Raw genomic sequence first — 56763 nt, 5'->3', positions numbered from 1 at the left:
TCCTTTGGGTGTCACCTCGCAGCCAGAGGCCACGGGTTTCCCGGCCGCCGTACTCAACCCCGCCAACCGCGCGGCGTGTAACAAGCCGGCGGCGATGGTGGTCTTGCCGACGTCGGTATCGGTACCAGTGATGAAATAGGCTGCGCTCATAGTGGCTTCTCCAACACGGCGTAAACCACCTGATAAGTCGCGGGCAGCCCTTGCGCCTGACGAAATTGCTCATAGGCGTCGATCAACCCCATGATCCGCGCCCGCCCTGTCAGCCCGCCCGGCCGACCAGGATTGAGATTATGCGCACCCAAGGCCTTGAGTTCGTGAGTCAGGCTACGCACATCCGGGTAATGCAGTACGTGCGGGCAACTTTGCAGACTGATCACGTTCATGCCGCTGGCCGCACACAGTTGTTGATACGTGCTGAACTCACGGAAGCGATTGACGTGCACCAGGCCATCGACCTGACGCCAACTGTCGCGCAACTCATACAGCGTACCCACGCAAAGACTGGCAAACGCCAACACACCGCCAGGTTTCAGAACCCGATTGGCCTCGCTCAGCACCGCCCTGAAATCGGCGCACCACTGTACCGCCAGGCTGGAAAACACCAGGTCGCAGCTTGCGTCCTGCAACGGCAAGCGCTCGGCATCGCCGGCAATGAAATGTGTCGCACCGCCCAAGGGCCGCGCGTGCTTGAGCATGCCTTGCGCGATATCCAGCGCCAGCCCTTCGCTGGCGTTGAAGCGCTCACCCAGCACACGACTGAAATACCCAGTGCCACAACCCAGATCCAGCCAGCGAGCGGGTGATCGATCTGCCGGCAAACGCCCCAGCAATTCACTGCCGACAGCCCGCTGCAATTCGGCAACACTGTCATAGCTGGCCGCTGCACGGGAAAAGGATGCCGCGACCTGACGCTTGTCAGGCAAGCCTCCGGGCAGGTTGGGAAGGGCTAAATCAGTCATCACCGGACTCATGCAAAAAGGCCTGGATAGCCCCCGCCACACCGTGGGGATCTTCCAGAAGAAACGCGTGACTGGCCTGTTCAATCAGACCAATTTCGACATCGGGGAGTAACACCAGTAGCTCACTGGCGGCTTCGGCAGGAACCAACCCGTCGAGCCCGGCGAACAGATGCAATTGCGGACCTCGAAAAGCCTGCAAGGCTTGCCGATTGTCCAGTTGTGCGAGCACTTCCAACCCGCTCATCAACTGCGCCTGCGGGGTATTCGGCGCACCCGCCAGCAACAGACGCGACAACCCGCGCGGGTCTTCGGCACCTTGGGCGCAGAGCAGGCTAAAGCGCTTGAGGGTCATGCGCGGGTCCACGCTGCACCCCGCCAGAAACGCATCGAAGGTCTCACCCGGCATGGCGCTCGACCACTCGGCATGCGCCACAAAAGAGGGGTTACTCGCCAACGTCAGCAAACCGCAGCAACGCTCGCCACGTCGAGCCGCGAGCTCTGAGGCGAGCATCCCGCCGAGCGACCAGCCACCGAGCCAGGCATCTTTGGGCAAAGTCGAATCCAGTTCGTCTAGCCATTCATCGAGGTCGCTCGACTCCAGTTCCGGCAGTGGTTCGATCTCGACGCGCAGGTGTTCGTCCAACCCCTGCAAGGCCGCTGCCAAAGGCTCCAGCGGCGAAATGCCGAGTCCCCAACCGGGCAACAGAATCAGACGATCACGCATGGTTCGGCTCCGCTCCCAGTTGCTGAAGACAATCGGCCAGACCTTCTAACAATAGCTGCACCTGCGCTTCGCTGTGCGCCGCTGTCAGGGTCACGCGCAAACGTGCACTGCCGGCTGGCACGGTGGGTGGGCGGATCGCGGTCACCATCAGTCCGCGCTGACGCAGCATCTGCGAAAAAAGCATGGCGCGCCCGGCGTCGCCGATCATGATCGGCTGGATCGGCGTAGCGCTGTCCATCAACTCCAGACCCATCTGTTCGGCGCCTTTTCGGAATTGGCGGATCAGCACGTTCAAGTGCTCGCGTCGCCAATGTTCGCTGCGCAGCAACTCAAGACTTTTCAGGGTCGCACACGCCAGCGCCGGTGGCTGGCTGGTGGTGTAAATGTACGGTCGGGCGAACTGGATCAGGCTTTCGATCAGGTCATCGCTGCCCGCGACAAACGCGCCCGCGGTGCCGAACGCTTTGCCCAAGGTGCCGACCAAGACCGGCACATCCTCCAGACTCAAACCGAAGTGCTCGACGACTCCACCGCCATTGGCGCCCAAGGGACCAAAGCCGTGGGCATCATCGACCATCAGCCACGCGCCTTTGGCCTTGGCCTCGCGAGCCAGCGCCGGCAGGTCGGCGATGTCGCCGTCCATGCTGAATACCCCGTCGGTCACCACCAGCGTATTGCCGGTAGCCTTCTCCAGACGTTTGGCGAGACTGACGGCATCGTTGTGTAAATAGCGATTGAAACGTGCGCCCGACAACAACCCGGCATCCAGTAGCGATGCATGATTGAGCCGGTCTTCGAGCACCGTGTCGCCCTGCCCGACCAGCGCCGTGACCGCACCCAGGTTAGCCATATAGCCGGTGGTAAACAGCAGAGCACGCGGGCGCCCTGTCAGGTCGGCCAAGGCTTCTTCGAGCGCGTGATGCGGGCTGCTATGGCCGATCACCAAGTGCGAAGCACCGCCACCGACACCCCAGCGGGCGGCACCGGCACGCAAGGCTTCAATCACTTGGGGATGATTGGCCAGGCCCAGGTAGTCGTTATTACAGAACGCCAGCAATGGCTGGCCATCGACCACCACTTGCGGACCTTGTGGGGTTTCCAGCAAGGGACGCTGGCGATAGAGATTTTCGGCACGACGGGCAGCGAGACGTGTGGCGAGATCGAAAGACATGCAGGCCTCGCGAGTGGAAATGGGGCATCCCCCGTAGGAGCTAAGCTTGCTCGCGATTCATACGCCTCGGTCTGTCCGAATGACCCGGCGATTCGATCGCGAGCAAGCGTTGCTCCTACAAGAATGGCATAGGGTCAAACAGCAGCGTTGTAGAACTGCTCGCTGCTTTTCTGTTCGACCAGCGCTTGCTCGATAGCCGCCTGATGCACTTCATCGGCGTGCTCTTCGCGCGCTTCCGGCAGGATGCCCAGGCGCGAGAACAGTTGCATGTCCTTGTCAGCCTGCGGGTTGGCGGTGGTCAGCAATTTCTCACCGTAGAAAATCGAGTTGGCACCGGCGAAGAACGCCAGGGCCTGCATCTGCTCGTTCATCGCTTCGCGGCCGGCGGACAGGCGCACGTGGGATTTCGGCATCAGGATACGGGCGACGGCGAGCATGCGGATGAAGTCGAACGGGTCGATATCGTCGGCATTTTCCAGCGGCGTACCGGCGACTTTCACCAGCATGTTGATCGGCACCGACTCCGGATGCTCCGGCAGGTTGGCCAGCTGGATCAGCAGGTTGGCGCGGTCGTCGAGGGACTCGCCCATGCCGAGAATACCGCCCGAGCAGATCTTCATCCCCGAATCACGAACATACGCCAGGGTTTGCAGGCGCTCGCTGTAGGTGCGGGTGGTGATGATGCTGCCGTAGAACTCCGGCGAGGTATCAAGGTTGTGGTTGTAGTAATCGAGGCCGGCTTCGGCCAGGGCTACGGTCTGGTCCTGATCGAGACGACCGAGGGTCATGCAGGTTTCCAGGCCCATGGCCTTCACGCCCTTGACCATCTCCAGCACATACGGCATGTCTTTAGCCGACGGATGCTTCCAGGCGGCGCCCATGCAGAAACGGGTCGAACCGATGGCCTTGGCGCGAGCAGCCTCTTCGAGGACCTTCTGCACTTCCATCAGCTTTTCTTTTTCCAGACCGGTGTTGTAGTGACCGGACTGCGGACAATATTTGCAATCTTCAGGGCACGCGCCGGTTTTGATCGACAGCAGGGTCGACACCTGGACGCGATTGGCGTCGAAGTGCGCGCGGTGCACCGTCTGCGCCTGGAACAACAGGTCGTTGAATGGCTGAACGAAGAGTGCTTTGACTTCGGCCAAAGACCAGTCATGACGCAGGTTTGCAGTGGTGCTGGCGCTCATGGGCGTTTCCTTGTTTATGCTTGGCAAGCGACTGTGGAACGGAATATCCACAGACGCGACACGGATGTTCGGCATATTTAAGGAAGAGCCATGCGCTGTCAACCACGATACAAAGGGTCGGTTTACATCTGGTCAAAAATTGAACAGATCTGTTTGCTTTGCGATGAACTGTCTGACACTCCTCAACCGATTTGTACTTCCTGCGAAACCGAGTTGCCCTGGCTCGGCGATCATTGCCAGACCTGCGCCCTGCCGTTGCCCGTGGCCGGCCTCACCTGCGGCCAGTGCTTGAAGGATCCGCCGGCCTTCGAGCAGGTGATCGCCCCCTGGACCTACAGCTTCCCGCTCGACAGTTTGATCACCCGTTTCAAGCACGCGGCAAAGTGGCCGTATGGTCGCCTGCTTGCCGAACTTCTTGCTCAATTCCTGCAACATCGCTTCGATGAAGGCCTCAAACGCCCCGACTCATTGGTAGCGGTGCCCTTGGCCCGCAAACGGCTGCGTGAGCGGGGTTATAACCAGGCAGCGATGCTCGCCGGCTGGCTCAGCGACAGCCTGAAGATCGACTGCGACGCAAACCTGCTGCTACGCATCCAGGACACCACTGCGCAACAGGATCTGGACGCCAAGGCGCGCAAACAGAACCTGCTCAGCGCTTTCGCACTGATGCCGGGTGCGCACATCAAGGGCCGCCACCTGGCGCTGGTCGACGACGTGCTGACCACCGGCGCCACCGCGCAAAGCCTGGCTCGCTTGTTGATCGCGGCAGGCGCGGCGCGGGTCGACGTTTATTGCCTGGCGCGCACGCCAAAACCCGGGGAGCTGACTTGACTCTCACGCGCCAAGCCGCCAACGTCCCAATCCATCACTACCCGCTCGCAGCCCCTTGCCATGTCCTTGCCTACTTTGTTGTCCCAACACATCGTCCGTCGTCCGCAGCGCATCGCCTTGCTGCAACACATCGCCGAACAAGGCTCGATCACCCGCGCCGCGAAAAGTGCCGGGCTGAGCTACAAAGCCGCGTGGGATGCGATCGATGAGTTGAACAATCTGGCGCAGAAACCGCTGGTGGAACGCAGCGTCGGCGGTAAGGGCGGTGGTGGCGCAAAACTGTCCAGTGAAGGTGAACGGGTGCTGCGACTTTATCAGCGCCTGCAAGCCTTACAGGCACAGGTGCTGGAAGCTGCCGAAGACGCCAGTGACCTCGACTTGCTCGGGCGCCTGATGCTCAGGACCAGCGCGCGCAATCAGCTGCATGGCACCGTTGCAGCCATCGACACTCACGGTCGTAACGATCTGATCAGCCTGGAACTGGCTGAGGGGCTGATCATTCAGGCGCAAATAACCCACGACAGCACCCTGCGCCTGGAACTGGAAACGGGCACTGAGGTGGTGGCGCTGATCAAGGCTGGCTGGCTCGATTTGCTCAGCACAGGACAACTTGCAACACCCGGACACAATTGTCTGAAGGGCACTGTCGAGGAGATTCTCGACGCCGAAGATGGCCCCAGCGAAGTCCGAATCGCCCTGCCCAATGGTCAGACGCTATGCGCGCTGGCCGAGCCGCAGCACCTCAAAACCCTGGGTTTGAGCGCCGAAAAAGCCGTTCAGGTGCAGTTCTCGCCCTCCAACGTTTTGCTCGGAACACCGCTCTAAATCAGGCCTGCCGCGCTTTCTGTAGCAGCTGCCGAAGGCTGCGTTCGGCTGCGAAGCAGTCGCAATACTCTCGACTCAAATAAAGACTCAGAATCGCGGTGTCAGTTTTTTGCGGCGGCTTCGCCACCGAACGCAGCCTTCGGCAGCTGCTACAGGTCTGTGCTCTTCCCGATCAAAACTGCAACATTTGTGTCATAGACGCTCCTTAAGGTGGCTGCAAAAACCAGCAGGGAGCCTGATATGAGCCTATTAGAAGAAAACCAAGCCACCGACCTCGAAAAAATCGTCGGCCTCAGTCGTCGTGGTTTTATCAGCGCCGGCGCCCTTTGCGGTGCGGCGATGTTCCTCGGTGGCAACCTGCTGAGCCGTAGCGTTCTGGCCGCCAGTGTCAGCGCAGCTTCGAGCAAATTGCTGGGTTTCGACAGCATTGCGGCCGCCACCAGCGACACCATCACCCTGCCGCCGGGTTACAAGTCCTCGGTGCTGATCAGTTGGGGCCAGCCGCTGCACAAGGACGGCCCGGCCTTTGACCCGAGTGGCAATGGCAGCGCCCTGGCCCAGGAAGTCCAGTTCGGCGACAACAACGATGGCATGAGCCTGTTCGCTTTCCCCGGCGACGACAATCGCGCGCTGATGGCGATCAACAACGAATACACCAACTATCGCTACCTCTACGCCCATGGCGGCATGCCGCAGTCGGCCGAAGAAGTGCGCAAAGCGCTGGCCTGCGAAGGCGTATCGGTAATCGAAGTCCAGCGTAAAAATGGCCACTGGCAATTCGTTCAGGGCTCGCGCTACAACCGCCGAATCCACGGCAACGCGCCGCTGCAGTTGAGCGGTCCGGCCGCTGGCCATGAGCTGATGAAAACCGCCGCTGACAAGACCGGCAAAAAAGTGTTCGGAACCTTCCAGAACTGCGCCAATGGCAAGACGCCTTGGGGTACTTATCTGACCTGTGAAGAGAACTTCACCGACTGCTTTGGCAGCAGCAATCCCGAGCACAAGTTCGACGCCGCACAAAAGCGCTATGGCGCATCGGTCGCCAGCAAAGAGATTAATTGGCACCAACACGACCCACGTTTTGACTTGGCGAAAAACCCCAACGAACTCAACCGTCACGGTTGGGTGGTGGAAATCGACCCGTTCGACCCGCAATCGACCCCGGTCAAGCGCACTGCCCTGGGCCGTTTCAAACACGAAAACGCGGCCCTGGCCGAGACCCACGACGGTCGCGCGGTGGTCTACATGGGCGACGATGAGCGCGGCGAGTTCATCTACAAATTCGTCAGCCGCGACAAGATCAATCACGCAACACCCAAAGCCAACCATGACCTGCTGGATCACGGCACGTTGTACGTCGCACGTTTCGATGCCGGCGACAGCAACCCCGACCATCCAAAAGGTCAGGGCCAGTGGATCGAGCTGACTCATGGCAAGAACGGTATCGACGCCGGCAGCGGTTTTGCCGATCAGGCCGAGGTGCTGATTCACGCGCGCCTGGCCGCCAGCGTCGTCGGCGCCACGCGCATGGACCGTCCAGAGTGGATCGTGGTCAGCCCGCAAGACGGCCAGGTCTATTGCACCCTGACCAACAACGCCAAGCGCGGCGAAGACGGGCAACCGGTGGGCGGGCCGAACCCACGGGAGAAAAACGTCTATGGGCAAATCCTGCGCTGGCGCACTGATCGCGACGACCACGCATCGCTGACGTTCGGCTGGGATCTGTTCGTGGTGGCGGGCAACCCGAGCGTGCACGCTGGAACAGCCAAAGCCGGCTCGTCGAACATCACAGCAGACAACATGTTTAACAGCCCGGATGGCTTGGGATTCGACAAGGCCGGTCGCCTGTGGATTCTCAGCGACGGGGACTACAGCAACGCCGGCGATTTCGCCGGTATGGGCAACAACCAGATGCTCTGTGCCGATCCTGCGACGGGTGAAATCCGCCGATTCATGGTCGGCCCGGTGGGCTGCGAAGTGACCGGCATCAGCTTTTCGCCGGACCAGAAGACCTTGTTTGTCGGCATTCAGCATCCGGGGGAAAACGGTGGGTCAACCTTCCCCGAGCATTTGCCGAACGGCAAGCCGCGCTCCTCGGTGATGGCGATTACCCGGCAAGACGGCGGGATCGTCGGCGCCTGACAGGCCCTCATCGCGGGCAAGCCTTGCTCCTACAGGTCATGCGCCATTTTTGAAATTGCGCCGATCCTGTAGGAGCAAGGCTTGCCCGCGATGGCGTCAGTAAAACAACACTCATCTCAAGCCCAACCACTAAAGTCGCCCCTTCTGCGCTACCATGTTTGGCCGGACGCGGCAGCCTGCTGCGCGCAGGAGTCAGCATGTCTCACCCGTTTGAAACACTTACCCCCGATCTGGTGCTCGACGCCGTAGAAAGCATCGGCTTTCTCAGCGACGCCCGTGTCCTTGCGCTCAACAGCTATGAAAACCGTGTCTATCAGGTTGGCATCGAAGATGGCGAACCGCTGATTGCCAAGTTCTACCGTCCGCAACGCTGGACCAACGCTGCCATTCTCGAAGAGCACCGCTTCACCTTCGAACTCGCCGAGTGCGAGGTGCCTGTCGTTGCGCCGTTGATTCACAACGGTGAAAGCCTGCACGAACACGCCGGCTTCCGCTTCACCCTGTTCCCGCGCCGGGGCGGTCGTGCGCCGGAGCCGGGCAATCTCGATCAGCTCTACCGTTTGGGGCAATTGCTTGGCCGCTTGCACGCAGTGGGCGCTACCCGCCCCTTCGAACACCGCGAAGCGTTGGGCGTCAAAAACTTCGGCCATGATTCGCTGACCACCTTGCTCGAAGGCAACTTCATACCGCGCAGCTTGCTGCCCGCTTACGAGTCAGTCGCCCGCGACCTGCTCAAGCGTGTGGAAGAGGTCTACAAAGACACGCCGCACCAGAACATCCGCATGCACGGCGATTGCCACCCCGGCAACATGATGTGCCGTGACGAGATGTTCCACATCGTCGACCTCGACGACTGTCGAATGGGGCCGGCAGTGCAGGACCTGTGGATGATGCTCGCCGGCGATCGTCAGGAATGTCTCGGTCAGTTGTCGGAACTGATGGACGGCTACAGCGAGTTCCACGACTTCAACCCCCGTGAACTGGCGCTGATCGAACCACTGCGTGCCCTGCGCCTGATGCATTACAGCGCGTGGCTGGCCCGTCGTTGGGATGACCCGGCGTTCCCCCACAGCTTTCCGTGGTTTGGCACCGAACGTTATTGGGGCGACCAGGTGCTCGCATTGCGTGAGCAACTGGCGGCCCTCAACGAAGAACCGTTGAAGTTGTTCTGATCCACCACGGTCCCTGTAGGAGCGGGGGGGCGCCTAGCTCTTGCCCGCGATGGGCACGACGCGGTCAATCTGACAGACCGCGTCATCGTCCATCGCGGGCAAGCCTCGCTCCTACACCAAAGCGAACGGGACACACCCGGTCAAATCTCCTTACAATCCCCCCTTTGTTAGCTGCCTAAGCAAGGATTCTGCATGCAAGCCGCCAACCTGCGTCGCGGGTACATATTGGGCCTGAGTGCCTACATCATCTGGGGATTATTCCCGCTCTATTTCAAAGCCATCGCTGACGTACCTGCCGTAGAAATCATCATCCACCGGGTACTTTGGTCAGCGCTGTTCGGCGCCTTGCTGCTGATGGTCTGGAAGCATCCGGGCTGGTGGCGTGAACTGCGCGAGAACCCACGGCGGCTGGCAGTCCTTGCGCTGAGCGGCACATTGATTGCCGCCAACTGGCTGACCTACGTCTGGGCGGTGAATAACGGACGCATGCTTGAGGCCAGCCTCGGTTACTACATCAACCCGCTGGTGAACGTGCTGCTGGGCATGCTGATCCTTGGCGAACGCTTGAGACGCCTGCAGTGGGTCGCCGTCGGGCTGGCCGCCGTTGGCGTCGCGCAGCAAGTCTGGCAAGTCGGCAGCCTGCCTTGGGTGTCGCTGGTGTTGGCGCTGACCTTCGGCTTCTACGGGTTGATCCGCAAGCAGGCTCCGGTCAAAGCATTGCCCGGGCTGGTGGTGGAAACCTGGATGCTGGTACCGATTGCCCTTGCCTGGCTGCTCTTCAATCCAACCGCTACCAGCGCGCAAGCAGCGTTCTGGACTACGTCCGAAGCGTGGTGGCTGGTCGCTGCCGGCCCGGTAACGCTGGTGCCGCTGGTCTGTTTCAACGCAGCTGCTCGGCACCTGCCGTACACCACCCTCGGCTTCCTGCAATACCTGGCACCGACGCTGGTGCTGCTGCAAGCCGTACTGCTGTTTGGCGAACACCTGTCGTCCACCACGCTGGTGGCCTTCATGTTTATCTGGGCAGGCCTGGCGGTTTACAGCGTCGACGCCTGGATGAGTTTACGTCGCCGCCGCTGATCAAAAAACGTACAAACCGTTGCAGGCCACGACCGACGTGGCCTGCAAGCATCCTTCCCAAGGTTATCCACAGCGTGATCCCCGCCGTTTGTGCACAAGCCCTTGAAACTGCTGGTTTTTTGATCAATCACTGATGAGCCCCGGCCGGCGTGGGCTGGCGACGTATCTCTACAGGTTATCCACAGGCGGGTGCACGCTTTACTTGGATAACCCGTTCATGGCTCGCTGCGCAGCACCAACTCCACCATCAAATCATCGGCCAGGGTCTCCAGTCGCGACTGCAGCACGTCCAGGGAAAGGGTCAGCGGTACCGCAAGAATCGCTTCGGCGTGGAACAGCGGCTCACTGCTCATCGGCGCCGGACGCACGTCAGTTACCAAGCGCTCAAGGTTGACCCCCTGCTCACTCAACAAACGTGTGATGTCACGGACTATTCCTGGTCGGTCGTTACCGACCAGCTCCATGGCAATCGGCTTCCAGGTGCAGGATTGCTCGATACTGCTTTCGGCGATCAGCACCCGAATCCCTTGGGCGGACAACGCCTGAAGTGCATCGACCAGTTCGTCGTAGCCCTCGGCTGGCACGCCAACCCGAAGGATCCCGGCAAACTGCCCGGCCATCCGTGACATGCGACTCTCCAGCCAGTTACCACCATGCTCGGCAATGCATTGGGCGATGCGTTCCACCTGGCCGGGCTTGTCCGGGGCGAATACGGTGAGTACGAGGTGGTCCATGGCGCAGCCCTCTTGTCATGACTTTTGTTATAGAAAGGCAAGTATAGGCAAGGGACCCAATTCAGCGCGGCAGCAAAAAAATCAAAACCCCATAGCAGTGAATTCAATATTATGTGTACAAGTTTTTAGATTTATCTGGAACAATCCAATAGTTTTTTGAGAACATCCTGTCCCCCGGCGTGACCGGATAGCCTGACCGGGTCGCCAAACGACGTAATTAGTCTAATTTTCACAACCGCAATTCATCATGTAGTATGCCGCAGCGCGCACTACATAACGTTGGATCGATGTCTGCCCAGGCGCCATCGCAACCCTCAAAGCCCCGTCAGCAAGGCTTTACGCCGTTGATTGGAACCACCCAGCCGCCAGCAATGGCATGTACTGGTAGAGGGGTTTGTGGTTTAAATGGCCAGAGGCTTCATTGTCAAATTGAAGAGCTGAAAAGCGAAATAGCTGAGCAGAGTGAGGCAAGCAATGACTGAACACGTTCAAGTCGGTGGCCTGCAGGTCGCCAAAGTCCTGTTCGACTTCGTGAACAACGAAGCCATTCCCGGTTCCGGCCTCACCGCCGACAAGTTCTGGGCCGGTGCCGACAAGGTCATTCACGACCTGGCGCCGAAGAACAAAGCCCTACTCGCCAAACGCGACGACCTCCAGGCGAAAATCGATGCCTGGCACCAGTCCCGTGCAGGTCAAGCGCATGACGCTGTGGCCTACAAAGCCTTCCTGCAAGACATCGGTTATCTGCTGCCAGAAGCGGCCGATTTCCAGGCAACGACGCAAAACGTCGACGACGAAATCGCCCGTATGGCCGGTCCACAACTGGTGGTTCCGGTGATGAATGCCCGCTTCGCCCTCAACGCTTCGAACGCCCGCTGGGGTTCGTTATACGACGCCCTGTATGGCACTGATGCCATCAGTGAGGCCGACGGTGCGGAAAAAGGCAAAGGCTACAACAAGGTCCGCGGCGACAAGGTCATCGCCTTCGCCCGCGCCTTCCTCGACGAAGCCGCGCCATTGGCTGCCGGCTCTCACGTCGATTCCACCGGCTATAAAATCGTTGACCGTAAATTGGTGGTCGCACTTAAAGGCGGCAGCAACACTGGCTTGCGCAACGACGCACAGCTGATCGGCTTCCACGGCGATGCTGCGGCGCCGACCGCGATCCTGCTGAAAAACAACGGTCTGCATTTCGAAATCCAGATCGACGCCAGCACACCGGTCGGCCAGACCGACGCCGCCGGCGTCAAAGACGTCCTGATGGAAGCCGCGCTGACCACCATCATGGACTGCGAAGACTCCGTGGCCGCTGTCGATGCCGATGACAAAGTGGTGATCTACCGCAACTGGCTCGGCCTGATGAAAGGCGATCTGTCGGAAGAAGTCGCCAAGGGTGGCAAGACCTTTACCCGCACCATGAACGCCGACCGCACCTACACCGCGCCCGACGGTAGCGAACTGAGCCTGCACGGCCGCTCGCTGTTGTTCGTGCGTAATGTCGGCCACTTGATGACCATCGACGCGATCCTCGACAAGAACGGCAACGAAGTACCGGAAGGTATCCTCGACGGCCTGGTCACCAACCTCGCGGCGCTGCACAGCCTTAACGGCAACACCACCCGCAAGAACAGCCGTACCGGTTCGGTCTACATCGTTAAACCGAAAATGCACGGTCCGGAAGAAGCGGCGTTCACCAACGAACTGTTCGGGCGCATCGAAGACGTGCTCGAGCTGCCGCGCAATACCCTCAAAGTCGGCATCATGGACGAAGAGCGGCGTACCACGGTCAACCTCAAGGCCTGTATCAAGGCTGCCAGCGAGCGCGTGGTCTTCATCAACACCGGCTTCCTCGACCGTACCGGTGATGAAATCCACACGTCCATGGAAGCCGGCGCGATGGTGCGCAAGGCCGACATGAAGGCTGAAAAGTGGATCAGCGCCTACGAAAACTGGAACGTCGACATCGGTTTGAGCACCGGCCTGCAAGGTCGCGCGCAAATCGGTAAAGGCATGTGGGCGATGCCCGACCTGATGGCTGCCATGCTCGAGCAGAAAATCGCTCACCCGCTGGCCGGTGCCAACACCGCCTGGGTCCCTTCGCCGACCGCCGCTGCGCTGCACGCGCTGCATTACCACAAGGTTGACGTGTTCGCCCGTCAGGCCGAACTGGCCAAGCGCGCTCGCGCATCGCTGGACGACATCCTGACCATCCCGCTGGCAAGCGATCCCAACTGGACAGCGGAACAGATCCAGAATGAACTGGACAACAACGCCCAGGGCATCCTCGGTTATGTGGTGCGCTGGATCGACCAGGGCGTGGGCTGTTCAAAAGTGCCGGACATCAACGACGTCGGCCTGATGGAAGACCGTGCAACGCTGCGTATCTCCAGCCAGCACATCGCCAACTGGCTGCGTCATGGCATCGTCAGCGAAGCCCAGGTGCTGGAAACCCTCAAGCGCATGGCGCCGGTGGTTGACCGCCAGAACGCCAACGACCCGCTGTACCGTCCGCTGGCACCGAACTTCGACAGCAACATCGCCTTCCAGGCAGCGGTCGAACTGGTGATCGAAGGCACCAAGCAGCCGAACGGCTACACCGAGCCGGTCCTGCACCGTCGTCGCCGCGAGTTCAAGGCTGCCAATGGCCTGTGAATAAGCGTTAGCGACATGAAAAAGCCCTGATCGAGAGATCAGGGCTTTTTTGTTTGAAGCAGGCTGCGATCTTTTCAGTGACTCATATGTCCATCCCCAGCTGATGCTTGACCAATGCCAACAGCTCTTTGCTATCGATGGGTTTGAGCAGAAAATCCACCACGCTCAAGTGCATGGCATCAATGACATCCCGGGCTTTGGCGTCACCGGAAACGATGATGATCGGCAATGCCGCCCGTTCCGACTCACGCACTTCACGGACCAGCTCCAGACCATCGATGTGACGCATTCGCAGATCGGTGATGAGCAACCCGATCGACTTGTTCGAGTCCAACAGTTTGAGTGCGCTTTCGCCACTGGCTGCCGTCATGCTGCGGATGCCATCAAGCGCAAGAATTTCCGAAAGCAGCTCACGCGTGTCCTTATCGTCGTCGACAATCAGCACACGTTGTGCTGGCAAGTCCGGTTCGTGCATGACTGCACTCAACGCTTCACGTTCGGCATCGCTCAAAATATCGTGGTCGGACATAAATCTCTCTACATATTCAGATTAATCCCCTAGCACCATGGTCGGACATCGCTAAGCAGAACTTAAATGTGCGCTTCGCCGAATAGTTTTCCAAGTGGGCTACCCAGCGGTTTTGCGCATTATTAGCGTAGGGTATTTCCGAAATTTCGCTTCCTGCACCACGACCTAGACTTACGTCCAATGGGCACTCTTCACGCAGGGGCCGACCATGGCAGTGACTCCGACAACAACAAATCGAAAAAGACTGCGGTAATGGTTATGAGTAAAGCGGATGCCTTCACCCAGGCAGGGAAAACAGCGGTGCTGCAGAACATCCAGGGCACCTTGCAGTTCCTTCAGCGTTTCCCGCCGTTCAACCAGATGGAACACGCGCACCTGGCCTACCTGGTCGAACAATGCCAACTGCGCTTCTACGGCCCGGGCGAGAGCATCATCAAGCCTGCGGACGGACCGGTTGAGCATTTTTACATCGTCAAACAGGGCCGGGTGGTCGGCGAACGTCCGCACACGGCCAAGGGTGGCACCGAAACTACCTTCGAGATCACCACCGGCGAGTGTTTCCCCCTCGCCGCACTGCTGGGCGAGCGTGCAACCCGCACCGAGCACCTGGCCGCCGAAGACACCTTTTGCCTACAGCTGAACAAGCAGGCCTTCATCAAGCTGTTCGCCCTTTCCAGCACGTTTCGCGACTTTGCCCTACGCGGCGTCAGCAGCCTGCTGGATCAGGTCAATCAGCAGGTCCAGCAAAAAGCCGTGGAAACCCTCGGCACCCAATACTCGCTCAATACCCGCCTCGGCGAATTGGCCATGCGCCATCCCGTGACTTGTAGCCCTGCGACCCCACTGCGTGAAGCCGTGACCCTGATGCACGAGCAGCAGGTCGGCAGCATCGTGGTGGTCGATGAGCAGAAAGCCCCGCTGGGAATTTTCACCCTGCGCGACTTGCGTCAGGTAGTCGCCGATGGCACCAGTGACTTCAACCAGCCCATCGACCGGCACATGATCCACGCGCCGTTCTTCCTGACGCCGGACCACAGCGCGTTCGATGCGGCCATTGCCATGACCGAGCGGCACATCGCTCACGTCTGCCTGGTCAAGGACCAACGGTTGTGCGGTGTAGTCTCGGAACGCGACCTGTTTTCCCTGCAACGCGTCGATCTGGTGCACTTGGCACGCACCATTCGCAGCGCGCCACGGGTGGAAAACCTGGTGGCGATGCGCGGCGAAATCGGCCAACTGGTCGAGCGCATGCTCGCCCACGGCGCGTCCTCGACCCAAATCACCCACATCATCACCTTGCTCAACGATCACACCGTGTGCCGGGTCATCGAGCTCACGCTGGCCGATAAAGGCGACCCCGGCATACCGTTCAGCTGGCTGTGCTTCGGCAGCGAAGGTCGCCGCGAGCAGACACTGCACACCGATCAGGACAACGGCATTCTCTTCGAAGCGCGCGATGCGGTGCAGGCGGCCGAGATTCGCAGCAAGCTGTTGCCGATTGCCCAGCAGATCAATCAGAGCCTGGCGCTCTGCGGCTTTACGCTGTGCAAGGGCAATATCATGGCTGGCAACCCGCTGCTGTGTTTGTCCCGTGCCGAATGGGCGCGGCGTTTCGCGGCGTTTATCCGCGAAGCAACGCCCGAGAATTTGCTCGGGTCGAGCATTTACTTCGACCTTCGGGTGGTCTGGGGCGATGAGCAAGGCTGCGAGCAATTGCGCCGCGCGATTCTCGATCAGGTGGCAGACAATCGGCTGTTCCAGCGCATGCTGGCCATGAACGCCCTGCGCCAACGGCCGCCTGTCGGGCGTTTCCGCGAGTTTGTGCTAGAGAAAAAGAACGGTGAAAAAGCCACTCTCGACCTGAAAGTCCAAGGGCTGACTCCGTTTGTCGACGGTGCTCGGCTATTGGCGCTGGCCCATGACATCGGGACCAACAATACCCTCGAGCGCTTTCGTCAACTGGTGGCCAAAGAAGTCATCGACCCGCTGGACGGTGCGGCCTATGAAGAGGCCTATCACTTCATCCAGCAAACCCGCATGCAGCAGCATCAGCGACAGACCCGTGAGAACCTGCCCTATTCCAATCGGGTCGATCCCGACAGCTTGAATCATCTGGACCGGCGAATCCTGCGTGAGTCCCTGCGCCAGGCTCAACGCCTGCAAAGCAGCCTGGCCCTGCGGTATCAGCTATGAAGCTGTTTTCCTGGCTACGCCCCGCCGGGCCGACATTGACCGCTGCGCAGCAACAGCGCCTGGACCAACTGCCAAGCGCCCCGACGCTGGGCGAATGCAGCCTGCGCGAGCAACGCTGGGTGGTGGTCGATCTGGAAACCACCGGGCTGAACCTGAACAAGGACGTGGTGCTGTCGATCGGTGCCGTGGTGATCGAAGACGGCGCGATCGATTTCAGTCAGCAGTTCGAGCGAACCTTGCAGCGCAACGGCCACAAACTCGGGCCTAGCGTGTTACTTCATGGCCTGGGCCCAAGCGCGATTGCCGCTGGCAGCGATCCGCGGGACGCGTTGCTGGATTTCTTGGAGTTTGTCGGTGACAGTCCGTTGCTGGCGTTTCATGCACCGTTCGACCAGCACATGCTCGGTCGCGCCTTGAAGGACAGCCTGGGTTATCGCTTGCAGCATCCTTTCCTTGATGTGGCCGACGTGGCACCGCTGCTGTGCCCACAGGCAAACATCCGCGAAGCCGGGCTGGACGACTGGATCAAGTGGTTCAAGCTGCAAGTCTTCGAGCGCCATAACGCCAGCGCCGACGCCATGGCCACGGCTGAGTTAGTGTTGATCCTGTTCAACCGCGCGCGAATGCAGCAGATTCACAGCCCACTGAATCTGCAACAGCGGTTAAGCCAGTGGAAACGCCGGCAGCAAAGCCATTCCTTCTAGGTGTTCAGCGCCTGTTCTGACGTCATCGCAGGCAAGCCTTGCTCCTACGGAATGTGGGTTGAATACGGTTGGTGCTCAATACTGAAATCTGTAGGAGCAAGGCTTGCCCGCGATGGCGATTTCATGGGCGCCATCAAACCCCTCGCCAGCCGCGCCGGAACTTACTAGGCTAGATCTCTGCCCCATGCTCCCTGAATACAGCCGAGGAATGTCCATGTCCGCCCCCAGCATGACCTTGTTCCACAACCCTGCTTCGCCTTACGTGCGCAAAGTGATGGTGCTGCTGCATGAAACCGGTCAACTGGACCGCGTGGCGCTGCAGCACAGCCAACTGACCCCGGTCAGCCCCGACGCGGCGTTGAACCAGGACAACCCGCTGGGCAAGATCCCGGCGCTGCGCCTGGACGACGGTAACGTGTTATACGACAGCCGGGTGATCCTCGAATACCTCGATCAGCAACATGTCGGTAATCCGCTGATACCTCGTGAAGGCACGGCGCGCTGGCGGCGCCTGACCCTGGCCGCACTGGCCGACGGGATCATGGACGCCGCGGTGCTGATCCGTTATGAACTCGCCCTGCGCGCCCCGGAGAAACACTGGGACCAGTGGCTCGACGCCCAGCGCGACAAGATCCGCCGGGCCTTGGCGGTGCTGGAAGCCGACGCCATCGCCGAGCTGACCAGCCATTTCGACGTCGCGGCCATCAGCGTTGCCTGCGCCCTTGGATATCTGGATTTGCGTCATCCGGACCTGGAGTGGCGCAAGAGCAATCCACAACTCAGCGCCTGGTATGCCGAAGTAAGTCAGCGGCCGTCGATGCTGGCAACCGTGCCGAAGGTTTAGCAGCACCGGCTGATCTGAGGGAGCAGGGCTTGCCGATGAGGACATCACCCTGCTCCAGCGTAAACAACCCGGCAATCTGCATCGCCAACCATTCACCCTGCAACTGATCCTCGCGCAACCCCAGCGACCTACTCATACACCACCTCTGGCTTGGCGATCCTGCCCTGGCCAATCCCGTACCAGTCGAGTTTACGGGTCAGCACCATAAACACGCCCAGCAAGCCGAACAACAGCAGCGAGCCCATCAACAGCGCGTAATCCTCGGCACTCAACAAGCCGTAAAGCAAACCGTAGAGCGCCGCCAATCCCGCCGAAAAACTCAACCCATGGCGCGCACTGCGCAGCACATGGCAAACATAAAAACCGATCAACAACACGCAGGCAGCGGCCGACAGCAGATACGCCAGGGCAAAGCCGATGTGCTCGGAGAGTGACAACAACAGCAGGTAGAAGAACGCCAGCGCCACGCCCACCAAGGCGTATTGAACCGGGTGCACCGCGAGGCTTTTCAGCACTTCGAAGAGAAAGAACCCGGCAAAGGTCAACACGATAAACAGCAGCGCGTATTTGATCGCCCGATCGCTTTTGAGGTACTGATCCACCGGGTCGATGAAGCTGACGCCGAAACTGCGGCTTTTGAACTCTTCACAGCTGGAATGGGACAAGCAGCTATTGAGTGCCTCTTCCAGATTGGTGGAAAAGAACGAGGCCTGCCAATTGGCGCTGAAACCTTCAGCACTTATCTCACGCTGGGCCGGCAGGTAGTTGCCGATAAAGCTTGGATGCGGCCAGTTGGCTTTCAAACTGACTTTGCTGGTTTTACCTACCGGGGTGATCTGCAACTGACCAGTGCCTTGCAGACGCAGGTCAAAACCGAAGGCCAGTTCTGTGGCTTTGTTCGCATCCAGCACCGGCAGACTGGCGTGCACGCCCTCGCCCAGCCAGTCCACTTGCGTACCCGGAACAAAGTCCAGGCGTTGGTCATCGAGTTCAAGCTTCAAGGCGTTTTCGATACCACGAATATCGCTGATGCCCACGGCCAGGAACGGCTGGTCAAACTGGTAGTCGGAAAAGTCCTCCTTGATGCCCAAGTGCTCCGGGACAGAGAAGTGCCCGCTGATCCGGTTATCCGCGTGAAACAGCCGAGCCTCGTAAATGCCACGGGCGCGCAGTTCGGTTTGAACCTGACCATCGAGTTCGAAACGTTCAGGAAGGAAATACAGTCGCCCCCGTTCCTGAGTCGTTTCCTGATAACGCTCGCTGGTTTTTTCGTTGGTTTTCCAGGTCCTGACCACCTTGCGATACGGCACCACCATCAGCGGCCCGCTCAATTGCTGGCTGTAGCTGGAACTACGGGCGATGTCCTCAAGGACACCGTTGCGCAGTTGCTGGCGGTCAAAAATCACCCCGCCGATCATCAGCAACGGGATCATCAACAGCACAATCAGAAGGGCAATTGCCCCAAGTTTTATGGCCAAGCTGCGGTTCATGGGTCTCTCCCTGTTCGAATGAGGGAGAGTCTGGAAGATGGCTGTGAGGGTTTTATGGGGGAAATGTGGAGAGTGTGTGGAAAACACAATTCCGTAGCAGCTGGCGAAGCCTGCGTTCGGCTGCGTAGCGGCCGCAATCCAGGCGACGCAATCGTCCTGAACAACCGCGAAATCCAATGCACGACTGCTGCGCAGCCGAACGCAGGCTTCGCCAGCTGCTACGATAAGCGCAGCGTCACCTCGACGCCGCCCGGCACATTGCAGACATGCAACTCACCCCCATGCAACTTGACTACTTCTTCAACGAAGTTAAGCCCAAGGCCGGTACTTTTACGTCCACTGTCCGGGCGTGGCAGTGAATAGAAGCGTTCGCTCAAACGCCCCAGGGCGTAATCCGGAATCGGTTCGGCCTGATTGAACAGTTTGAATTCGACCTGCTCGGCATGCCGTTCGGCGGTGAAGCGCAAGACGCCGTGGGACGGGGAGAAATCCAGAGCGTTCTCCAACAGATTGCCCAGTGCCTGACGCAGCAAGAACGGCTCGCCCAGCACACCCAGATCGGTTGAAATCTGCTTTTCGATCTTCAACTGCTTGCGCTCGATGCGCGCATGCTGACCGCTGAGCAACTCATCGACCAATGCCGCCACCGGCACCGGCACACGCTCTTCCAGCCCTTGGCGCTGTTCGACCTGCGCCAGGTTCAACAAGCGCTCGATCAACTGCTGCATCCGCGCACTTTCGCTGTCGATATTGCGGACAAAGCGCTGTTGTTGTGTTGCCGGCATCTCGCCTTGCAGCAACTCGGCGGCACCGCGAATCGCTGCTAACGGGCTCTTCAGCTCATGGGTCAGTGTATGCACGTATCGTTCGACGTAAGCCTTGCCTTCCAGTTGCGTGCGCATGCGCTCCACCGCCGTGGCCAGTTGCTCCAGCTCTGCGCCGCGATAGTGCGGCAGCTCGGCCCGTCGACCTTCGCTGACCGCCTGGGCATAAGCGGTCAACTGCCGTAATGCGACACTCAGCCACCAGGACAACGCCGCACCGAACAACAAGCCGAGGCCGATCAACCCGGCGCCGTACCAAAGCAATCGACGTTCGGTGCGGTCGACGTAAGGCTGCAATGAGCTGTTGGGCTTGGCCACGGTGACCACGCCGATAATCTGCCCGTTATCGCGGATCGGCGCGCCAACGTGCATCACCGAAGAAGTGGCATCGTCAGCGATGCTGCGGGTCGAACGTGCGCCGTATTCGCCGCGCAAGGTCAGGTACACATCGTTCCAGCGCGAATAGTCCTGGCCCACTGCTACGCCGCTGGAGTCCAACACCACGATGCCCTTGGCATCGGTGACGTAGATACGGTGGTTGACCGAATTTTTTGGCAAACCCCAGATTGTCGCCGCCGGCTGCCGCTCGCCGTAAGCCTTGAGCAACTCGGGCCAGCGATTCTGGTTGAGGGTGCCAGCCTTGAAGTCGTCGCGCAGGATTTCGGCCATCAGATTGGCGGTGTCCACCAGCGTTTCTTCGGTGGACTGTCGAACGCCTGGGCGGATTTCCTCCATCACCGTGTTGAGCACGAAGTAACCGGTCAGGCCGATGAACAGTACATAGACCAGGAAAATCCGGATTCCCAACGGCATCAGCTATTCCCCGGGCTGTAGCTGTAACCGAGGCCACGGTGAGTCTGGATCGGCTCCGCACTGGCAGCCACCAGACGCAACTTGGCGCGCAGGCTTTTGATGTGGCTGTCAATGCTGCGCTCGTAACCCGCATCGGCGGCGACTCCCAGCGCATCGAGCAACTGCTCGCGGCTGAAGACTCGCTCGGGTTGCTCCAGTAAACACTGCAGCAGACGGAATTCGTGGCGGGTCAGGCCCAGGGGTTGACCGCGATAGCTGATCTGCACGCGATCAATGTCGACCTGGAACACTGTGCTGGACAACTCGTTCACCGCGCGCGGCGCCATGCGTTTGAGAATCGCCCGGACTCGCGCCGCGACTTCCCGAGGGCTGAATGGCTTGACGACGTAATCGTCGGCGCCGATCTCCAGCCCCACAACCCGATCGATCTCGCCGTCGCGGGCACTGAGGAACATCACCGGCACTTCGCTGAAGCGCCGCAACTGTTTACAGGTCTCGAAGCCGCTGATATCCGGAAGCCCGATATCCAGAATGATCAAGTCTGCAGGTGTCATGCGCTGAAGCTCGAGCGCCGCCGCGCCGAGGCTCAACCACGTGGTGGTGAAGCCTTCGCCTTGCAAGGCAAAAATCAGCGTATCGGCAATTGCCGCTTCGTCTTCGACAATCAGGATATGAGGCATGGCATCCAAGCCCGGCAATTAAGTGGGCGAACGGTGCCCCAAGGCTGATTCGGCGTCAATCAGCAGTCAGGCTTATCCGCGACAAAGCGTCTGGCCGGGTTCACCGCCGCACCAAACTCACGCAATGCCTTGGCACCGATCAGCAGCGGGTAATTGAAACTGCTGCGGTCGGTCAGGTTGACCTCGACCGTGCGCTTGATGCTGCCCAGGCACAGTTCCAGTTCGACGACCGGACGCTTGGCGACGTCCGCCGTGTCTTTTTCATCTTCCTCGTCGGCGCGGCTTTTGATTTTGCTGATGCGCAAGACTTTGTGTTCGAAGACCTTGTTGCTCGCATCCTTGGTACCCAGACGGAAGCGCACCCAATCTTCGCCATCGCGGGTGAAGGTTTCGATGTCCTTGGCCGACAGGGATGCCGTCAGCGCGCCGGTATCCATTTTGGCCTTGAGGACCTGGCCACCGATTTCCGGCAGCTTGATGTATTCATAACGACCATAAAGGGTCGGCTCGGCTGCCATGACCGGCAGGGCCACAAGGGCTAACAATGCGAGGATGGATTTCACGTAATGGATTCCCTGGGAGTAGGACGACGGGATTTTAGACCGCAGTTGTAATGATCGTTCGAGCATACCCAGACAAAAGTGAAACATTCGTCGCCACCCGCATTTGGCCTCTGGGCCGAAGCTGCTTATCATTGCGCGCCCAAACGCTTACAAGAGTTATTTATGCGCCGCCTGCTCACCGGCTGTTTAGTCACCTTGCTGCTGTTACTCAACACCCTGGTCCTGTTCGGTCCGTTGATGGTGTTTGCCCTGCTGAAACTGCTCTTGCCGGGGCGCTTTCGTGATGACGCCAGCGCGGCGGTGATGTGGATCGCCGAGACCTGGGCCGAAATCGACAAGCTGATTTTCGCGCTGTGCATCCCCACACAATGGGACATTCGCGGCGGCGAAGGCCTGCGGGCCGACACCTCTTACCTGGTGATCAGCAACCACCAGTCCTGGGTCGACATCCCGGCGCTGATCCAGACGCTCAACCGGCGCACGCCGTTCTTCAAGTTCTTCCTGAAGAAAGAGCTGATCTGGGTACCGTTTCTGGGCTTGGCCTGGTGGGCACTGGATTACCCATTCATGAAGCGCTACAGCAAAGCTTTCCTGGCCCGGCACCCGGAACTGCACGGCAAGGACCTGGAGATCACCAAAGCTGCCTGCGAGTTGTTCAAACGCCAACCGGTGAGCGTGGTCAATTACCTGGAAGGCACTCGCTTCACGCCTGCCAAACGCACCGAACAACAATCGCCGTTCAAGCACTTACTCAAACCCAAGGCGGGCGGCGTGGCGTTTGTATTGGCGGCGTTGGGTGAACAGCTGGATGCGGTGCTCGATGTGACTGTGGTGTATCCACAGGCGAAGATTCCGGGTTTCTGGGATTTGATCAGCGGTGCGGTGCCAAGAGTGATCATCGACATCAAGACCCGCGAGCTGGATCCGGCGTTGTGCCAGGGCGATTACGAAAACGATCCGGCGTTTCGCCAGAGCGTCCAGAACTGGGTCAACCAGCTCTGGACCGAGAAGGACTTACGCATCGACGCCTTGCGCGCCGAGCGGACTGAATCAGCCGTCGGCGCCCCAGATCCCGCCAAGGCTATTGAGTAGCGAACCACCGACACCCTGCTGACCGAGGAATTGCAGCAGGATCGGGGTGAACTGGCCGATCATGCCGCCGTCCATGCCCAGCGCGCTGAAGGCGCTGCTCAGGTCATTGGTGTTCTTCACGTTATCCAGGTTGCCCAGGACGCTGTCCAGAGGCGACGACTTGCCGGACGAGCCACCGAGCAGTCCGCCAAGCATACCCAGACCACCGCCAGCCGACAGCATGCCCAACCCCGGCGCGTCTTTGGTCAACTGTGAATAGTCGGTCGAGCTCAGCTGGTTCTTCGCCAGACCCAGCATCGCGCTCGTGCCACCGATGGCCTGTTCCGGGGTCACGTTCAGCACACTCAGCGCGCTCAACAGGCCTGTTGCCTGCGGGGTCGATGCAGTGGCCGCCGTCTCGTCGCCGTCCTGCATGCCGGACATGACACCCGCCACATCGTTCAGGCTGAAGCCGGCAGCGAAGACCGGGCTGGTCGCCAGGGTCATGAGCGAAGCCAAAGCAAAACCGCGTGAAATCTTCATCGAAACCAACTCCTGAACCCTGAAAGCCACCCGAATGCGGGCGGAAAACTGCTGGTTTGACCGGAACGGGTCAGGCATTGTTCCGTGGCGACGCCAGCCTTTTTCAGCACTGCAACGATCCGGTGTTTCGCCAGAGCGTCCAGAACCGGGTCAACCAGCTCTGGACCGAGAAGGGCTCATGCATCGACGCCTTGCGCGCCGAGCAGGTTGAATCAGCCGCCGGCGCCCCAGATCCCGCCGAGGCTGTTGAGTAGCGAACCGCCAACGCCCTGCTGACCGAGGTATTGCAGCAGGATCGGGGCAAACTGGCCGATCATGCCGCTGTCCATGCCCAACGCGGTGAAGGCATTGTTCAGGTCATTGGTGTTCTTGACGTTGTCCAAGGCGCTGTCCAGGCCTGTCGACTTACCAGGCGAACCACTGAGCAAACCGCTCAAGCCCCCCAGGCTGCCCAATGCATTGCTGCCCGACAGCTGATCAAGACCCGGCACTTTATTGGTCAACTGGGAGTAATCGGCCGCGCCCAGCTGATTCTTCGCCAGCCCCAACATGGCTCCCGTGCCACCAATCGCCTGCTCCGGGGTGACGTTCAGCGAACTCAGCGCGCTCAACAGACCTGCTGCCTGCGGGGTCGGTGCAGCGGCAGCCGTCTTGTCGCTGCCCTGCATACCGGACACGGCACCGGCCACATCGTTCAGGCTGAAGCCTGCGGCGAAGACCGGGCTGGTCGCCAGCGTCATGAGCGAAGCCAAAGCAAAACTGCGGGAAATCTTCATCAAAACCAACTCCTGAACCCTGAAAGCCACCTGCAATCAGGTGGCGGAAACCAGCCGTTTAACTGGTCGCGATATTAATTGTTCCCGGCCATTGTGCGCCGCACCGGCGTGCGTGAAATCTAGCCGATAAATATTTTTCCTGCGCTGCATCCGATCTCTGACCCTCTGCGTATATCAAGCACGGACAGACATTCCTGGCCGATTCCCCTACTAGGACAATCACCATGAAGCGCACTACGATTAAAACCCCGTTGATCGCCAGCCTGCTGAGCCTGGCCGTAACCTGCGGTTTGACCCTCAACAGCGTGCATGCGGCAGACATGAGCCACAACTCCGTAATAGTCGGCGGACAAGCCATGATGCCGAGCAAGGACATCATCGATAACGCCGTAAACTCGGCGGATCACACCACTCTGGTCGCCGCGGTAAAAGCCGCCGGTCTGGTCGATACCCTCAAGGGTAAAGGCCCGTTCACCGTGTTCGCACCGGTCAACTCGGCGTTCGCCGCCCTGCCCGCGGGCACCGTCGATACCCTGCTCAAACCCGCCAACAAAGCCACGCTGAGCCACATCCTCACCTACCACGTGGTCGCCGGCAAACTCGACATGGCGGCGCTGGCCCAGCAGATCAAGGCCGGCGGCGGTAAAGCCGAACTCACCACCGTCAGTGGCGGCAAGCTGTGGGTGACGATGAACGGCCCGCACAACATCACCCTCAAGGACGAAAAAGGCGCCACCGCCGACATCACGACCTATGACGTGTACCAATCCAACGGCGTGATTCAAGTCATCGACAAAGTGCTGATGCCGAAAAGCTAAGCGCTGACGCCGGCCCTGTGGATCAGGGCCGGCATTGCCTTGAGGGCTGTCGCCGTGAATGGAACAACAACGCGCCGTGAACTAACCTCAGCCTGCAACCGACAGCGCATACCCACCGGGAATGTTTGGAGAACGGTCATTTCCAGCGCCGACGCCGAACCGCTCAGACAGCTGCTCGCCCAGTGTTCACTGGGTGACCGCCGTGCGTTCGAAACGCTCTACCGCAGCGTTGCACCGCGCCTGCATGGCGTGGCGCTGCGCTTCATGGGGCGCAGCGACCTGGCCGAAGAAGTGCTGCAGGAAAGCTTCGTGCGCATCTGGAACAACGCCCCGCGTTACCAGGCGCATTTGTCGGCGCCAATGACCTGGATGATCAACATCACCCGCAACCAGGCCATCGACCAGTTACGCAAACACCGCGACCGCCGCCTCAGCGAACTGGAAGAACAGGCGCTGGTCGATGAAGCGCCCTCGGCACAGGAGCTACTCAGCAGCGACCGTGAAGCCAGCGCGCTGAAGCGTTGCCTGGAGACCCTTGAAGGCATGCAACGTCAATCGATCACCGTGGCCTACTTTCAGGGCTTGTCCGGCGCTGAACTGGCCGATCATCTGGCGGCGCCCCTGGGCTCGGTCAAGTCCTGGATCCGTCGTGGCATGGAGCGCCTGCGCAGGTGCCTTGAATCATGAACTATCAATCCAGAAGCCTGCGCCGTGCCCTCGCCGCCGACTACGCGATTGGCCTGATGCCCGCCGCCGCGCGCCGCCGCTTCGAACAGCTACTGCTGGACGACGCCGAACTGCGCATCGAACTGGCCAAGTGGCAAGAAAGCCTGGCCAGCCTCAACGAACCGCTGGTGGAAGTGCCCGTGCCCGATCGGGTGTGGACAGCCATCAATGCGCGAATCGAACCGCAAGAACTGCACATGCCGGCCAAACGTCCGTTCTGGAACTGGTTGCGCGTGACAGTTGCGGTCTGCTCACTGCTGGTGGCTGTGACGCTGGGCATTCTCTACAACCGTGACAGCAGCCAGTACAGCGCCACCTTGCTCAGCGCCAGCGCGCAGCCTGCCCTGCGAATCAAGGCTCACGACGATTATCTGCAAGTCGAACCGCTGGCCCTGGCCACCGTCGCCCCCGGACACAGCCTCGAATTGTGGGCGGTTCCAGCGGACGGCAAACCGATTTCCCTGGGCGTGATCCCGGCCGGCGGCAAAGGCCGGGTCGCGTTGAGCGAGAAACAGCATGCACTGTTGGGTAAACCGATAGCGCTGGCGGTCAGCCTGGAGCCTGAAGGCGGTTCGCCGACCGGACAACCGACCGGGCCGGTGTTGTATCAGGGGGCATTGGCCGGGTTGTAGCCATCCACTGTGGCGAGGGAGCTTGCTCCCGCTCGGCTGCGAAGCAGTCGTAAACCGACTGACATGTTTTGACTGACACACCAAGGTGAATGGTTTTGGAGCTGCTTCGCAGCTCAGCGGGAGCAAGCTCCCTCGCCACAGGGTTGGGCCATAGGGTTGGTATTCCGAGCATAAAAAACGGCGAACCGAAGGTCGCCGTTTTTGTTTGCGTGAAGCCTTACGCCGCGCTAAACAACTTGTGCGGGTCAATCACAAACTTCTTCGGTACGCCGGCATCGAATTCGCCGTAACCACGTGGTGCGTCGTCGAGGCTGATGACCTCGACACCCACGATGTCGGCAATCTTGATGCGGTCCCACATGATCGCCTGCATCAGTTGGCGGTTGTACTTCATGACTGGGGTCTGGCCGGTGTGGAAGCTGTGGGATTTGGCCCAGCCCAGACCGAAGCGGATGCTCAGGCTGCCCATTTTCGCGGCGGCGTCGACAGCGCCCGGATCTTCAGTCACGTACAGGCCAGGGATACCGATTTTGCCGGCAACCCGAACCACGCCCATCAGCGAGTTGAGTACGGTGGCCGGTGCTTCGTGTTTCACCCCGGCATGGCCGTGACCGCGAGCTTCGAAGCCTACGGCGTCGACGGCGCAGTCCACTTCCGGTTCGCCCAACAGTGCAGCGATTTGTTCGTGCAGCGGGGTGTCTGTCGACAGGTCGGCGATTTCGAAACCCTGAGCCTTGGCATGGGCCAGGCGGATCGGGTTGACGTCACCGATGATCACCACCGCAGCACCCAGCAGGCGAGCGGAAGCGGCAGCTGCCAGGCCAACCGGGCCGGCGCCGGCGACGTACACGGTGCTGCCAGGGCCAACGCCGGCAGTCACTGCGCCGTGGTAACCGGTGGGCAGGATGTCGGAGAGACAGGTCAGGTCACGGATTTTTTCCATGGCCCGGTCGCGATCTGGAAGTTTCAGCAGGTTGAAGTCGGCATACGGCACAAACGCGTATTCGGCTTGGCCACCGGTCCAGTCACCCATGTCGACATAACCATAGGCACCACCCGGACGCGCCGGGTTAACGCTCAGGCAGACGCCAGTATGTTGCTCTTTGCACGAACGGCAACGGCCACAGGCAACGTTGAAAGGTACCGACACCAAGTCGCCGATCTGCAGGTTCTCGACACCGCTGCCCTTCTCGATCACTTCACCCGTGATCTCGTGGCCCAGCACCAGACCGGTTTGAGCCGTGGTGCGACCACGTACCATGTGCTGGTCGGAACCACAGATATTGGTGGATACCACGCGCAGGATGACGCCGTGCTCGATCTTCCTGCCGCGCGGGTCCTGCATTTTGGGATAGTCGATTTTCTGTACTTCGACCTTGCCTGCGCCGAGATACACCACACCACGATTACCAGACATGCTTTCACCTCGCTGTTGTTTTTATGTAGCGGTCGCGTCGCCAGGAATCGGCGGCGCGTTCATTGCTCGGGTATTGCCTGTGTGCTTTTGTGTTGTTTGGGAGGGCCTCTTCGCGAGCAAGCCCGCTCCCACATTTGACCGCGTTTCCCTGTGGGAGCGGGCTTGCTCGCGAATGGGTCGCGAAGCGGCCCCAAAAATCTAAAGAACTACTGTTCTGTTGGCGTTGAGAAACACCCGCCGTTCAATGTGATAACCCACTGCCCGGGCCAACGTCAGCCCCTCGATATCCCGGCCTTTGGCAATCAGGTCTTCGGGGTAATGGCTGTGATCCACCGCTTCCACGCCCTGGGCGATGATCGGGCCTTCGTCGAGGTCGTTGTTGATGTAGTGCGCCGTGGCGCCCACCAGTTTCACGCCCTTGTTGTAGGCCTGGTGATACGGCTTGGCGCCTTTGAAACCAGGCAGCAACGAGTGGTGAATGTTGATCGCTTTACCGTCGAGCTTGCGGCACAGCTCCGGCGACAGCACTTGCATGTAGCGCGCAAGCACCACCAGCTCTGCACCGGACTCTTCGATCACCTGCCAGACCTGCCGCTCTTGTGCTGGCTTGTCGTTCGGGTCGAGCGGGAAGTGGTAATAGGGAATCCCGTGCCAGTCGGCCAGCGGCTTGAGGTCCGGGTGGTTGGACACCACCGCGACTACATCCATCGCCAGTTGGCCAATGCGCTGGCGATAGAGCAAATCGTTGAGGCAGTGATCAGCCTTGGAGACCATGATCACCACTTTTGGCCGGTGGTGCGGCGGGGTCAGTTCGAACACCATGCCGAACGCGTCGGTCCGTTCGGCCAGGCCTGTGCGGAATGCCTGTTCGTCGAAACTCGACGGCTGACGGAACTCCACGCGAATGAAGAAACGTGCAGACAGCCGATCATCGAAGGAGTGGTGCTCGGTGACGTAGCAACCCTGTTCGAACAAAAAGCGGGTCACCGCATCCACCGTGCCCAGGACGCTTGGGCAATGGGCAGTCAAAATCCATGTGTCTGGTGCGCGGCTCATAATGCGGTGACTCCTGTAGCGAACTGATCGTTCCCATCAGTGTGGCGAGGGGGCTTGCCGGAACGCCGCAACGCCCCGTTCGGTTGCGAAGCAGCCGCAAAAATCACCAACGTGATTTTGCAGCGTAAACACAGTCAGCCTTTTTGGGCCCGCTTCGCGGTCCAACGGGGGCAAGCCCCCTCACCACAACAAGCCCGCCAGCCAACCGTGTCAGGCCTGGACGCTAAGGCCATACTCAGCCGCTGCGTCCTGCAACCACAGCCACCAGTAATCCGAGAAGCTGCGACGGATCAGCAGTTCCCAGGTGTCTTCAGCGGTGTGGCGGATCACCAGTTGCGATTTGGCGAACACCGTGCCCACCGCCTTGCCCACCGGGAAGTTGTTGGGGTGCACGTCGTAGCTGGTGGACTTCATCAGCACTTCACGGACTTTCGGGCCGCTCAGTTCAAGAATCTGTTGGCCACCGCTGACGTTGACGATAGCGATATGCAAATCGCCCAGGGCTTCACGCAGTTTTTTCTCGGCGGCGAACTCTTCGCCGCTAGGCACGATCAGCAGCCACTCATCCGGGCCCATCCATTGCAGGCTGGTTTCGCCTTTGGCGACCACGGTCAGCGCGACCGGCAGTTCAAGGCCCAAGGCCTTGTGCACGCCAGCGGCGAATGCCGGGTTGTGGGCATCGCCACGAATGGTCAGGTGACCCAGGAGTTTTTTCTCACGCACGGTGACACCGGCGTTTTTACGGCCCTTGCCCACCAGGCTTTGCAGGCCCGCGTGGTGCAGCGACGACTCGGCCTTTGCCCCAGTGGTTGGGCGCTGTTGGTAAACGTTGGCTGTGGTCATAAAGCACCTGTCTTGAATTCGTACGTCGCCCCCGGAGGGGCGAGCGTTGGTATCACACGTTCTGGCGATCGCCTTTCGGATCGAAGAACACCGAAGAAACGATTTCCGCTTCGATCACGCTGCCGTCGGCCAACGGCGCGAACACGCGCTCGCCGAGGCGCTTCAAGCCACCTTTGACCACACCCATGGCAAACGAATAGCCAAGGGAGTTGTGGGCGTAGCTGGAGGTCACGTGACCGACCATGCTCATCGGGATCGTTTGCTTGGTGTTGAACACCAGTTGCGCACCTTCCGGCAGCCATTTGGTCGGGTCGATCGGCTTGAGGCCGACCAACTGTTTGCGCTGATCACGCACACAGTCTTCACGGTTCATGCCACGCCAGCCGATCCACGAGAACGGTTTGGTGCGACCGACGCACCAGCCCATGTTCAGGTCGTCCGGGGTCATCGAGCTGTCAGTGTCCTGGCCGACGATGATGAACCCCTTCTCGGCCCGCAGGACGTGCATGGTTTCAGTGCCGTACGGCGTCAGGTTGTACTTCTTGCCAGCCTCGACGATTTTTTCCAGGACGCCCATGGCGTAGTCGGCCTGTACGTTGACTTCGTACGACAGCTCACCGGTAAACGAAATCCGGAACACCCGCGCCGGCACACCACCGACCAAACCTTCTTTCCAGGTCATGAACGGGAAACCGTCCCGGTCCAGATCGATGTCGGTGACTTCGCTGAGCAGCTTGCGGCTGTTCGGCCCGGACAGGGTCATGGTCGCCCAGTGATCGGTAACCGAAGTGAAGTACACCTTCAGGTCTGGCCATTCGGTCTGGTGGTAGATTTCCAGCCATTGCAGCACGCGCGCAGCGCCGCCAGTGGTGGTGGTCATCACGAAGTGGTTGTCGGCGAGGCAAGCAGTAACGCCGTCGTCGAAGACCATCCCGTCTTCTTTACACATCAGGCCATAACGAGCCTTGCCCACGTCGAGCTTGGTCCAGGCGTTGGTGTAGACGCGGTTGAGGAACTCACGCGCATCCGGGCCTTGAATGTCGATTTTGCCGAGTGTCGAGGCATCCAGCAGGCCAACGCTTTCACGCACGGCCAGGCATTCGCGTTTCACCGCGGCATGCAGGTCTTCACCGTTTTTCGGGAAGTACCAAGGACGTTTCCACTGACCGACGTCTTCGAACTCGGCGCCGTTTTTCACGTGCCAGGCGTGCAGTGCGGTGTAACGCACTGGTTCGAAGATGTGCCCACAGTGACGACCGGCTACCGCGCCGAAAGTCACCGGCGTGTAGTTCGGACGGAACATGGTGGTGCCCATCTGCGGGATGGTCACGTTCAGCGAACGGGCGGCGATGGCCAGACCGTTGACGTTGCCAAGCTTGCCCTGGTCAGTACCGAAGCCCAGTGCGGTGTAACGTTTTACGTGCTCGACCGACTCGAAGCCCTCGCGGGTCGCCAGTTCGATGGCGGCCGCGGTGACGTCGTTCTGCAGGTCGACGAATTGCTTCGGCGCACGTGCGGTAGCCTTTTCATGCGGCACCTGGAACAGCGCCAGAGTCGGTTCTTCGACACGGCTCAGGGCTTTTGGCAGAACGCCTTCGACCGCTTTGAAGCCGGCTTCGCTGGCCGCGCGCACGCCGCCTTCAAAACCGTCGGCCAAAGAATCGCCGAGGCTGTAGACGCCATTGATGCCGCCCACGCAAACGCGTTTTTGCGGTGCTTCGCCCGGGATGAAACCGAGGATGTCTTCACGCCAGATCGGTTTGCCACCCAAGTGCGACGCCAGGTGAACCACCGGGCTGTAGCCGCCGGAGCTGGCAACCAGATCGCATTCAAGCCATTCGCCAGGGCTGGTGACGGTATGTGCCTTGACGTCGATCGCGGCAACACGAGCAGCGGTGACGCGCTTGCTGCCGCGTGCTTCGATGACGGCGCTGCCGGTCAGAATACGGATGCCTTTGGCGCGTGCTTCTTCTACCAGCGCACCGCGAGGATTGCTCCGCGCATCGGCGATGGCCACCACTTGCAGGCTGGCGTCGAGCCAGTCCAGCGCCACGCGGTAGGCGTGATCGTTGTTGGTCGACAGCACCAGTTTCTTGCCCGGTGCTACGCCGTAACGGCGCACGTAAGTCGAGACGGCGCCGGCGAGCATGTTGCCCGGCACGTCGTTGTTGCCGTAGACCAGTGGACGCTCGTGAGCACCCGTTGCCAGCACTACGCGCTTGGCGCGAACCCGGTGGATACGCTGACGAACCTGGCCGATCGGTGCGCGGTCGCCGAGGTGATCGGTGAGGCGTTCGTGAATGGTCAGGAAGTTGTGGTCGTGGTAACCGTTGACGGTCGCACGAGGCAACAGCAACACGTCAGGGGTGTTTTTGAGCTCGGCAATGACGCTGGCGACCCACTCGGTGGCTGGTTTGCCGTCGAGGCTTTCACGGGAATCGAGCAGGCTGCCGCCAAACTCTTCCTGTTCATCGGCCAGAATCACTCGGGCGCCGCTGCGCGCAGCTGCCAAGGCAGCCGCCAGACCGGCCGGGCCACCGCCGACGATCAGCACGTCGCAGTGCTGGTTCATGTAGTCGTAGGTGTCCGGATCGTTTTCGGTCGGCGAACGACCGAGACCTGCAGCCTTACGAATGTACTTCTCGTAGGTCATCCAGAACGATTGCGGGTACATGAAGGTTTTGTAGTAGAAGCCCGGCGGCATCAGCTTGCCGCCGACCTTGCCGAGAATCCCCATCATGTCGTTGTTTACGCTCGGCCAGCCGTTGGTGCTGGTGGCGACGAGGCCCTGGTACAGCGCCTGTTGAGTGGCGCGCACGTTAGGAATTTGCGTGGCTTCGGTAGCACCGATCTGCAGCACCGCGTTCGGCTCTTCAGCGCCTGCGGCGAAGATCCCGCGAGGACGCGAATACTTGAAGCTGCGACCGATGATGTCGACGCCGTTGGCCAGCAATGCAGCGGCCAGGGAGTCGCCTTCAAAGCCCTTGTAGACCTGACCGTTGAAGGTGAAGCTCAGGACTTTGTTGCGGTCGATCCGTCCACCGTTGGACAGGCGATTGATCTGGCTCATACCTTCGCTCCCAGAGCCTGCGCGGCCGCTTTCGGACTTTCAGTCTTGTCGGTGAACTGCGGCTTGGTGCCGATCTTGTAGGTTTCGAGAATCTCGTAGGTCACGGTGTCACGGGTGACGTTGAAATACTGACGGCAACCGGCGACGTGATCCCACAGTTCGTGGTGCAACCCGCGAGGGTTATCACGGAAGAACATGTAGTCACCCCACTGCTCGTCGGTGCAAGCGCTCGGGTCCAGTGGGCGCGGGATGTGCGCCTGGCCGGATGCATGGAATTCCTCTTCGGAGCGCAGTTCGCCGCAGTGAGGACAGAAGATGTGCAACATAGGGATTTCTCCTGTTAGTGGGCGACCGCAGCAGCGCCGTGTTCATCGATCAACGCACCGCTGTGGAAGCGGTCGATGGAGAAAGGTGCAGCCAATGGGTGCATTTCACCCTTGGCAAGGCTGGCGGCAAACACGTTGCCCGAGCCTGGAGTCGCTTTGAAACCACCGGTGCCCCAACCGCAGTTGAAGAACATGTTCGGTACCGGCGTTTTCGAGATGATCGGGCAGGCGTCCGGCGTGGTGTCGACGATGCCGCCCCACTGGCGGTTCATGCGTACGCGGGACAACACCGGGAACATCTCGACGATGGCCTGGATGGTGTGCTCGATCACCGGGTACGAACCGCGCTGGCCGTAGCCGTTGTAGCCGTCGATACCGGCACCGATGACCAGGTCGCCCTTGTCGGACTGGCTGATGTAACCGTGTACGGCGTTGGACATGATCACGCTGTCGATAATCGGCTTGATCGGCTCGGACACCAGCGCTTGCAGCGGGTGCGATTCGATCGGCAGACGGAAACCGGCCAGTTTGGCCATGTGCCCGGAGTTACCCGCCGTGACCACACCGACGCGCTTGGCGCCGATGAAGCCCTTGTTGGTTTCAACACCGATGCATACGCCGTTTTCCTTGCGGAAACCGATCACTTCGGTCTGCTGGATCAGGTCCACGCCCAAGGCGTCGGCCGCACGGGCAAAGCCCCAGGCCACGGCATCGTGACGGGCCACGCCGCCGCGACGCTGGACGGTAGCGCCCATCACCGGGTAGCGAGTGTTTTTCGAGCAGTCGAGGTACGGAATCTCGTCAGCCACTTGCTGAGCGGTGAGCAGTTCGCCATCGACGCCGTTGAGGCGGTTGGCGCTGACCCGACGCTCGGAATCACGAATGTCCTGCAGGGTGTGGCACAGGTTGTAGACGCCACGCTGCGAGAACATCACGTTGTAGTTCAGGTCCTGGGACAGACCTTCCCAGAGTTTCATCGCGTGTTCGTACAGGTGGGCCGACTCGTCCCACAGGTAGTTGGAACGCACGATGGTGGTGTTGCGCGCGGTGTTACCGCCGCCCAGCCAGCCCTTCTCGACCACGGCCACGTTAGTGATGCCGTGTTCCTTGGCCAGGTAGTAGGCGGTCGCCAGACCATGCCCGCCGCCGCCGACGATGACCACGTCGTAGACTTTTTTCGGAGTCGGCGTGCGCCACATCCGCTGCCAGTTTTCGTGGTGGCTGAGGGAGTGTTTGAAGAGGCCGAAGCCTGAGTAGCGTTGCATAGTCATTTACTCCAAAACCGCGCTCAGCGATAAACCGGGAAGTCCGCGCACACAGCTGCCACATGCTTGGCAACATTGGCCTCGACATCGGCGTCGCCGAGGTTGTCGAGGATGTCGCAGATCCAGCCGGCCAGTTCAACGCACTGGGTAACTTTAAAGCCGCGCGTGGTGACCGCCGGGGTGCCGATACGCAGGCCCGAGGTGACGAACGGCGATTGTGGATCGTTCGGTACGGCGTTCTTGTTCACGGTGATGTGGGCACGACCCAAAGCGGCGTCGGCTTCCTTACCGGTCAGGCCCTGACGGATCAGACTCACCAGGAACAGGTGGTTATCCGTACCGCCGGACACTACATCGTAGCCACGTTTGATGAAAACGCCGGCCATTGCCTGTGCGTTGTCGATCACTTGTTGCTGGTAAGCCTTGAAGCCAGGCTCCAACGCTTCCTTGAAGCACACCGCCTTACCGGCGATCACGTGCATCAGCGGGCCACCCTGGGCACCGGGGAAGACTGCCGCGTTGAGCTTTTTCTCGATTTCTTCGTTAGCCTTGGCCAGGATCAGGCCGCCACGCGGACCACGCAGGGTCTTGTGGGTGGTGGTGGTCACCACGTCGGCATACGGCAGCGGGTTCGGGTACAGGCCGGCAGCGACCAGACCGGCAACGTGCGCCATGTCGACGAACAGCAGCGCACCGACCTTGTCGGCGATCTGACGGAAACGTGGGAAGTCCAGAGTTTTGGAGTAAGCCGAGAAGCCGGCGACGATCATCTTCGGCTTGCATTCGACGGCCAGACGCTCGACTTCGTCGTAGTCGATCAGGCCGGTTTTGGTGTCGATGCCGTACTGCACGGCGTTGTACAGTTTGCCCGAGGACGACACCTTGGCGCCGTGGGTCAGGTGACCGCCATGGGCCAGGCTCATGCCGAGAATGGTGTCGCCGGCTTGCAGCAGGGCCAGGTAAACGGCGCTGTTGGCCGACGAGCCGGAGTGCGGCTGGACGTTGGCGTAATCGGCACCGAACAGCAGCTTGGCGCGTTCGATGGCCAGCGCTTCGACCTTGTCGACGTGCTCGCAGCCGCCGTAGTAGCGCTTGCCCGGATAACCTTCGGCGTATTTGTTGGTCAGGCCACTGCCTTGCGCTTCCATGACGCGTTTGCTGGTGTAGTTCTCTGACGCGATCAGCTCGATGTGATCTTCCTGGCGCAGCTCTTCGGCATTCATCGCCGCCAGCAGTGCATCGTCGTAACCCTTGATCTGGTCTTGCTTGCTGAACATCGCGTCTCTCCCAGCGGCGGCTTGTGCGCCTTTCGTCTCGGTGAGGCACGTACCTTACGGCAGTGCCCTTTGGATGCGATGGTATGGCCGGCGCAGACAGGTCAAATGCCTATGGACGCCACGCAAAGGTGCGTTTACGACATGGGTTGGCACGCCGGGATAAATGCCGCCGACTGGCGGGCTCTTGCGGCGAGGACGCTTGCTCCCGTTCGGCCGGTCCGCGATCGGACGCAGCAGTCGCAATACCGGTTAATGCGCTTTATCAGACAGCCCGCATTTATTGGCTTTGGGACCGCTACGCGATCCAGCGGGAGCAAGCTCCCTCGCCACAGGGTGTTTACAACACGACTTTTCCTACAGAATCAGCAGATGTGCGCTTCCTGCAAATCTGGGTACAGTGCGCACCATCATCGACCACGGAGCCGGCCATGACCGACAAGAGCCAACAATTCGCCAGCGACAACTATTCCGGTATCTGCCCGGAAGCCTGGGCCGCCATGGAACAGGCCAATCAAGGCCACCAACGCGCCTACGGCGACGATGAGTGGACGGCACGCGCCTCGGACGATTTCCGCAAATTGTTCGAAACCGACTGCGAAGTGTTCTTCGCCTTCAACGGCACCGCGGCCAACTCCCTGGCGCTGTCGTCACTGTGCCAGAGCTACCACAGCGTGATCTGCTCGGAAACCGCCCACGTCGAAACCGACGAATGCGGCGCGCCGGAATTCTTCTCCAACGGCTCCAAGCTGCTCATCGCACGCACTGAAAACGGCAAGCTGACCCCGGAATCGATCCGTGAAATCGCCCTCAAGCGCCAGGACATTCACTACCCGAAACCGCGCGTCGTAACCCTGACCCAGGCGACCGAAGTCGGCAGCATCTACACCCCGGAAGAAATCCGCGCCATCAGCGCCACCTGTAAGGAACTGGGCCTGAACCTGCATATGGACGGCGCGCGCTTCTCCAACGCCTGCGCGTTCCTTGATTGCACGCCAGCGGACCTGACCTGGAAGGCCGGTGTCGATGTGTTGTGCTTCGGCGGGACGAAAAACGGTATGGCGGTGGGTGAGGCGATTCTGTTCTTCAACCACAAGCTGGCCGAAGACTTCGACTACCGCTGCAAACAGGCCGGGCAACTGGCGTCGAAAATGCGTTTTCTTTCGGCGCCATGGGTCGGTCTGCTGGAAAACGACGCCTGGCTCAAACACGCCCGCCACGCCAACTACTGCGCACAGCTGCTGGCCGAGCTGGTGAGCGACATTCCGGGCGTTGAGCTGATGTTCCCGGTACAAGCCAACGGCGTGTTCCTGCAACTCTCGGAATCGGCCGTCGCGGCACTGACCGCCAAGAGCTGGCGGTTCTACACCTTCATCGGCAAAGGCGGCGCCCGCTTCATGTGCTCGTGGGATACCGAGGTAGAGCGCGTTCGGGAATTGGCGGCGGATATTCGGGAAGTGATGGCGGGGTAATACCCTCACCAGAATGAAATGAAACTTTGTGGCGAGGGAGCTTGCTCCCGCTCGGCGGCGAAGCCGTCGTAAATTCAGCAAACACGGTGCACCTGACAGACCGCATGCTCAGGATTTGGGGCTGCTCCGCAACCCAGCGGGAGCAAGCTCCCTCGCCACAGAAAGATGATCGTTCCCACGCAGAGCGACACTAGTGACGCTCTGCGTCCCTTCCCCGGAGTAACGGCTTAGAACTCGATCCGTACATCCCCTTTCGGCACGCTGCAGCACGACAGGATGTAACCCTCGGCTTCGTCTTCTTCGGTGATCCCGCCGTTGTGCTCCATCTCGACTTCCCCGCCCAGCTTCATTACCTTGCACGTTCCGCAAATCCCCATCCCGCAGGCTTTCGGAATCAACAGGCCAAGCTTGGCGGCGGCGGCGTGGACGGTTTCACCCGGCGCCACGCGGATGCTTTTGCCGGACGCGGTGAATTCCACTTGATGCAGATCCGCTACGTCGATTTCCGGGGCGTCGGCCGCTTGTTCGGCTTGCTCCACCGCATCGGCACGAGCCTCGGGCGGTGTAGCACCGAAAGATTCTTCGTGGTAACGCTTCATGTCGAAGCCAGCGGCTTCCAGCAGGCGTTTGACCGCGTGCATGTAAGGGGTCGGGCCGCAGCAGAAGACCTCGCGTTCAAGGAAGTCCGGCGCCATCAGCTCCAGCATTTTATGGTTCAGGTAGCCGCGATAACCGGCCCAAGGCTCGCCCAGTCCGTGCTTCTCACAGATCAGGTGCAGACTGAAGTTATCGATCCGCGACGCCATGTGCTCCAGCTCGCGGTGATAGATGATGTCTTTTGGCGAGCGGGCGCTGTGGATAAACACCATGTCGACATTGCCGTTGGTGTCGTAGAACCAGCGAGCCATGGACATTACCGGGGTGATCCCGACACCGCCGCTGAGATAGAGCACTTTCGGTGCGGTGAAATCCATCGCGTTGAACAGCCCGACCGGCCCGTGCACCGCCAACTCCTGGCCTTCGTGCAGGGTGTCATGCAGCCAGTTGGAAACCTTGCCGCCCGGTACGCGCTTGATGGTCACCGAAAAGCTGTAAGGCACCGACGGCGAACTGGAAATGGTGTACGAGCGCATGATCGGCACACCCTCGATTTCCAGCTCCAGGGTGACAAACTGCCCCGGTTTGAAGAAGAACATGATCGGCTGGTCGGCCATGAAGCAGAAGGTCCGCACGTCCCAGGTTTCCTGGATGACTTTGACGCAACGGACAATGTGCCGGCCATTGGCCCAGGTCTGGGTGGTTACCGGGTTCAGGAAACTATTGGACATGCTGATCTCCACGGTCGACTGTCGACCTCATGTTGCCGATTCTGCTCAAGGTGTGCAGTGGCCACTTACCTATCTACGACATTCACGTACTTATCGCGACCAGCCCACAACCACCGGGGGTTGAGCGTCGGGAACAGATTGGGCCATGTCGCCCATGGATAAGGTTACAGCCTGCGCCGGGCCCACACTCGCCTCAACAGATAAACGCTGTTTTCTGCCTTGCGTCGTAACCCTGATTAGCCACTATTCGCCGGCCACACAGATGGCCATGAGGACTTAAACGATGGACGTCACCACTACCTTGAGCTTGGGCGATCCACTGGAACCCGCACGCAAGGCCACCGCGCAGATGCTGCAAGAGCGCGAGCGTACATTTTCGCTGCCCCAACCGTTCTATTCTGATGAGCGGTTGTTCGATATCGACATGCAGGAGATTTTCCATAAAGAGTGGCTGATCGCCGGCATGACCTGCGAAATCCCGACCAAGGGCAACTACCTGACCCTGCAGATCGGCAAGAACCCGATCATTGTGATTCGCGGCGCAGAAGGCGTGGTCCATGCCTTCCATAACGTCTGCCGCCACCGCGGTTCGCGTCTGTGCACCAGTGAAAAAGGCAAAGTCGCCAAGCTGGTCTGCCACTACCACCAGTGGACCTACGAACTCGATGGGCGCCTGTTGTTCGCCGGCTCCGAGATGGGCGACGACTTCGACATGAAGCAGTACGGCCTGAAACCGGTCAACGTGAAGACCGCTGGCGGCTACATCTTCGTCAGCCTCGCGGAAAACCCGCCAGCCATCGATGACTTCCTGTCGACACTGAACCATTACATGGAACCGTACGACATGGAGAACACCAAGGTGGCGGTGCAAACCACCCTGGTGGAACAGGCCAACTGGAAACTGGTGCTGGAAAACAACCGCGAGTGCTACCACTGCAACGCGTCGCACCCGGCACTGCTGAAAACCCTGCTGGAATGGGACGACGTCACCGACCCGCGTGCCGACCAGGCGTTCAAGGACCACGTAGCCGCTTCTGCCGCTGCCTGGGAAGCCGAGAAGATTCCTTACGCACACGCCAGCTTCGGCCTGCGTAACCGCATCGTGCGTATGCCGCTGCTCAAGGGCACCGTGTCGATGACCCTCGACGGTAAGCAAGCCTGCAAGAAACTCATGGGCCGGATCCAGAACCCGGACCTGGGCTCGATGCGCATCCTGCACCTGCCGCACTCGTGGAACCACTGCATGGGCGATCACATCATTGTGTTCACCGTGTGGCCGATCAGCGCGCAGGAAACCATGGTCACCACCAAATGGCTGGTGCACAAGGACGCTGTCGAAGGCGTGGATTACGACGTCGAGCGCATGCGTGAAGTCTGGGATGCGACCAACAACGAAGACCGTCGCCTGGCCGAAGAGAACCAGCGCGGGATCAACTCCACGGCGTACCAGCCAGGCCCGTACTCCAAGACTTACGAGTTCGGTGTGGTGAACTTTGTCGATTGGTACAGCGAGCGCCTGTTGAACAACCTGGGTGCAGAACCTGCGCCTTACCTCAAAGGCGTGCCGGTTCACGGTTAAGATCCAAAAGCATCGCGAGCAGGCTCGCTCCCACAAGGGATTGGTGGTGTTCACAAATGCTGCGAACACCATCATTCAATGTGGGAACGAGCTTGCTCGCGATAGCGTCCTACCTGTCACTACATCCCTCCCCTGAATACACACCCCTGGTCTTTAGAACTGTACGAAATATGATCTATCGCGTTCCAGCCTATATGGAACGTGGCGTACAGCCTTCCGCGAACAAGTTATCCACACCTCCACCCACAGCTAATGGGGACAACTGTGGAAAGGCCGGAAGTTTTCTCCACAGAAACTGAAGAAAATCCGTGACTTATTCAATTGGTCGGTTTTCGACAGCCATTGGCTGTTTTTTGATCAGAAGCCTGCAAGCCACGTTACTCATGGCTCACAGAGGATCGCAAACACCTTATCCACAGAAGCGCCAACAGACTTTGGGGGCAACTGTGCAAACTATTCAGTGCGCTGTGGAAAACCACGTCCAGGCTGCATATTTCGTGGGTTTGAACAGTCAGCGGAGGGCAGAACCCAGCATTTGGTCATTTATTAACCAGAAGCTTGAAAGCCACGATCTGTATGGCTTACAGCGGACAGCAAACATCTTATCCACAGAAGCGCCAACAGAGATTGGGGGCAAGTCGTGAGCTACACATGCCCTTATCCACTGAAAAAAGCTCGAAAAAACGCGGGGTTAGGCTGGTTGTTTTTCGTACAAGGGCTTGCAGGGCTTGAGATGCGTGGGGTGTAGCGAGGGGTGAACATGTTATCCACAGAAGCGCTAACAGGGATTGTGGGTAAATACATCACCCCTGTGGGAGCAGGTTTGCTCCCACAGGAACTTGGTTGATGCCTTAAGGCCGATACATCAAATAGGCTTCACCCGTGACCCGAATCATCGGATGGGGTGTGATCTGGCAGCTATCGACGACACGGAAGCCATGTCGCTCGTAAAACCGACGGGCGCCGGTGTTCGCCGCGTAGTCGATCAGGCTCAAGCCATTGAGCCCCAACTGGTTGGCACGGTCGTAAGCGTAGGCGAGGAATTGTTGGCCCAGGCCCTGGTTGCGCCAGCCCTCATGCAGCGCCAGGCTCGATATGTAGAGGGTGTCGGGGATTTCCAGCTTGGCATACGGCGCCAGGACCGGATCGGTGACGGGAGCGGCCAGCGGATCGTGACGCATCACATAGCTGTGCAGCATGCCAATGACCTTGCCCTCTGCCTGCGCGATCAGGCAGTTTTGATAGGAGAAATCCACATCTTCACGGGCGTAGCGACTGGCACCGACATCCAGCAGGTCCTGGCCGGGCTCCGCCAGCTGGCTCCAGATGTAATCCGCGGCGCCTTCCGATGAAATCTGAAACAGGCGAGCAATCTCCCGCGCATCCGTGCGCAGGGCCGAACGAAATTCAACTGCCATTTACCGGGCTCCACAGGACCGTTAGCGAACCACGCCTTCTTCAATCAGCAACTTGAGAATCGCCTCAGCCCCAGCCTCGGCACTCAAGCCCTTGAGCACTTGCCCACCGCCGCCGCTGGCCTTGGCCGTTGCGGCTTTCATCCGGTCGGCGCCGCTCTTGGCCTTGATCACTTTCAGGCGTTTTGGCCGTGGCTTGGCCGGTTGCAACGTTGCGACCGCGAGCAATTCATCGTTGATAATTTCAACGTCTTCGGCGTGCAACACACCGCGTCGAGCCGGGCCAAAGGCACTTTGCCGAGGCTTGGGCGCGGCGTTATCCACCGTGGCGAGAAACGGCAGGCGCACTTTCAAACGTCGACGCTGGCCACGCGGCAAGGCTTGCAGCACCAAGGCCGAATTGCCGTCGATGGACTCGACCTGCGCCAGTCCGACCACCAGCGGCCAACCCAGGCTTTCCGCCAGCAGGAACGGCAACATGCCCGAGCCTTCACCGGTTTCCGCCTGACTGCCGGTCAGCACCACCTGCGCCCCGGCATCGCGCAGATAAGCGCTCAACGCTGGCAGCGCATCGGCGCCTTGGGGCTGTTCGAGCACAAGCAGCTGTTCCAGGCCCATGCCCAGGTAAGCCCGCAGCGCAGGTTCCTCGACATCACCGGCGTGCAGCACTTGCAGGTTATCCCCAGCCAGTTGCAGACCGAGTTCAACCGCCCGCGCATCCTGCTCGGCGCGGCGTGGCCGGCCCGAGGTCGGGTGGGCGCCGATCGACACCAGGCTGATTACATGAGTACTCATAACCCTTTCCTTCTCTTAAGCCGCATCGCGCTTGGCGTCGTTGCGGTAAGCCTCTACCGCCGCGATCAAGGCCTGAAGAATTTCTGCGCTTTCACCTATCACCGACAGGTCGGCGCGCTTGATCATGTCGCAGCCAGGATCGAGGTTGATCGCCACCACCTTGTCGCAGGCGCCGATGCCTTGCAGGTGCTGGATCGCCCCGGAAATCCCCACTGCCACGTAGACCCGCGCCGTGACCCAGGTGCCGCTGGCGCCGACCTGACGGTCGCGGGCCATGAAGCCATCGTCCACCGCCACCCGCGATGCGCCTTCGGTCGCGCCGAGGGCTGCTGCGGTCCTGTGGAAAAGGTTCCAGTCCTTGACCCCGTTGCCGCCCGAGAAGATGAACTCGGCTTCGGCCATGGGAATCGCTGCCGGGTCGACCGCGACCGCGCCCAGGTCCTCGATCCGCGACAGGCTGCGCGCAACCGTTGTGGATAACTCCACCGGCAACGCTTCGTGACGGGTTTCGCTGACCGGTTCGGCGCATTCCACCGCCGCCAGAATCAAGCGTGCGACAGGACGCGCCAAGTCTTGCAGACCGGCACCGGCGCGGCCGATGCACTCCTGATCCTTGACCTGCCAGACCCGCGTGGCCGGGCGTTCGCCGAGTGCCGCGGCAAAGCGCCGACCCAGCTCACCGCCACCGGTGCGGCTGTCCGGCAGCAGCCAGTGACGAGGGCTGAACTGGTTATCCACAGCCCGTAGACCCTGCACCCGCTGTTCCGGTGCATAACCTTCGAATTCTTCGCCATCCAGCACCAGAAGGCGGTCGACGCCTGCGGTGGCGAAGGCGTTTTCCTTGTGTTCGCCAAAGACCACCGCCAGCACTGCACCGTCCTTGCCGGCCAGTTGATGGGCCAGGCCCAGCAAGTCGCGGTCGTGGCTGCTTAAACGGCCGCCAACCATGTCCGGCACCACGCTGATGTAGAACGCGGGTGTCGCCACCTGATGCAGCGGCAATTGCACTTCAACGGCGGCCGTACGCTTGGTCGCCCCGCCCTGCTGTGCACCACTGCGGTCAATTCGCTTGATGCCATTGGGGCCGATGAAACCAATGCCGTGAGGATTCTTGCGAATGATCCCGTTGGGGCCCATCCAGCTGTGTTCCACCGGTTGCATGGCGGCATGCAGCGGATGCAGACGGTTGCGGGCGATCCATTCAGCGCGCGGATCGCGGCGGATAATGTCGCTCATCAGTGGGCCTCCGCGGGTTGACGTTTAGTCGGTGCCGGTGACTTGCTGGGCGCCGCGTCTTCAAGCAGCGCGTCGGCCACCAGTTCGGCGATGTCCTTGATCAGCGGCCGTGGTTCGACCACGCCTTCGAGCATCGCCGTGCACTGTGGGCAACCCACGGCTACCAGTTCAGCACCGGTTTCGCGAATGTCATCCATGCGCATGTCGGGGATCCGTTGCTTGCCCGGAATATCGGTGATCGGCGCACCGCCGCCACCGCCGCAGCAGCGCGAGCGGAAACCGGAACGTTGCATTTCCTTGACCTCGATCCCCAGCGCACGCAGTACCTGGCGCGGTGCCTCGTATTCGCCGTTGTAGCGGCCGAGGTAGCACGGATCGTGATAGGTCACGCTGTCGCCTTTGTGCTGACCCAGATTGAGTGCGCCAGCGTCGATGATTTCCGCCATGTAGGTGCTGTGGTGCTGCACCAGGTAGTTGCCATCGAAGGCGCCGTATTCGTTCTTCAGCACGTGGAAGCTGTGCGGATCGCAGGTAACGATGCGGTTGAAGCTGTATTTGGCCAGGGTCTGGATGTTGCGTTTGGCCAACAGCTGGAAGGTCGCTTCGTCGCCCAGACGGCGAGCCACGTCGCCACTGTCACGCTCTTCAAGACCGAGCACGGCAAAGTCGACTTTCGCGGCTTTCAGCACTTTGACGAAGGCACGCAAGGTGCGCTGGTTGCGCATGTCGAACGCACCGTCGCCAACCCAGAACAGAACGTCGGTGGATTTCTTCTCGCTGAGCAGTGTCAGGTTCAGGTCCGCCGCCCAGTTCATCCGCCCGCCCGGAGCGAAACCGCCCGGGTTGTCGGTGGCAATCAGATTTTCCAGGACTTCGGCGCCCTTGTTCGGGGTCGCGCCTTTTTCCAGGGTCAGATGGCGGCGCATGTCGACGATGGCGTCAACGTGCTCGATCATCATCGGGCATTCTTCAACGCAGGCACGGCAAGTAGTGCAAGACCACAGGGTTTCAGCGTCCACCAGACCGTTGACGATCGGCTGATGCGGATTACCCGCGTGTTCACCGATGGCTTTGCCTGGATAAGGACTGCCAGCGAACTTGGCATCGGTGCCGCCAGCCAGGCCGACGACCATGTCCTGAATCAGTTTTTTCGGGTTCAGCGGCTGGCCAGCGGCAAACGCCGGGCACGCGGCTTCGCATTTACCGCACTGCACGCAAGCGTCGAAGCCAAGCAGTTGGTTCCAGGTAAAATCCTTGGGCTTTTCCACGCCCAAGGGGGCTTGCGGATCGTTCAGGTCAAGCGGTTTAAGACCTGTAGAACGACCACCACCAAAACGTTCGGCGCGACGGTGCCAGGCCAGGTGCAAGGCACCGGCGAAGGCGTGCTTCATCGGCCCGCCCCAGGTCATGCCGAAGAACAATTCAGACACGCCCCACAGCACGCCGACACCGAGGATCGCCGCCAACAGCCAACCGCCGAAGTTTTCCGGAAGGATGCCCGCCACCGGCAGGGTCACCAGGAAGAACGACGCCGAGAAGGCCAGCAAACTTTTCGGCAGGCGCATCCACGGACCTTTGGATAAACGCGCCGGCGGGTTGCGCCGACGCAGGTAAACAAAGATCGCCCCGACGAACATCACTGCCGTCATCAACAACAGTGCATAACCGAGGAAGCGGTTATGCAGGCCAAAACCGTGAACCAGGATCGCCAACACGATGGACGCCACCGCGCCACCCGCCGTGGCGACGTGGGTGTTGGCGATGTATTTGTCCCGCGCCACTACGTGGTGCAAGTCGACCATGTAGCGTTTGGGCATGGCCAGCAGGCCGCCGATCAGATCGACCTTGGACGCACGGCCCCGGCGCCACATGGCCACCCGCCGCAACGCGCCCAGGACAGCCAGGCCCAGGGCGGCAAACAGCAGGATGGGAAGAAGGGTGTTTAACATGGTGGAGCTCCCAAAGACCTCGGGGTCATGTGCGTGCCGATGAGAGCGACGCACCTACTTGTGGCGAGGGAGCTTGCTCCCGCTGGAGTGCGAAGCGCTCCCAAAACAGTCTCAGGTGTACACCTGATACACCTCGACTGCAGGTTTTGGGGCTGCTTCGCAGCCCAGCGGGAGCAAGCTCCCTCGCCACAGGTGATGGTGGTAAATCCGTTAGAAATCCTTGCAAAGCCGCAGTGCGTCGTAGATCGCCGCGTGCGTGTTGCGCTGGGCCACGCAGTCACCGATGCGGAACAGCAAGTAGCCGTCACCCGCCTGACTCAGCGAAGGCTGAGGCTTGATCGCGAACAGGGCTTCGATATCCATCTGGCCTTTGTTGCGCGAGCCTTCCTTCAGTGCGTAGTAGATTTCTTCGTCCGGCCGCACGCCGTTCTCGACCACGACCTGGTCAACCACCCGCTCCTCTTTGGCGCCGGTGTATTCGTTTTCCAGCACCGCCACCAGCTTGTCGCCTTCGCGGTAGACCTTATCGAGCATCATGTCGCCGGTCATGATCACTTCTTTCGGGTACATGCTGCGGTAGTACGTCGGGAACGACGTACCGCCGATGGCCACGCCCGGCTTGATGTCGTCGGTGACGATCTCGACCTGGCTGCCCTTGTCCGCGAGGTAGTCGGCAACCGACATCCCGGTGAACTCGCAAATGGTGTCGTAGACCAGCACGTTCTTGCCCGGTGCAACCTTGCCGTCGAGCACGTCCCAGCTGCTGACTACCAGGCCTTCAGCCGCACCCCAGTGTTCGTTCTGTTCCAGGAACGGGTGACCGCCAACGGCGAGCACCACGATGTCCGGACGCAGGTCGAGAATGGTCGCCGCGTCAGCGGCTACGCCCAGGCGCAGGTCGACTTTCAAACGCGCCAGTTCCAGCTGGAACCAACGGGTGATACCGGCGATCTGGTCCCGTTGCGGGGCTTTCGAGGCGGTAGTGATCTGTCCGCCGATGAACTCTTTCTTCTCGAACAGGGTCACGTCGTGGCCACGTTCGGCGGCTACACGCGCCGCTTCCATCCCGGCAGGGCCGGCACCGACCACCACGACTTTACGTTTCACACCGGTCGATTTCTCGATGATGTGCGGTACGCCCATGTATTCACGGGAGGTCGCGGCGTTCTGGATGCACAGCACGTCCAGACCCTGGTACTGACGGTCGATGCAGTAGTTGGCACCCACGCATTGCTTGATCTGGTCGATCTGGCCCATCTTGATCTTGGCGATCAGGTGCGGGTCAGCGATGTGCGCGCGGGTCATGCCGACCATGTCGACGTAACCGCCTTCCAGAATACGTGTTGCCTGGTTCGGGTCCTTGATGTTCTGCGCATGCAGCACCGGGGCCTTGACCACTTCCTTGATACCGGCCGCCAAGTGCAGGAACGGCTCCGGTGGATAACTCATGTTGGGAATAACGTTGGCCAGGGTGTTGTGGGTATCGCACCCCGAGCCCACGACGCCGATGAAGTCGATCATGCCGGTGTCGTCGTAGTACTTGGCGATCTGCTTCATGTCCTCATGGCTCAGGCCATCAGGGTGGAATTCGTCACCGCAGATACGGATGCCGACGCAGAAATCCGGACCGACTTCCTTGCGCACAGCCTTGATCACTTCCAGGCCGAAACGCATGCGGTTCTCGAAGCTGCCGCCCCATTCGTCGGTACGTTTGTTGACGCGCGGGCTCCAGAACTGGTCGATCATGTGCTGGTGCACTGCCGACAGTTCAACGCCGTCCAGGCCACCGGCCTTGGCACGCGCAGCAGCACTGGCGTAGTTGCCGATCACCCGCCAGATTTCTTCCGGCTCGATGGTTTTGCAGGTCGCGCGGTGCACCGGTTCACGGATGCCCGACGGCGACAGCAGGGTCGGCCAGTGCTCGCCATCCCAACGTGAGCGACGGCCCATGTGGGTAATCTGGATCATGATCTTGGCGCCATGCTTGTGCATGGCATCGGCCAGGTTCTGGAAGTGCGGAATAATCCGGTCGTCGGCCAGGTTGACCGATTTCCACCAGCCTTGCGGGCTGTCGATGGCCACGCTGGAAGAACCGCCGCAAATCGCCAGGCCGATCCCGCCCTTGGCTTTCTCTTCGTAGTACTTCACGTACCGATCGGTGGTCATGCCGCCGTCGGTGGCGTAAACCTCGGCGTGCGCGGTGCTGAGCACGCGGTTGCGGATGGTCAGTTTGCCGATTTGAATCGGCTGGAACATTGCTTCGAAAGCCATGGCAGGATCCTCGACTTACAACGGCTTGACGGTGAACAAGCCGTCGTCGTGGCCTTCTTCGGAGCCACCGTAAACCTGTTCGGCGACGGTGCGAATCTTGCTGCCGCGCGCTTGCAGGATCTGGTCCATGGCACCGGCAAACCAGCCAGTGAACATGTAGTCGACCTTGCGTCCGACCTTGCCGTAGACGTAGACGAATGCCGAGTGCTCGAGCTTGACGCTGGCAGTGCCTTTGTCGAGGTCGATGTCCTGGATCTTGAACAGGCCCCAGCCACGTTGCGACAGGCGCTTCATGTAGTGCTCGAACACCGCAACGCCTTCCAGGCCGTGGCATTCAGCTTCCTTTTCACACCAGTGCCAGGCGGACTTGTAGCCAGCCTTGTAGAGGATCTCGGCATAGGCGTCAGCGCCCAGCACTTCCTCGATGCCCATGTGGTTGTTGACGAAGAAGTGACGCGGCACATACAGCATCGGCAGGGCGTCAGAGGTCCAGACACCGGTTTCGCTGTCGACTTCGATTGGCAGTTGCGGGGCGATCTTGGCCATGCGTAAAACTCCAGAATTCGTTGTATTGAGGCGATATGTAGCAGCTGCCGAGGCACGAGGCTGCGTTGGGCTGCGAAGCGGCCGAGGGCGGTCCTGCGGACCGCAACGCAGCCTCGTGCCTCGGCAGCTGCTACAGGGACAGTTAGTTGGAAATGGGGTTATTCACCCCAAACGTCTTTCAGGACGTTGACCCAGTTTTCGCCCATGATCTTGCGCACGACGCGCTCGGAATGGCCGCGCTTGAGCAGCGTCTCGGTCAGGTTCGGGAACTCGCCCACGGTGCGGATGCCCAGCGGGTTGATGATCTTGCCGAAGCTGGTCAGACGGCGGGCGTAGCCCTTGTCATGGGTCAGGTATTCGAAGAAGTCCTGGCCATGGCCCTGGGTGAAGTCGGTGCCGATGCCGATAGCGTCTTCGCCGACGATGTTCATGGTGTATTCGATGGCTTCGGCGTAATCGTCGATGGTCGAATCGATACCCTTGGCCAGGAACGGCGCGAACATGGTCACGCCGACGAAACCGCCGTGATCGGCGATGAACTTCAATTCTTCATCGGACTTGTTGCGCGGATGCACTTTCAGACCCGACGGCAGGCAATGGGAGTAGCACACCGGTTTCTTGGATTCGAGGATGACTTCTTCGGAAGTCTTCGAGCCGACGTGGGACAGGTCGCACATGACACCGACGCGGTTCATCTCGGCAACGATCTCACGACCGAAACCCGACAGGCCGCCATCGCGCTCGTAGCAACCGGTACCGACCAGGTTCTGGGTGTTGTAGCACATCTGCACAATACCGACGCCCAGCTGCTTGAAGACCTCGACATAGCCGATCTGGTCTTCGAAGGCGTGAGCATTCTGGAAGCCGAACAGGATGCCGGTCTTGCCCTGCTCCTTGGCTTTGCGGATGTCGGCGGTGGTGCGCACCGGAATCACCAGGTCGCTGTTCTCGCGAATCAGCTTCTGGCTGGCGGCGATGTTGTTGACGGTTGCCTGGAACCCCTCCCACACCGACACGGTGCAGTTGGCCGCGGTCAAGCCGCCTTTGCGCATATCTTCAAACAGCTCGCGATTCCACTTGGCAATAATCAGCCCGTCGATAACGATGCTGTCGGCGTGCAATTCGGCTGGGCTCATCAGGCAGTCCCCTATTAGCGATTCATGCGCCGAATCGTCTGCCGGCGCTTTGGGGTCAGCATATGCTTGAGGGACGGGGCAGCCGGGTGCAAAAACGACAGGGGAATTGCCGAAAGCGTCAATACGCGACAAAGGGTCTCACCGCAGGCCCTTTGCCCTCCTGTTCTTTCCCGAATAGTTGGGCCAGAATTCGCCGCATCACTGGATGCATCACTGGAACAAGGGGCGGCTACGCAATGAAATCGATCTTCCTGGCTTTGGCACTGATAGCGACCGGCGTACAGGCGGCAGAAGAAGCCGACAAAAACCCGTGCGATGCGGTCGAAAACGACGTCCAGACCCTGGAATGCTCGACCTATAGCAAAAACACCGCCGAACAACTGCTCAAGGACAATTTCCAGGGCTTACTGGATCGGATGAAAACCCAATACGCGAACAACAAGGCGCAGTTGGCAGACATCACCAGCAAACTCCAGACCGCCGAGCAGCTCTGGATGAAATCGCGGGATGCCGATTGCGCGATTGCAGCGTTCCCTGCAGCGGTAGGCAGCAAGACCTACACCATGGACCTGAACGATTGCCTGGCGAGCAAGAGCGACGAACGGTCGGAGTTCCTGGAGTCGATCGGGCAGCAATGACACAAGGCTCGAAGCAGAGGCTTTAAGCCTGTCACTGCAACCGGGCGTTAACGTGCTCTCACAGCCACGCGAACACCTGCTGTCAGCTCAAGCCTCGAATGGTGATTTGAACGCGCGCTCAGGCATCACCAGTGCACTCGTAGACTGCTCATAGCGATAACCCAACACGGTAATGTCCATAACCTCGCTGATCTTGCGCTGCCAAGGCTTGAGCACGTCTTCGTAGTTGTGGCCCGGGGGACCGTTTTCCATCGGCGCGTAATGCGGCGCCCATTCACCGTTGTACTTTGCCATCTCGGCTTGCCAGTCAGCCCAGACTTTGTCGACAAAACAATGGTGCAGGAAGAACACCGGATCCTCTGGTGAAGTCATCGCCAACATGTTGCCGCCGATCCACAAATGGACACGATTATGCAGTTGTGAGCCCGGTGTCGTGACTTGTGGGTCGCCCCGCTGAGTCACCCAACCCTCCAGCCGATTCCTGAAACCACGCGTGTAAGGTCCGGAATTATAGGGCGGCGTGTCGTACAACCTTTCGCGCATCGCCACGCCTACATCGGCAGAAGTTGGCAGTGAGGCGACCAGGAGCCCGAACTGACGCTTGAGTCCGGGCTCTGGCAAATTATCCTCGGGGTATGCAGGCACCGGCCAGTTGCCGTATTGATGAGCAAAGGCTCCACGGGTCACCCTCCAGTGATCAGTGGAATCACCGTTGCCACCCATGAAGTCATCCGCCCAGATCGGCGAGTTTTCAGGGTCATTGGCGTCTTCAGTCCAATCCCAATAAGGCAATGCGACATTTGGATCGATGGCGTGCAGATCAGCTTCGAACTGCATCAGCATTTCCCGGTGCCAAGGCAGAAACGACGGGCCCAAATGAGCTCCGTTGCGATAGGTGGGGTCTCGGGGTTCATAGGAGTGAACCGTGGGGACCATGACAGCGTGGTGCCAATGGACGTACTTGTCGTAACCGCCCCTGCGCTTGAGCGTCAGCACGCTATTGATAAAACCGGCCCTTTCATTTGGTGACAGTGAACGGACGTTTTTTCTTACGATCATTGCTCAGTTCCCTCGGCAGATGTGCCATCCAATGGGTTCGAAACTGCTCGGTGCCTGCTGTCCAATGTAGGTACCAGGATGACACGGGGTCTACTGTCAGAAATAACAGGTGCGGGCACTTTATGACCAATGGCAGGACCGGTTCGAAAGGGGCTGCATCAGGGTGACTGCACCGCTCAAGTAGGTCACCATTCACGCATTCCTCTGACGCTCTCCTGACTCAAGGCTTCTCATGAAAATCTGTGGCATCGAAATCAAAGGTAGCGAGGCGATCTTCGCCGTCGCCTCCCTCGACAATCAGGTGCTGACTCACGTCGCCCTGAACACCAAGAAAATATCCCTCGACGACGATGATGAAGCCACCAACGTCAAAGCTTTCGCCGCGCAGGTCGGCACCTTTGTTCGTGACAACGGCATTCAGCGCATCGCAATCAAGAAGCGCAGTAAAAAAGGCGAGTTCGCCGGCGGCCCGACCACGTTCAAGATCGAAGGGGTTTTCCAGTTGCTGGACAACTGCGAAGTGACACTGCTGTCACCGCAGACCATCAACGCGCAGAACAAGAAGTTCGACTTTGCACTGCCGGCGACGCTGAACAAGTATCAGCATGAGGCGTACAAGGCGGCATGCTCCGGGTTGATGAAGAAGTAGGCTTACTGAGCCTTCTGGGCGCGATAGTGCTTGAGCCAGTCGGCAAACGATTTGTCCTCAAGCGCGTAAGCGCCGCGATTCGATTTCCAGACCAGTTCCTTTTCACGCAAGGCATCGATGCACGCCTGGATGGTCTGTGTGCCCGGCACTACCTCACTGCCCATCGCTTCCAGTGCTTTTGTCACCGCAACCAACGTCGCATCGGTGAAGGGTGCAAAAGGTTCGTTGCTCTGCGAGCGCTCGACCATGACTTCCAGTACTGCACGCTGTGCAACGGTCAGGGCGTTCCAGGCGCTTTCAAACTCAGTCCACACGCCGGCACGCAACAATTCGGCGCTGCTTCGCAGCAATTGGCTCAGATTGCTTGCTTCGCCCAGTTCCAGGGCTACCTCACCAATAATGGTCCGGAGCATTTCAGGACGGCGTCCCACTAATTCGAAAGCCTCGTCGATGTCTTCAGCGACAAACTGGTTGGTCTGCGCCAAATGGGCATTCAAATGAACGGTGTAGGCTTGGGTGAACGCTTTGCTCAATAGTGGGAACGGAGTAATGCTGGAACCGTAGAAAGGCTGGTTTCGGCTCAGCACAAGGTGAGCCAGTTTGTCGCGATTGGAGCCGGTGAACACCAGGCGCAAGCCACTGGAATCTCCTTCACGCCCTTGATTCAGCTGGTCCCGAGCGGCCTTGAGCCCGAACATGGCGTTGACCCCCGCATCAGTGCTCAACGCATGCTGTGCTTCGTCGATCACCAACACAACAGTCTTGCCAGCAGCGTTGTGCAGCAGTTCCAGGGCTTGAGTCAGCGTCGCGCCTTCAGGCAATTGTGGCTTGCTGAAATCCCAGGACAGCGTACGCAGAAAACTGAGTTTCTCGACGCCCATCGACTTGGCCAGTTTTCGAATGCCCTTCTCATACGGCACCAATGCCCCCGCAATTGCGGTGGCGATCAGGTCAGCAGGATCTTTGTCCCTGTTAGCCCAGAGATCAACGTAGACCGTCAACCAACCTCGGGATTCACATTCCGGTATCAGGTCTTCGCGCAGGAAGGTGCTTTTCCCTGTACGCCGTGGCGCGGCCAGGAACAGGCCAGAGGTGTAATCCTGGATTCCGGTCCCCATCAAACCATCGGCAATATTTTGAGCCAGGCTGGGGCGACGAAATACAAAACCGGTGTTTTTCGACATGGCTTTATACTCAATTATTGAAACTACTATAATTTATAGTTCCGAGTATAAATCACTGTAAATGCCTGTCAAACCACCTCCCGCCCATCCCCCAACCGCCGTCGATCCTCGCGCGGGCATCGGGCAAACCGGGTCCGATAACTACGCGTAAAATACGACGGCGATTCAAACCCGCAGGCAATACTCACTTCAAGCACGCTCATGTCGGTCTGGCGCAGCAACTGCCTCGCCTTTTCCAGTCTTAATCCCAGGTAGAAGTTGCTCGGCGTGTCGTTGAGGTGCAAGCGGAACAGCCGCTCAAGCTGACGTCGCGTCACCTTGATCGAGTCCGCCAGTTCCAGCGTGCTGAGCGGCGGTTCGCTGTGTTGTTCCATCTCGCCAATGACGTGCACCAGTTTCTTGTTGCTGATGCCGTAACGCGTGGCGATCTGCATGCGTTGGTGGTCTTTGCGCGGGCGGATGCGCCCGAGCACGAATTGCTCGCTGACCTGAATCGCCAACTCAGGGCCGTGAGCCTGGGCGATCAGGTCGAGCATCAGGTCGATGGATGCAGTGCCGCCAGCCGAAGTGATGCGGCGCCGGTCGATTTCGAACAGCTCTTGGGTCACGCTGAGCTGTGGATAAGACTCCTTGAACGCGTCGATGGCTTCCCAGTGCAGGGTCACGCGGTGGCCGTCGAGCAACCCCGCTTCGGCGAGGACAAAACTGCCGGTGTCGATGCCACCGAGGGTCACGCCGTCGTGATCGAGGCGACGCAACCAGTGCTCCAGTGTCGGGTTGACGAACTTCAACGGCTCGAACCCCGCGACCACCAACAAGGTCGCGCCCTTTTTCAGTGGTTCCAGCGCCGCATCGGCGTTGAGCGACATGCCGTTGCTGGCCAATACCGGACCGCCGTCGGCGCTCAGCACATGCCAGCGGTACAACTCGCCACGAAAGCGGTTGGCCACCCGAAGCGGTTCGATCGCCGAGATGAAACCGATGGCCGAGAAACCCGGCATCAACAGAAAGTAGAAATCCTGGGACATGGAGCGCACTCGGATGGCGGGCAGCGTGTGGACGTTGATACGCCACTTGCAAGCGACAGACAAGAGCACAGGTCGCTGCAGTGCAAGAGCTGGTCGCCGCTGTGCGTTTTCTGCCGGGTTCAGCTGCGTAACGTGACATCACCGGCGCACAGAGACGCCGGACCCCACAATAACGACCTGCCGAGGATCCCACCATGAAACGACTGATCAGCAGCTGCGTTCTCGCACTCAGTGGTACCGCTTTCTTGAGTTCCGGCGCGATGGCTGCCGACCCCGCCGCCTGCCAGAACGTGCGCATGGGTGTGGTGAACTGGACCGACGTGATCGCCACCAGCGCCATGACCCAGGTCCTGCTCGATGGCCTCGGCTACAAGACCAAACAAACCAGTGCTTCCCAGCAAATCATCTTCGCCGGCATCCGCGACCAGCGCCTGGACATGTTCCTCGGCTACTGGAATCCGCTGATGACCCAGACCATCACCCCGTTTGTCGCCGGCAAGCAGGTGACCGTCCTGAGTGAACCGAGCCTCAAGGATGCCCGTGCCACCCTGGCCGTGCCGACCTACCTCGCCGACAAGGGCCTGAAAACCTTCGCCGACATCGCCAAGTTCGAAAAAGAACTGGGCGGCAAGATCTACGGCATCGAGCCAGGTTCGGGCGCCAACACCCAGATCAAGGAAATGATCGCCAAGAACCAGTTCGGCCTGGGCAAGTTCCAGCTGGTCGAATCCAGTGAGGCCGGCATGCTCGCGGCAGTCGATCGCGCCGTACGCCGCAACGAAGCCGTGGTGTTCTTCGGTTGGGCGCCGCACCCGATGAACGTCAACGTGAAAATGACCTACCTCACCGGTAGCCAGGACGCCCTGGGCCCGAATGAAGGCTCGGCCACCGTCTGGACCGTGACCGCCCCGAACTACGCCAGCCAGTGCCCGAACGTCAGCCGCTTGCTGAGCAACCTGACTTTCACCGCCGAAGACGAGAGCCGGATGATGCAACCGCTGCTCGATCACAAGGACGCGTTCGAATCGGCCAAGCAATGGCTCAAGGATCACCCGCAAGACAAGCAACGCTGGCTTGAAGGCGTGACCACGTTCGACGGCAAACCGGCTGCCGAGAACCTGCAACTGAGCAGTCAATAAACCCGAATGAATCCCCTCTTCGCAGCCGGTTTCGGCTGCGAGCGGGCCCGCTACGCCCAAAAATCATGTCTGAAGGAAACCGCACCATGAACCACGACGTCATCATCACCTGCGCACTCACCGGTGCTGGCGACACGACCGCCAAAAGCCCACACGTGCCGGTCACCCCGAAACAGATCGCAGCCGCTGCCGTGGAAGCCGCCAAAGCCGGCGCCACCGTGGTCCACTGCCACGTGCGCAACCCTGAAACCGGCAAGTTCAGCCGCGATGTGGCGCTGTACCGTGAAGTGATGGAGCGCATCCGCGAAGCGGACGTCGACATCATCGTCAACCTGACGGCTGGCATGGGCGGCGACCTGGAAATCGGCGCTGGCGAGAACCCGATGGAGTTTGGCCCGAACACCGACCTGGTCGGCCCGCTGACCCGTCTGGCCCACGTCGAAGAGCTGCTGCCGGAAATCTGCACACTCGACTGCGGCACCCTGAACTTCGGCGACGGCGACACCATTTACGTCTCCACCCCGGCCCAGCTGCGCGCTGGCGCCAAACGCATTCAAGAGCTGGGCGTGAAGGCCGAGCTGGAAATCTTCGACACCGGTCACCTGTGGTTCGCCAAACAGCTGATCAAGGAAGGCCTGCTCGACGACCCGCTGTTCCAGCTGTGCCTGGGCATCCCATGGGGCGCACCGGCTGACACCACCACCATGAAAGCCATGGTCGACAACTTGCCGGCCAATGCGGTCTGGGCCGGGTTCGGCATCGGTCGCATGCAAATGCCGATGGCCGCTCAAGCGGTGCTGCTGGGTGGCAACGTGCGGGTCGGGCTGGAAGACAACATCTGGCTGGATCGCGGCGTACTGGCGACCAACGGCCAACTGGTCGAGCGCGCCAGCGAAATCCTCAGCCGCCTCGGTGCCCGCGTCCTGACCCCAGCCGAAGGCCGGGCGAAGATGGGCCTGACCAAGCGCGGTTAAACCACACCACACCTATCACCTGTAGGTGCGAGCTTGTGTGGCGAGGGGGCTTGCCCCCGTTCGGCTGCGAAGCAGTCGTAAACCGGCCGATGCGCTTTTACTGACAGACCGCATTGGCTGATTTTGGGGCCGCTTCGCGACCCAACGGGGGCAAGCCCCCTCGCCACACAAGCTCGCTCCTACATTGGATCACCGAATACTTCCAGGAATTTGCCATGAGCTTTATCACCGAAATCAAAACATTCGCCGCGCTGGGCAGTGGTGTCATCGGCAGCGGCTGGGTATCCCGTGCCCTCGCCCATGGCCTTGATGTGGTGGCCTGGGACCCGGCGCCCGGCGCCGAAGCCGCGCTGCGCAAACGTGTCGCCAATGCCTGGGGTGCGCTGGAGAAACAGGGCCTGGCACCCGGCGCTTCGCAAGATCGCCTG

51 protein-coding genes and 1 pseudogene (2 of these 52 cut by a window edge) are annotated in these 56763 nt (G+C 60.1%); 21 read left to right on the top strand and 31 right to left on the bottom strand.

Annotation, left to right across the window (positions count from 1 at the left end; all coding sequences use genetic code 11):
* From bioD to bioB, 5 genes are all read right to left on the bottom strand, one after another.
* Positions 1-150, bottom strand: partial view of a dethiobiotin synthase gene (bioD, locus tag AC1RJ3_RS07365; protein WP_103315890.1) — the 5' end (the start) only. It extends 531 nt beyond the left edge of the window; 150 of the gene's 681 nt are visible here — the first part of the coding sequence; its start codon is at positions 148-150; its stop codon lies beyond the left edge, outside the window.
* Positions 147-959 carry a malonyl-ACP O-methyltransferase BioC gene (gene bioC, locus AC1RJ3_RS07360; protein WP_123581219.1) on the bottom strand — a complete coding sequence of 271 codons (813 nt, stop codon included), beginning with the start codon at positions 957-959 and terminating at the stop codon, positions 147-149. Before bioC ends, bioD begins: the two co-directional genes overlap by 4 nt.
* The gene (locus tag AC1RJ3_RS07355; RefSeq protein WP_493078178.1) at positions 952-1683 is read right to left on the bottom strand and encodes an alpha/beta fold hydrolase; all 732 of its coding nucleotides are present in this window, start codon (positions 1681-1683) and stop codon (positions 952-954) included. Before AC1RJ3_RS07355 ends, bioC begins: the two co-directional genes overlap by 8 nt.
* Positions 1676-2854, bottom strand: coding sequence for an 8-amino-7-oxononanoate synthase (gene bioF, locus AC1RJ3_RS07350; RefSeq protein ID WP_493078176.1), 1179 nt, complete (start codon positions 2852-2854; stop codon positions 1676-1678). Before bioF ends, AC1RJ3_RS07355 begins: the two co-directional genes overlap by 8 nt.
* Before the next feature lie 134 nt (positions 2855-2988).
* On the bottom strand, positions 2989-4044 hold the full coding sequence (gene bioB / locus AC1RJ3_RS07345) for a biotin synthase BioB (RefSeq protein ID WP_054594348.1): 1056 nt from the start codon (positions 4042-4044) through the stop codon (positions 2989-2991).
* A gap of 90 nt (positions 4045-4134) precedes the next feature.
* On the opposite strand from bioB, the gene AC1RJ3_RS07340 reads away from it, so the two are divergent.
* The 5 genes from AC1RJ3_RS07340 (at position 4135) to rarD (ending at position 10094) form a co-directional block, all read left to right on the top strand.
* The gene (locus AC1RJ3_RS07340) at positions 4135-4875 is read left to right on the top strand and encodes a ComFC family protein (protein ID WP_493078174.1); all 741 of its coding nucleotides are present in this window, start codon (positions 4135-4137) and stop codon (positions 4873-4875) included.
* Positions 4876-4935: 60 nt separating this feature from the next.
* A complete protein-coding gene (locus AC1RJ3_RS07335) occupies positions 4936-5700 on the top strand; it encodes a TOBE domain-containing protein (protein WP_054594350.1) in 765 nt (254 codons plus the stop codon).
* A 240-nt stretch (positions 5701-5940) separates the two neighbouring features.
* Positions 5941-7842 (top strand): PhoX family protein, encoded by a 1902-nt coding sequence (locus tag AC1RJ3_RS07330; RefSeq protein ID WP_493078172.1) that lies wholly within the window; start codon positions 5941-5943, stop codon positions 7840-7842.
* Between the two features lie 197 nt (positions 7843-8039).
* Positions 8040-9014: a serine/threonine protein kinase gene (locus AC1RJ3_RS07325; RefSeq protein ID WP_019693968.1), complete on the top strand. Its 975-nt coding sequence runs from the start codon at positions 8040-8042 to the stop codon at positions 9012-9014.
* A gap of 192 nt (positions 9015-9206) precedes the next feature.
* Positions 9207-10094 (top strand): EamA family transporter RarD, encoded by an 888-nt coding sequence (gene rarD / locus AC1RJ3_RS07320; RefSeq protein ID WP_054594352.1) that lies wholly within the window; start codon positions 9207-9209, stop codon positions 10092-10094.
* Between the two features lie 215 nt (positions 10095-10309).
* On the opposite strand, the gene AC1RJ3_RS07315 is transcribed toward rarD, so the two are convergent.
* Positions 10310-10828: a glycine cleavage system transcriptional repressor gene (locus AC1RJ3_RS07315; protein WP_019693970.1), complete on the bottom strand. Its 519-nt coding sequence runs from the start codon at positions 10826-10828 to the stop codon at positions 10310-10312.
* Positions 10829-11302: 474 nt separating this feature from the next.
* Between AC1RJ3_RS07315 and AC1RJ3_RS07310 the strand changes: the two genes are divergently transcribed.
* On the top strand, positions 11303-13480 hold the full coding sequence (locus AC1RJ3_RS07310) for a malate synthase G (RefSeq protein WP_347928180.1): 2178 nt from the start codon (positions 11303-11305) through the stop codon (positions 13478-13480).
* An 82-nt stretch (positions 13481-13562) separates the two neighbouring features.
* On the opposite strand, the gene AC1RJ3_RS07305 is transcribed toward AC1RJ3_RS07310, so the two are convergent.
* Positions 13563-14009, bottom strand: a complete 447-nt coding sequence (locus AC1RJ3_RS07305) for a response regulator (protein WP_054594354.1) — start codon at positions 14007-14009, stop codon at positions 13563-13565.
* 252 nt (positions 14010-14261) lie between these two features.
* On the opposite strand from AC1RJ3_RS07305, the gene AC1RJ3_RS07300 reads away from it, so the two are divergent.
* From AC1RJ3_RS07300 to AC1RJ3_RS07290, 3 genes are all read left to right on the top strand, one after another.
* Positions 14262-16202 carry a putative nucleotidyltransferase substrate binding domain-containing protein gene (locus AC1RJ3_RS07300; protein ID WP_493078168.1) on the top strand — a complete coding sequence of 647 codons (1941 nt, stop codon included), beginning with the start codon at positions 14262-14264 and terminating at the stop codon, positions 16200-16202.
* Positions 16199-16906: a 3'-5' exonuclease gene (locus AC1RJ3_RS07295; protein WP_493078166.1), complete on the top strand. Its 708-nt coding sequence runs from the start codon at positions 16199-16201 to the stop codon at positions 16904-16906. Before AC1RJ3_RS07300 ends, AC1RJ3_RS07295 begins: the two co-directional genes overlap by 4 nt.
* Before the next feature lie 214 nt (positions 16907-17120).
* Positions 17121-17750: a glutathione S-transferase gene (locus AC1RJ3_RS07290; RefSeq protein ID WP_054594356.1), complete on the top strand. Its 630-nt coding sequence runs from the start codon at positions 17121-17123 to the stop codon at positions 17748-17750.
* A 128-nt stretch (positions 17751-17878) separates the two neighbouring features.
* Here the strand turns inward: AC1RJ3_RS07290 and creD are convergent, their stop codons facing one another.
* The 4 genes from creD to rloA2 all read right to left on the bottom strand — a co-directional run bounded on the left by creD (position 17879) and on the right by rloA2 (position 22120).
* Positions 17879-19240 carry a cell envelope integrity protein CreD gene (creD, locus tag AC1RJ3_RS07285; protein ID WP_493078164.1) on the bottom strand — a complete coding sequence of 454 codons (1362 nt, stop codon included), beginning with the start codon at positions 19238-19240 and terminating at the stop codon, positions 17879-17881.
* A 218-nt stretch (positions 19241-19458) separates the two neighbouring features.
* On the bottom strand, positions 19459-20877 hold the full coding sequence (creC, locus tag AC1RJ3_RS07280) for a two-component system sensor histidine kinase CreC (RefSeq protein WP_493078162.1): 1419 nt from the start codon (positions 20875-20877) through the stop codon (positions 19459-19461).
* Positions 20877-21557 carry a two-component system response regulator CreB gene (gene creB / locus AC1RJ3_RS07275; RefSeq protein ID WP_493078160.1) on the bottom strand — a complete coding sequence of 227 codons (681 nt, stop codon included), beginning with the start codon at positions 21555-21557 and terminating at the stop codon, positions 20877-20879. The genes creC and creB overlap by 1 nt, the downstream gene beginning before the upstream one ends.
* Before the next feature lie 59 nt (positions 21558-21616).
* Complete coding sequence (gene rloA2 / locus AC1RJ3_RS07270) at positions 21617-22120, bottom strand: retropepsin-like aspartic peptidase RloA2 (protein WP_054594360.1); 504 nt, start codon at positions 22118-22120, stop codon at positions 21617-21619.
* 162 nt (positions 22121-22282) lie between these two features.
* Here rloA2 and yihG point away from each other — a divergent pair, with 162 nt between their 5' ends.
* Positions 22283-23212, top strand: a complete 930-nt coding sequence (yihG, locus tag AC1RJ3_RS07265) for a 1-acylglycerol-3-phosphate O-acyltransferase, YihG family (RefSeq protein WP_347928183.1) — start codon at positions 22283-22285, stop codon at positions 23210-23212.
* Here the strand turns inward: yihG and AC1RJ3_RS07260 are convergent.
* Entirely contained in the window at positions 23171-23734 is a 564-nt protein-coding gene (locus AC1RJ3_RS07260) for a DUF2780 domain-containing protein (RefSeq protein ID WP_103315874.1), read from the bottom strand. The genes yihG and AC1RJ3_RS07260 overlap by 42 nt on opposite strands.
* A gap of 74 nt (positions 23735-23808) precedes the next feature.
* Here AC1RJ3_RS07260 and AC1RJ3_RS07255 point away from each other — a divergent pair.
* Positions 23809-23988, top strand: a pseudogene (locus AC1RJ3_RS07255) (acyltransferase); the annotation flags it as partial.
* On the opposite strand, the gene AC1RJ3_RS07250 reads toward AC1RJ3_RS07255, so the two are convergent.
* Positions 23947-24510 (bottom strand): DUF2780 domain-containing protein, encoded by a 564-nt coding sequence (locus tag AC1RJ3_RS07250; RefSeq protein ID WP_493078157.1) that lies wholly within the window; start codon positions 24508-24510, stop codon positions 23947-23949. The pseudogene AC1RJ3_RS07255 and the gene AC1RJ3_RS07250 overlap by 42 nt on opposite strands.
* Before the next feature lie 224 nt (positions 24511-24734).
* Between AC1RJ3_RS07250 and AC1RJ3_RS07245 the strand changes: the two genes are divergently transcribed.
* Genes AC1RJ3_RS07245 through AC1RJ3_RS07235 form a run of 3 tightly spaced genes read left to right on the top strand, consistent with a single transcriptional unit; the run spans position 24735 to position 26686 of the window.
* Positions 24735-25328 (top strand): fasciclin domain-containing protein, encoded by a 594-nt coding sequence (locus AC1RJ3_RS07245; RefSeq protein ID WP_493078155.1) that lies wholly within the window; start codon positions 24735-24737, stop codon positions 25326-25328.
* 54 nt (positions 25329-25382) lie between these two features.
* Positions 25383-26015, top strand: a complete 633-nt coding sequence (locus AC1RJ3_RS07240; RefSeq protein ID WP_493078153.1) for a sigma-70 family RNA polymerase sigma factor — start codon at positions 25383-25385, stop codon at positions 26013-26015.
* Entirely contained in the window at positions 26012-26686 is a 675-nt protein-coding gene (locus AC1RJ3_RS07235; RefSeq protein WP_493078151.1) for an anti-sigma factor, read from the top strand. Before AC1RJ3_RS07240 ends, AC1RJ3_RS07235 begins: the two co-directional genes overlap by 4 nt.
* 217 nt (positions 26687-26903) lie before the next feature.
* On the opposite strand, the gene fdhA is transcribed toward AC1RJ3_RS07235, so the two are convergent.
* The 7 genes from fdhA to glyA form a co-directional block, all read right to left on the bottom strand.
* Complete coding sequence (fdhA, locus tag AC1RJ3_RS07230) at positions 26904-28103, bottom strand: formaldehyde dehydrogenase, glutathione-independent (RefSeq protein WP_019580688.1); 1200 nt, start codon at positions 28101-28103, stop codon at positions 26904-26906.
* Between the two features lie 198 nt (positions 28104-28301).
* Positions 28302-29159 carry a formyltetrahydrofolate deformylase gene (gene purU / locus AC1RJ3_RS07225; RefSeq protein ID WP_054594367.1) on the bottom strand — a complete coding sequence of 286 codons (858 nt, stop codon included), beginning with the start codon at positions 29157-29159 and terminating at the stop codon, positions 28302-28304.
* Positions 29160-29369: 210 nt separating this feature from the next.
* Positions 29370-30002: a sarcosine oxidase subunit gamma gene (locus AC1RJ3_RS07220; protein ID WP_054594368.1), complete on the bottom strand. Its 633-nt coding sequence runs from the start codon at positions 30000-30002 to the stop codon at positions 29370-29372.
* 52 nt (positions 30003-30054) lie between these two features.
* Positions 30055-33072: a sarcosine oxidase subunit alpha gene (locus AC1RJ3_RS07215; protein WP_054594369.1), complete on the bottom strand. Its 3018-nt coding sequence runs from the start codon at positions 33070-33072 to the stop codon at positions 30055-30057.
* A complete protein-coding gene (locus tag AC1RJ3_RS07210; RefSeq protein ID WP_054594370.1) occupies positions 33069-33398 on the bottom strand; it encodes a sarcosine oxidase subunit delta in 330 nt (109 codons plus the stop codon). Before AC1RJ3_RS07210 ends, AC1RJ3_RS07215 begins: the two co-directional genes overlap by 4 nt.
* A 14-nt stretch (positions 33399-33412) precedes the next feature.
* Positions 33413-34663 carry a sarcosine oxidase subunit beta gene (locus tag AC1RJ3_RS07205; RefSeq protein ID WP_019693993.1) on the bottom strand — a complete coding sequence of 417 codons (1251 nt, stop codon included), beginning with the start codon at positions 34661-34663 and terminating at the stop codon, positions 33413-33415.
* Positions 34664-34686: 23 nt separating this feature from the next.
* Complete coding sequence (gene glyA / locus AC1RJ3_RS07200; protein ID WP_123581247.1) at positions 34687-35940, bottom strand: serine hydroxymethyltransferase; 1254 nt, start codon at positions 35938-35940, stop codon at positions 34687-34689.
* 428 nt (positions 35941-36368) lie between these two features.
* Between glyA and AC1RJ3_RS07195 the strand changes: the two genes are divergently transcribed.
* Complete coding sequence (locus tag AC1RJ3_RS07195; protein WP_103315867.1) at positions 36369-37409, top strand: threonine aldolase family protein; 1041 nt, start codon at positions 36369-36371, stop codon at positions 37407-37409.
* Between the two features lie 227 nt (positions 37410-37636).
* Here AC1RJ3_RS07195 and gbcB read toward each other — a convergent pair whose 3' ends face one another.
* A complete protein-coding gene (gbcB, locus tag AC1RJ3_RS07190) occupies positions 37637-38737 on the bottom strand; it encodes a glycine betaine monooxygenase reductase subunit (RefSeq protein WP_054594373.1) in 1101 nt (366 codons plus the stop codon).
* 283 nt (positions 38738-39020) lie between these two features.
* On the opposite strand from gbcB, the gene gbca reads away from it, so the two are divergent.
* Positions 39021-40316 carry a glycine betaine monooxygenase oxygenase subunit gene (gene gbca, locus AC1RJ3_RS07185; RefSeq protein WP_493078146.1) on the top strand — a complete coding sequence of 432 codons (1296 nt, stop codon included), beginning with the start codon at positions 39021-39023 and terminating at the stop codon, positions 40314-40316.
* Positions 40317-41167: 851 nt separating this feature from the next.
* On the opposite strand, the gene AC1RJ3_RS07180 is transcribed toward gbca, so the two are convergent.
* From AC1RJ3_RS07180 to AC1RJ3_RS07150, 7 genes are all read right to left on the bottom strand, one after another.
* The gene (locus AC1RJ3_RS07180) at positions 41168-41734 is read right to left on the bottom strand and encodes a GNAT family N-acetyltransferase (RefSeq protein ID WP_347928193.1); all 567 of its coding nucleotides are present in this window, start codon (positions 41732-41734) and stop codon (positions 41168-41170) included.
* 21 nt (positions 41735-41755) lie between these two features.
* Positions 41756-42526 carry an electron transfer flavoprotein subunit beta gene (gene etfB / locus AC1RJ3_RS07175; protein WP_054594377.1) on the bottom strand — a complete coding sequence of 257 codons (771 nt, stop codon included), beginning with the start codon at positions 42524-42526 and terminating at the stop codon, positions 41756-41758.
* A 15-nt stretch (positions 42527-42541) separates the two neighbouring features.
* On the bottom strand, positions 42542-43762 hold the full coding sequence (gene etfA / locus AC1RJ3_RS07170; protein ID WP_347928194.1) for an electron transfer flavoprotein subunit alpha: 1221 nt from the start codon (positions 43760-43762) through the stop codon (positions 42542-42544).
* Positions 43762-45711, bottom strand: coding sequence for a dimethylglycine demethylation protein DgcB (gene dgcB / locus AC1RJ3_RS07165; RefSeq protein WP_054594379.1), 1950 nt, complete (start codon positions 45709-45711; stop codon positions 43762-43764). Before dgcB ends, etfA begins: the two co-directional genes overlap by 1 nt.
* A gap of 210 nt (positions 45712-45921) precedes the next feature.
* Entirely contained in the window at positions 45922-47982 is a 2061-nt protein-coding gene (gene dgcA, locus AC1RJ3_RS07160; RefSeq protein ID WP_347928196.1) for a dimethylglycine demethylation protein DgcA, read from the bottom strand.
* 15 nt (positions 47983-47997) lie between these two features.
* Positions 47998-48528, bottom strand: a complete 531-nt coding sequence (locus AC1RJ3_RS07155; RefSeq protein ID WP_008033249.1) for a DUF5943 domain-containing protein — start codon at positions 48526-48528, stop codon at positions 47998-48000.
* Positions 48529-48686: 158 nt separating this feature from the next.
* Positions 48687-49664 (bottom strand): dipeptidase, encoded by a 978-nt coding sequence (locus AC1RJ3_RS07150; protein WP_007907542.1) that lies wholly within the window; start codon positions 49662-49664, stop codon positions 48687-48689.
* Between the two features lie 236 nt (positions 49665-49900).
* On the opposite strand from AC1RJ3_RS07150, the gene AC1RJ3_RS07145 reads away from it, so the two are divergent.
* Positions 49901-50302 carry a lysozyme inhibitor LprI family protein gene (locus tag AC1RJ3_RS07145; RefSeq protein ID WP_347928197.1) on the top strand — a complete coding sequence of 134 codons (402 nt, stop codon included), beginning with the start codon at positions 49901-49903 and terminating at the stop codon, positions 50300-50302.
* A gap of 87 nt (positions 50303-50389) precedes the next feature.
* On the opposite strand, the gene AC1RJ3_RS07140 is transcribed toward AC1RJ3_RS07145, so the two are convergent.
* A complete protein-coding gene (locus AC1RJ3_RS07140) occupies positions 50390-51361 on the bottom strand; it encodes a tyrosinase family protein (RefSeq protein ID WP_347928198.1) in 972 nt (323 codons plus the stop codon).
* A gap of 232 nt (positions 51362-51593) precedes the next feature.
* Between AC1RJ3_RS07140 and AC1RJ3_RS07135 the strand changes: the two genes are divergently transcribed.
* Positions 51594-52010, top strand: coding sequence for a DUF3010 family protein (locus AC1RJ3_RS07135; protein ID WP_493078140.1), 417 nt, complete (start codon positions 51594-51596; stop codon positions 52008-52010).
* Positions 52011-52012: 2 nt separating this feature from the next.
* On the opposite strand, the gene AC1RJ3_RS07130 is transcribed toward AC1RJ3_RS07135, so the two are convergent.
* Positions 52013-53194 (bottom strand): ATP-binding protein, encoded by a 1182-nt coding sequence (locus tag AC1RJ3_RS07130; RefSeq protein WP_347928200.1) that lies wholly within the window; start codon positions 53192-53194, stop codon positions 52013-52015.
* Positions 53195-53262: 68 nt separating this feature from the next.
* Positions 53263-54222, bottom strand: coding sequence for a GlxA family transcriptional regulator (locus AC1RJ3_RS07125; protein ID WP_103322148.1), 960 nt, complete (start codon positions 54220-54222; stop codon positions 53263-53265).
* 194 nt (positions 54223-54416) lie between these two features.
* On the opposite strand from AC1RJ3_RS07125, the gene choX reads away from it, so the two are divergent.
* From choX to AC1RJ3_RS07110, 3 genes are all read left to right on the top strand, one after another.
* Entirely contained in the window at positions 54417-55361 is a 945-nt protein-coding gene (gene choX, locus AC1RJ3_RS07120) for a choline ABC transporter substrate-binding protein (RefSeq protein ID WP_054594384.1), read from the top strand.
* An 86-nt stretch (positions 55362-55447) separates the two neighbouring features.
* The gene (gene cdhC / locus AC1RJ3_RS07115; RefSeq protein ID WP_019694008.1) at positions 55448-56335 is read left to right on the top strand and encodes a 3-dehydrocarnitine:acetyl-CoA trimethylamine transferase CdhC; all 888 of its coding nucleotides are present in this window, start codon (positions 55448-55450) and stop codon (positions 56333-56335) included.
* A gap of 215 nt (positions 56336-56550) precedes the next feature.
* On the top strand, positions 56551-56763 hold the beginning of the coding sequence (locus AC1RJ3_RS07110; protein ID WP_103320268.1) for an L-carnitine dehydrogenase. It continues 753 nt past the right edge of the window; 213 of the gene's 966 nt are visible here — the first part of the coding sequence; it begins with the start codon at positions 56551-56553; the stop codon falls past the right edge of the window.

It is taken from the genome of Pseudomonas sp. GW822-FHT04C11 (assembly GCF_058800905.1).
Note: the sequence above shows the minus strand (reverse complement) of the source record. Positions and strands in the feature narration are given on the sequence as shown.

Excerpts from the sequence above, each read along its gene's own strand:
- bioC (WP_123581219.1), bottom strand. The coding sequence starts at position 959 with ATGACTGATTTAGCCCTTCCCAACCTGCCCGGAGGCTTGCCTGACAAG.
- AC1RJ3_RS07355 (WP_493078178.1), bottom strand. The coding sequence starts at position 1,683 with ATGCGTGATCGTCTGATTCTGTTGCCCGGTTGGGGACTCGGCATTTCG.
- bioF (WP_493078176.1), bottom strand. The coding sequence starts at position 2,854 with ATGTCTTTCGATCTCGCCACACGTCTCGCTGCCCGTCGTGCCGAAAAT.
- bioB (WP_054594348.1), bottom strand. The coding sequence starts at position 4,044 with ATGAGCGCCAGCACCACTGCAAACCTGCGTCATGACTGGTCTTTGGCC.
- AC1RJ3_RS07340 (WP_493078174.1), top strand. The coding sequence starts at position 4,135 with ATGCGCTGTCAACCACGATACAAAGGGTCGGTTTACATCTGGTCAAAA.
- AC1RJ3_RS07335 (WP_054594350.1), top strand. The coding sequence starts at position 4,936 with ATGTCCTTGCCTACTTTGTTGTCCCAACACATCGTCCGTCGTCCGCAG.
- AC1RJ3_RS07330 (WP_493078172.1), top strand. The coding sequence starts at position 5,941 with ATGAGCCTATTAGAAGAAAACCAAGCCACCGACCTCGAAAAAATCGTC.
- AC1RJ3_RS07325 (WP_019693968.1), top strand. The coding sequence starts at position 8,040 with ATGTCTCACCCGTTTGAAACACTTACCCCCGATCTGGTGCTCGACGCC.
- rarD (WP_054594352.1), top strand. The coding sequence starts at position 9,207 with ATGCAAGCCGCCAACCTGCGTCGCGGGTACATATTGGGCCTGAGTGCC.
- AC1RJ3_RS07315 (WP_019693970.1), bottom strand. The coding sequence starts at position 10,828 with ATGGACCACCTCGTACTCACCGTATTCGCCCCGGACAAGCCCGGCCAG.
- AC1RJ3_RS07310 (WP_347928180.1), top strand. The coding sequence starts at position 11,303 with ATGACTGAACACGTTCAAGTCGGTGGCCTGCAGGTCGCCAAAGTCCTG.
- AC1RJ3_RS07305 (WP_054594354.1), bottom strand. The coding sequence starts at position 14,009 with ATGTCCGACCACGATATTTTGAGCGATGCCGAACGTGAAGCGTTGAGT.
- AC1RJ3_RS07300 (WP_493078168.1), top strand. The coding sequence starts at position 14,262 with ATGGTTATGAGTAAAGCGGATGCCTTCACCCAGGCAGGGAAAACAGCG.
- AC1RJ3_RS07295 (WP_493078166.1), top strand. The coding sequence starts at position 16,199 with ATGAAGCTGTTTTCCTGGCTACGCCCCGCCGGGCCGACATTGACCGCT.
- AC1RJ3_RS07290 (WP_054594356.1), top strand. The coding sequence starts at position 17,121 with ATGTCCGCCCCCAGCATGACCTTGTTCCACAACCCTGCTTCGCCTTAC.
- creD (WP_493078164.1), bottom strand. The coding sequence starts at position 19,240 with ATGAACCGCAGCTTGGCCATAAAACTTGGGGCAATTGCCCTTCTGATT.
- creC (WP_493078162.1), bottom strand. The coding sequence starts at position 20,877 with ATGCCGTTGGGAATCCGGATTTTCCTGGTCTATGTACTGTTCATCGGC.
- creB (WP_493078160.1), bottom strand. The coding sequence starts at position 21,557 with ATGCCTCATATCCTGATTGTCGAAGACGAAGCGGCAATTGCCGATACG.
- yihG (WP_347928183.1), top strand. The coding sequence starts at position 22,283 with ATGCGCCGCCTGCTCACCGGCTGTTTAGTCACCTTGCTGCTGTTACTC.
- AC1RJ3_RS07260 (WP_103315874.1), bottom strand. The coding sequence starts at position 23,734 with ATGAAGATTTCACGCGGTTTTGCTTTGGCTTCGCTCATGACCCTGGCG.
- AC1RJ3_RS07250 (WP_493078157.1), bottom strand. The coding sequence starts at position 24,510 with ATGAAGATTTCCCGCAGTTTTGCTTTGGCTTCGCTCATGACGCTGGCG.
- AC1RJ3_RS07245 (WP_493078155.1), top strand. The coding sequence starts at position 24,735 with ATGAAGCGCACTACGATTAAAACCCCGTTGATCGCCAGCCTGCTGAGC.
- AC1RJ3_RS07235 (WP_493078151.1), top strand. The coding sequence starts at position 26,012 with ATGAACTATCAATCCAGAAGCCTGCGCCGTGCCCTCGCCGCCGACTAC.
- fdhA (WP_019580688.1), bottom strand. The coding sequence starts at position 28,103 with ATGTCTGGTAATCGTGGTGTGGTGTATCTCGGCGCAGGCAAGGTCGAA.
- purU (WP_054594367.1), bottom strand. The coding sequence starts at position 29,159 with ATGAGCCGCGCACCAGACACATGGATTTTGACTGCCCATTGCCCAAGC.
- AC1RJ3_RS07220 (WP_054594368.1), bottom strand. The coding sequence starts at position 30,002 with ATGACCACAGCCAACGTTTACCAACAGCGCCCAACCACTGGGGCAAAG.
- AC1RJ3_RS07215 (WP_054594369.1), bottom strand. The coding sequence starts at position 33,072 with ATGAGCCAGATCAATCGCCTGTCCAACGGTGGACGGATCGACCGCAAC.
- AC1RJ3_RS07210 (WP_054594370.1), bottom strand. The coding sequence starts at position 33,398 with ATGTTGCACATCTTCTGTCCTCACTGCGGCGAACTGCGCTCCGAAGAG.
- AC1RJ3_RS07205 (WP_019693993.1), bottom strand. The coding sequence starts at position 34,663 with ATGCAACGCTACTCAGGCTTCGGCCTCTTCAAACACTCCCTCAGCCAC.
- glyA (WP_123581247.1), bottom strand. The coding sequence starts at position 35,940 with ATGTTCAGCAAGCAAGACCAGATCAAGGGTTACGACGATGCACTGCTG.
- AC1RJ3_RS07195 (WP_103315867.1), top strand. The coding sequence starts at position 36,369 with ATGACCGACAAGAGCCAACAATTCGCCAGCGACAACTATTCCGGTATC.
- gbcB (WP_054594373.1), bottom strand. The coding sequence starts at position 38,737 with ATGTCCAATAGTTTCCTGAACCCGGTAACCACCCAGACCTGGGCCAAT.
- gbca (WP_493078146.1), top strand. The coding sequence starts at position 39,021 with ATGGACGTCACCACTACCTTGAGCTTGGGCGATCCACTGGAACCCGCA.
- AC1RJ3_RS07180 (WP_347928193.1), bottom strand. The coding sequence starts at position 41,734 with ATGGCAGTTGAATTTCGTTCGGCCCTGCGCACGGATGCGCGGGAGATT.
- etfB (WP_054594377.1), bottom strand. The coding sequence starts at position 42,526 with ATGAGTACTCATGTAATCAGCCTGGTGTCGATCGGCGCCCACCCGACC.
- etfA (WP_347928194.1), bottom strand. The coding sequence starts at position 43,762 with ATGAGCGACATTATCCGCCGCGATCCGCGCGCTGAATGGATCGCCCGC.
- dgcB (WP_054594379.1), bottom strand. The coding sequence starts at position 45,711 with ATGTTAAACACCCTTCTTCCCATCCTGCTGTTTGCCGCCCTGGGCCTG.
- dgcA (WP_347928196.1), bottom strand. The coding sequence starts at position 47,982 with ATGGCTTTCGAAGCAATGTTCCAGCCGATTCAAATCGGCAAACTGACC.
- AC1RJ3_RS07155 (WP_008033249.1), bottom strand. The coding sequence starts at position 48,528 with ATGGCCAAGATCGCCCCGCAACTGCCAATCGAAGTCGACAGCGAAACC.
- AC1RJ3_RS07150 (WP_007907542.1), bottom strand. The coding sequence starts at position 49,664 with ATGAGCCCAGCCGAATTGCACGCCGACAGCATCGTTATCGACGGGCTG.
- AC1RJ3_RS07145 (WP_347928197.1), top strand. The coding sequence starts at position 49,901 with ATGAAATCGATCTTCCTGGCTTTGGCACTGATAGCGACCGGCGTACAG.
- AC1RJ3_RS07140 (WP_347928198.1), bottom strand. The coding sequence starts at position 51,361 with ATGATCGTAAGAAAAAACGTCCGTTCACTGTCACCAAATGAAAGGGCC.
- AC1RJ3_RS07135 (WP_493078140.1), top strand. The coding sequence starts at position 51,594 with ATGAAAATCTGTGGCATCGAAATCAAAGGTAGCGAGGCGATCTTCGCC.
- AC1RJ3_RS07130 (WP_347928200.1), bottom strand. The coding sequence starts at position 53,194 with ATGTCGAAAAACACCGGTTTTGTATTTCGTCGCCCCAGCCTGGCTCAA.
- AC1RJ3_RS07125 (WP_103322148.1), bottom strand. The coding sequence starts at position 54,222 with ATGTCCCAGGATTTCTACTTTCTGTTGATGCCGGGTTTCTCGGCCATC.
- choX (WP_054594384.1), top strand. The coding sequence starts at position 54,417 with ATGAAACGACTGATCAGCAGCTGCGTTCTCGCACTCAGTGGTACCGCT.
- cdhC (WP_019694008.1), top strand. The coding sequence starts at position 55,448 with ATGAACCACGACGTCATCATCACCTGCGCACTCACCGGTGCTGGCGAC.